The following is a 57,671-nucleotide window of genomic DNA, read 5'->3' on the forward strand; positions in this document are numbered from 1 at the left end:
ACACTGCTGACAGCAATAACACCAGCGACAGCAGCAACAACAGCACCAACACTGCCGACAGCAATAACGCCAGCGACAGCAGCAACAACAGCACCAACACTGCTGACAGCAATAACACCAGTGACAGCAGCAACAACAGTACCAACACTGCTGACAGTAATAACGACAACAGTAACAACAGCACTAATACCGCTGACAGCAACAACGACAACAGCGACAACAGCGACAGAAGCACCTTTGCTGACAACAGCGACAACAGCGACAACAGCGACAACAGCGACAACAGCTTGGCTGACTCCAGTGGGCAAGGCAGCGCTGCAGCCAATAACAATGGTACAGCCTCTGTTGACAATACCAATAACAGCGATAACAGCCAAACTGCCGCAGATAATGGTGGTGCAGCATCTAATGGTGGTGATGCAACAGCTACCTATTCTGTCAACAATTCAGCACTGGAAGGTTCTGTAACCGGCAATGCAGCTGATGGTGGTGCTGCTGAAGCCGTTGCCCTGGCAGGTGGTACTGTCAATAACAATGTTACTGATTCGTTCAATGGCGCAGCTGGTCTGAACCAGGTTGCCCAGAATCTGGGAACCAGCTCGCTGATTCAACAGCAAGTAAGCTTCCAGGGCAATGTGAATGTTAATCAATAATAATTTTATTTGCTCGACGTAATATAGTGTTTTCAACTGGCAGGCAGTAGCAATATTGCTTGCCAGTTTTTTACTGCAGCAGGATAAGTGAGCGTAAGTGACGAATGGGGGTGAGTATGATAGAAACCAGCATTAAAAAAGGTCTTGTTGTACTGGCAATATGGGCGCTAGGCAGTTTGACTTGCACGGCATCTGGAGTGGAACTGGTGCCGGAAGGCAGATATCTTCCTCAGGCTGAGATCGCTTCTGTTGAGGAGTTGGATAGTGCCACAGGCCGGGAAGGAATAGATGTGACTACCCTGAACAACATGAATGTTCGCGCACTTCTTAGCGGTAATACGGCAACAAACAATACCAGTGGCGTGAATATGATTGACAACGGTTCTTTTGCTGGATCAGGAGGGATGTTTTCGGTTATTCAAAATTCAGGTAACAATGTTCTCATCCAGGATTCGACAATTATTAATGTAACGGTATTACCCTAATATATTTGGACTGAATGTTTTGATAGAACAACCGATAGCATAGCGTCACACAATTTTTTGTCAGTTTCTCGAGATTTGTTACGTGATCTGCATGAAGTGGTAAGTAATTTTAAGTTACCCCCAGGACAAAATCGATTATGAAACTGCTGCTGGCCACATTAACTTTATTGGGGATATTAATCGTTCCTTGCAGTGAAGTATCCGCGCTGGACATGATCGATATGGCAGGCGGGGCTAATTTCAATATCCGAATAAAAAGCTTTGCAGAACGACGTTTCAATACTGTTTACCGGCAACAGTATGATTTCAGCTGCGGCTCTGCTGCTCTGGCGAGCCTGCTTACTTTTCATTTTGACGATACTGTTGATGAGCAATCTGTATTTGTCGATATGTTTCAGCATGGAAATCAGGAAAAGATCAGACGGGAAGGCTTTTCTATGCTGGATATGAAGCGATATCTTGAGCGCAGGGGATATCGTTCGGATGGCTTCAAGATTGATCTGAATAAATTGCATGCTACTGGTAATCCTGCCATTACTATCATTAATCATAATGGCTATATGCATTTTGTCATTATCAAGGGTGTGGATGAAGATAGAGTTCTAGTGGGAGATCCGGCTCAGGGCGTTAAATCTATGAATCGTTCCGAATTTGAGGAAATGTGGGGGAATCGTATCTTATTTCTGATTCATGCCAATCGTGATCCTGAAGTAAGCTACCAGAAAATACACGAAGAATGGGCAGGTAGAGTGGCTCCATTAGGTGAAGCAGTAGATCGAACAAGTTTGGGCGTTTTTAATGTGCTGCATCCAGGCCCTTGGGATTTTTAATGGTTCGTATGAATACAGGAAAAAAATGGAAACCGGGAAATCTCGTCTGAGAGTTAAAAGTATTCAACACTACCTTGCACTGTCGATGTTGCTGTGTTTTGTGCCCCAGGTACAGGCTGAGGATATAAATACTGGATTATCCATTCAAAATGCCTTCCATCAGGAATGGGAGCGGGCGACAGATAAAGAGCTTTCAATGTTGAGAGGGGGATTTGTTCTTCCGAATGGTATCCATATTGACATGAGTCTGGAAAAACTTGTCCGCCTGAATGATGTATTGGTGCATTCGTCCTCTCTTCAGCTTCCGGGCGAAGGCGTAGTTTTACAAGCGGGTATGCAAAACATGGTGTCTGGTTCTATCACTGTACCGGAACTCAGTACTTTTATTCAAAATACAGTGGATAGTCAGCATATCGAAGCATTGACAACCATTAATTTAGAAGTCAGCAATCTGAAAGGAATTACGGAGAGTAGTGGTAGTCAGCGAGTTTTTACCGAGTTTTTAGCGCCGGCATTGCTACGGTAGTTTAATTTTTCCGTACGTTGCCAAATATGAATGAAAAAACATGGCTGATAAAAACAATCAGCGACTGCTCCGTGTCATGACGTATAAATTGTTCGCAGGCTGCCTCGTATTATTTCTCACTCTTTCCGCTCAAACGGGAAGAGCAGCAGAAGAAGACATACTTGATCAATACAAAGCTCTTTTTGCACAACAGCAGAAGGAATTTGAAAAGCAACGACAAATTATTATCGAGCAGGGTAAGGAAATTGAGAATCTAAAAACTCGTCTGGATTCTTTGACTTCCCCACAAACAGCTAACCGTAATCCTTCCGGAGGTACAGCTACTAAAAATGCTGGTTCTCCTCCATCTCAGCCTTCTCCGCCGAGGGCGGTAGTTGTTAAACCGGCTGACAAAAATACTGATGGTGTTCATGCGCGAGCAGAATCCAGTAATCTTCCATCAAAACCGGTGGGTCAGGCACCCCCCAAGCAGGATGAGAAACCAAGACCGCCCGAGATGCCGCGATTGAGTGACACGGTAGGGGGGGTACTGACACGTAAAGGGAAAATTGTAATCGAGCCTACACTGGAGTATGCCTTTACAGACAGTAACCGGATTTTTCTGGATGCATTTACATTTCTTCCGGCGATTGCCATTGGTTTGATAGATGTTCGTCAAGTGGATCAACACAGTCTTATGGCAAGTATCGGAGCTCGCTATGGGATAACGGATCGTCTTGAGGTTGAAGCGAGAGTTCCTTATCGTGCGCGTTTTGATGAGCAACGTTCCAGGCCTGTCAGTATTGGCGCCGGGATCGATGAAACATTCAACGCATCCGGAAATGGTTTGGGAGACATCGAATTTGCTGCGCGCTATCAGATAAATTCTGGAGCAGGAGGCTGGCCTATTCTGGTGGGAAATTTGCGGGCCACAGCTCCGACAGGCAAAGGCCCTTTTGATATTAAATACGCACAAGCTCAAGGTGTTCCGGGTGCTGTATTCCCTACCGAAGTACCTACAGGATCAGGTTTTTTCAGTCTTGAGCCGAGCGTTACTGCACTTTATGCAACTGATCCGGCCGTGTTTTTTGCAAATCTGGCCTACAACTACAATATGGGTACCAAGGAAAAGGCGGTTGATGGATCGGGTGATAAATTTAAGGTCGATCCAGGTTATGCGGTAGGGATGACTTTTGGTATGGGATTCGGGATTAACGAGCGTTCCTCATTTAATATCGGGTATGGCCATCGCCATATTTTCAATACCAAAATAAATAATCGGACATTGAAAGGTAGTCAGCTTGATATCGGGCAATTATTGCTCGGTTATGCTTTTAAATATTCTCAGCGGACCACCTTGAACTTCTCCGTTGCCATAGGAACGACCAGTGATGCGCAGGATGTCAGACTCAGCTTTAGAATGCCCATGGTATTTTAATCTGTCTTTCCTCCGTTTTTTCCTGGCCCTGTACAGTGAGCTACCTGAAATCTGGTTGCAGAAGTTCAGAGGCTTACTCGCAACCTTCTTTACACCAGATTTTTCTGATTCGTTCTCCCATACTGGCACTCATGCCGGCAGCGCGCCCTTCTTTGAAAGCGATCTCCGGAGATACACCCTCGTTCAGCCGGTAGGCAGTCCACATGGCACCTGCCCGGTTACCAGTGGCGCAATGGATCAGTATAGGAGGGGATGCTTGCTCCAGTGCCCGTTTGAAGGCCGTCAGTTGTGATTCATTTACACCGTCATTGGTAACGGGGATATTGATATAGGTCATCCCGGCGGCCTCGACAGCTTTTTTTTCACTTGGCGTACCTTCTGATTCAACACGTAAATCAATTACGGTGTTGAAGCTGTGTTTGGCCAGCTCCCGAATACTATCCTGGGCAAGTGCTCCGGAAGTGGCAATGTTGGGAGTGGCGCGATAGTAGCGCATCAGATCAGTAACCTGAGTAGCGTACGGTACCTGTTCCTTGGCAAATGCCCCGCTTGTCAGCAATAAGATGAGAAAGGTGATAACTGTCTTTACAAAAAGCATTTCTATCTCCGACTATAATAGTAATGTGTGAAAATCGTAGCATGAATAATGGGGCAGGTAAAAGCGCAGATACAAGTTGCGCAAATGACAATGATTTCAAAGTCAAATTCGACATTTCATTTTTTTGAGTTGTAAACGAAAGGAAGCGTTAATGCTGTGAATCAGGGAATTTTTTACAAAATGTTAGCGATAGTAGCGCGGATAATTTTGCAGCATTTGTATTAAAGGAATAATAAACGGGTGTTTACTGCTTCAGATTATGTGTATATGTCGCACGCTTTACAGCTGGCAGAAAAAGGGCTGTTTACCACGAGCCCGAATCCGCGTGTGGGGTGTGTGATTGTAAATGATGGCAAGGTAGTCGGAACAGGGTGGCATGAGCGGGCAGGGGAAGCACATGCGGAAGTCAATGCGTTACGGGAAGCAGGAGGCCTGGCAAGGGGTGCCACAGTTTACGTAACACTTGAGCCTTGCAGCCATTATGGCCATACACCACCCTGTATTGAAGCCTTGATTCGTGCAGGAATATGTAAAGTGATTATGGCAATGGGTGATCCCGATCCCCGTGTAAATGGACAAGGTAAGGAGAAACTGCAGAAAGCGGGTGTTGAGGTGCAAACAGGCTTGCTGGAGAATGAAGCGCAACAATTGAATATCGGTTTTGTGACCCGAATGCGGTATGGTCGTCCATGGGTACGGACTAAAATAGCGACCAGTCTTGATGGTAGGACTGCGTTGAAAAATGGTAAAAGTCAGTGGATTACGGGTGAATCAGCTCGACAAGATGGCCACAGGTGGCGTGCGCGTTCATGTGCGGTATTAACGGGAATCAACTCAGTAAAGATGGATGACCCGCTGTTGACGGTGCGTCATATCGAGACATCCAGGCAGCCTATACGGGTGGTTGTGGATTCGGATCTGGAGATCCCTCTGCAGGCAAAATTACTAAAGAATGCAAATGCAACCTGGATTTTTACGGCACAGACCGACAGAAAAAAAATACATCGTCTGGAAGACACAGGTGCTCATATCGTTGTTTTGCCTGATCAGGCTGGAAAAGTCGATCTTATGGCAATGCTGGCGAAGCTGGCCGGATTGGGTATCAATGAACTACTGGTTGAAGCTGGCTCTGTATTGAGTGGAGCGTTAGTAACAGCGGGATTGACAGATGAAATTATTTTTTATTTTGCTCCTAGTCTGTTGGGTAATTCGGCACAGCCAATGCTGGTATTACCCGAGATTGCCGATTTATCAGAGAAATGTAACCTGCAAGTAATCGATGTCCGGAAAATTGGAATGGATATACGCCTGATTGCACGATTCATAAAATGAAAAGATGCAAAAATCATGTGGTAATCAAGAAAAAAGAAAGCTTGCCGTTGGATGCAGTATTGCTATTGATAGCGCTACCATCCGAGTTTTATCTGGCTGAAAACTAAATTATGCGTATTCTGCACATTCTGGATCACTCCATCCCGTTACACAGTGGCTATACATTCCGCACCCTGGCAATTTTGAAAGAACAGCGCGCCCTTGGCTGGGAGACATTTCATGTGACGAGTGCCAAGCATACTGGCTCGGTCTTGCTGGAAGAAAACGTAGATAACTGGCATTTCTTCCGAACCCCTCGCCGCGCACATCCTGTCAACAGACTACCTGTTCTGAATCAGATCGCTGTTATGAGTGGCTTGACTGATCGCCTCATCGAGATTGTGCAATCCATTAAGCCGGATATCCTGCACGCACATTCTCCGGCGCTCAATGCCATTCCTGCCTTGCGCACTGCTCGTAAATCGGGTATTCCGGTCGTTTATGAAGTGAGGGCATTCTGGGAAGATGCAGCCGTGGATCACGGCACCAGCCGGGAATGGGGTATGCGCTATCGCCTGACACGCGGCCTGGAAAATCACGCGTTGCGCCATGTGAATGCGGTCACCACGATTTGCGAGGGATTGCGCAATGATATGATCAGGCGGGGAATCGCGCCGGAAAAAATCACCACTATCCCCAATGCTGTTGATATTGAGCAGTTTGCATCAACTCGTCCTGCAGATGAGTTACTTGGAGAACAATTGGGGCTCAGGCATAAGCAGGTGATTGGTTTTATTGGCTCATTCTATGCCTATGAGGGCCTGGATATCCTGTTGCGAGCTTTGCCGCTTATGCTGCCCAATCACCCTGATCTGCGTGTGTTACTGGTTGGAGGCGGGCCGCAGGAGACACAATTACGACAACTTGCCAGCCGGCTTGGTATAGAAGACAGGGTTATCTTTACTGGCCGGGTGCCGCATGATCAGGTTCAGTATTATTATGATCTGATTGATGTGCTGGTTTACCCCCGTCTTTCCATGCGTCTCACTGATCTCGTTACGCCTTTAAAGCCACTGGAAGCAATGGCGCAAGGCAGGGTGCTGGCTGCTTCGGATGTTGGTGGTCACCGGGAGCTGATTCGTGACGATCATAACGGCATCCTGTTCAAATCGGGTGATCCATGTTCATTGGCAGAAAAAGTCGGAGCACTTCTGAATGCACCCCAACGGTGGGCTGAGTTACGCAGAGCCGGCCGGGAGTTTGTCGAAACAGAACGAAACTGGCAGAAAAGTGTAGCGAAATACCAGCAAATTTATAACAGCATTCTTGCTAAATCTTGATAGGGTCTGGCAACTTACAGTACAGTAGCAAGCTGCAGCTTCTCGCGGGAGTATGGGAGTATATGTAGACTGATTACGGTACCAGTGCGCGATACGCTTCCTGGTACTTCTCCACCGTTTGCATAAGGATTTCGGCGGGAACAGCAGGAGCTGGTGGGGTTTTGTTCCAACCGATTTGTTCCAGCCAGTCACGAATAAACTGCTTATCGTAGCTGGGGGGTGTTTTGCCAGGCTGATAGCTTTCAGCAGGCCAGAAGCGCGAAGAATCAGGTGTCAGCGCTTCATCGATCAGGTAAAGCTGATCGTCATCATTCAGGCCGAATTCAAACTTGGTATCCGCAATAATGATATTCCGTGTTAGCGCGTAGTCAGCAGCTGCGCTGTAAAGTGCAATTGCATATTGACTGACAGCCGAGGCAAGTGCTGCCCCCAGCATTTGCTCACAGGCAGTATATGGAATGTTCTCATCATGTGATCCTGATCCGGCTTTGGTGGAGGGGGTAAAGATTGCGCCACCGGGAATTTTATCTGCCTCCTGCAATCCCTCTGGCAGGGTAATGCCGCAAATAGCACCGCTGCGTTGATAATCCTTCCAGCCCGAGCCTGAAATATAGCCGCGTACAATTGCTTCAACCGGGAGTGGTTTCAGTTTTTTAACAACGAAGGCACGGTCTGCAACCTGATCTCGCTCTTCAGGCAGTACAACAGATTCAGGAGGGATATCGGTAAGGTGATTGGGGAGAATATGCGCCAGCTTTTCGAACCAGAAACGGGAGATTTTTGTCAGTATTTTTCCTTTTCCCGGAATCGGGGTTGGCAATATTACATCAAAAGCAGAAACGCGATCCGTTTGCACAATGAGCAGGTTGTTTTCATCCACCACATAAATATCCCGTACTTTTCCCCGATGCAGCAGAGAGAGACTTGTTATGCTGGTTTCAAACAGTGTTGCGATTGTCATAATGAAGGGTGTCTATTCCTGGAATGTGCTGCGTTGGCAGCTGGAGATTATGTCTGATATGCCGAGCCTGCAACAAGGCTTCTTCAACTGAATCTGCCAGTACAGTGAAATGGCCCATTTTTCTGCCTGGTTTTGCTTCACGTTTACCATATAAATGCAACTTGGCTTGTGGGTGACGTAAAATCTGATCCCAGGCAGGTTCGCCATTTTGCCACAGGTTCCCAAGCATATTGATCATTATGGCAGCTTGTACTTGTTTGGTGCTGCCATGGGGAAGCCCGCACAATACGCGAACCTGCTGCTCAAACTGTGAGGTGATACATGCATCAAGCGAATAATGTCCGCTGTTGTGCGGGCGAGGTGCGATTTCATTGATCAGGATCCGATCATCATCCAGGATAAAAAATTCCACGCACAGAACTCCGATGTAATTCAGCTTCATGGCTACTTGACGAGCAATTTCGCAAGCTTCTTCAACAATCCTGTCCGGTAGCCGGGTCGGGACAATGCTTGTATCAAGAATGCCCTGCACGTGCTTGTTTTCAGGGACAGGAAAGAACGTTATCTGACTGCGGATATCACGAGCGAGGATAACGGAAATTTCATGGGCAAGCGGCAATCGTTTTTCCAGTACGCAAGGTTTGCTGCCCAGATCAGCAAATCGTTCCGCCAGAACATCCCTGTTTTCAATTTGAATCTGTCCTTTACCATCGTAGCCAAACTGACTGATCTTGAGTATGCCCGGGAACAGGGAGGCATCAACCTCGTGGGAGATATCTCTTTCATTGGGGATAATGGCGAAGGGTACGACCGGAAAACCGTTCTCCACAAGAAACTGTTTTTCGAGAATGCGGTTCTGTGCGATCGAAACACTTTCTGCATCAGGGCTGACCACACAGCGTTGTGCGAGATAGCGTAGCGCCTGGGCAGGTACATTTTCAAATTCTATGGTGACTGCGGCGCAGGTCGATCCCAATTCATCCAGTGCCTGATAATCCAGATAATCTGCTTGCAGATGGCGTTCAGCAATATTCGCAGCGGGACTTTCTATGGCTGGATCCAGTACGGTTACCCGATAGCCCATTTGTTGGGCTGCCATAGCAAACATTCTGCCCAGCTGACCACCACCCAGCATACCCAGCATGGCGCCTGGTTTTATATACATGGCTCGGGGAGTGTCATTGCAGCAATGGAAGCGGCCTGATCTCTGCGAAACTGATCCAGCTTTTCAGCCAGCAGGATATTCTCCCCAGCCAGAATGGCAATGGCGAACAGCGCGGCATTGACCGCACCGGCTTCGCCAATGGCAAAAGTGGCGACCGGTACCCCTTTGGGCATTTGTACGATGGATAAGAGTGAATCAACGCCTTGTAACTGTTTTGAAGTAACAGGAACGCCAAGAACGGGTAGTGTGGTTTTGGCGGCGATCATGCCAGGCAGATGAGCTGCGCCACCCGCACCGGCAATAATGCATTTGATCCCGCGGTTGCGGGCCGTATCGGCGTAATTAAACATTCTGTCGGGTGTGCGGTGTGCCGAAATAATCATGGTTTCATGCGGAATGGAGAACGTTTTTAAAATGCCTGCAGCATGCTGCATGGTCTGCCAATCGCTGCTGCTGCCCATGACGACACTTACTGATGGACGATCCACTTGAAAGACCTTTTACAAAAATCCGGAATAACTCGAAATATATCTGGGCATGGTGAAAGTAGTAATAATAAACTAGAATAGTCCGTCAGCCTGCAAGTTTTAAGAGCAAATTCCAATCTGCTGAATAATTCGACATGATAGATTCAGCAATTTTATTGGCCTAATATCAGGATTCCAATGAATTTTCAGCGAGGTCAGAAAAAAGAAGAACCCGAAATCAATCTTGTTCCCATGATTGACGTGCTGTTGGTAATTCTCATTTTTCTGGTAATTACCACGACTTATTCGAAGTTCTCGGAGCTTGAAATAACATTGCCACAAGCAGCTGTCACTGACGAAGATCATGAGTCGGATGCTTCAAAGAGGATTGATGTATTGGTCAGTGCAGCTGGAGACTATACGATTAACCGTCGTCCAATAAAATTTACCAGTATTGAAGGTTTGCGGGATGCCTTGCGATCGGCAGTTCATAACCAGGATAACCCGATCATCGTGATCAGTGCTGATACCAAAGCTACGCATCAGTCTGTTATCACAATTATGGAGGCTGCGAGAACAGCTGGATACAACCAGATAACTTTTACTACGGAAGTTACCGGCGCCAGCCAATAATGTTTTTACTAATAACAGTCGTATGATGTCATTATTCAAATTCGTTTTCGGAGAAAAAGGAGAGAAAATGAGTACCAGTCTGGATGATTTTTCAAAAGCAGCACAGTCGGGCAATACATACGTATTACCTCCCCTTCCTTACGCAGATAACGCACTGGAACCAATCATTTCTGCCAAAACATTAAGCTTTCATTACGGCAAACACCATAAGGGCTATGTCGATAACCTGAATAAACTGGTTGCGGGCACCCCATTTGCCGGGCAATCACTGGAACAGATTATTACAGCCACAGCCGGACACGCGGATAAAGTCGGAATTTTCAATAATGCGGCACAGGTCTGGAATCACATGTTTTACTGGAACAGCCTGAGTCCCAATGGAGGGGGCGAACCTCCTGCAGCATTAAAACAAAAAATTGAAGCAGCGTTCGGCAGTGTAGATACCTTCAAGCAGGAATTTGCCAATGCAGCAATTACACAGTTTGGTAGTGGTTGGGCCTGGCTTGCGCAAGAGGGAGCAAAGTTGACCATTGTCAAAACAAGTAATGCCGACTCGCCTTTGACACGCAGTATTCGCCCCTTGCTGACGATTGATGTCTGGGAGCATGCCTACTACCTGGATTTCCAGAACCGCCGGCCTGATTACGTCAATACGGTGATTGATAAATTGATCAACTGGGAATTTGCCTCGGCAAATCTTGCATAACGACCATTGATGTCGAATATTACTATTGCTCTTTCCAAAGGGCGGATCTTCGAGGATACCATCCCGTTTCTGGAAGCTGCCGGTATTGTTCCGCAGGATGACCCTGACATTTCTCGCAAGTTGATCATTGGAACCAACCGCCCGAATGTCAGGCTCGTCATGGTGCGGGCTACAGATGTGCCGACTTACGTACAATATGGCGCCGCTGATCTGGGCGTGGCCGGGAAAGATGTACTGCTGGAGCATGACGGAATCGGATTGTATCAGCCGCTGGATTTGGGAATTGCCTGCTGCCGCATGATGGTCGCGGTGCGGGATGATTATGATTATGCCTCAGCGGTTTTTCGTGGTGCACGCTTGCGTGTGGCCACCAAATACGTCAAGACTGCGCGCAGCCATTTTGCTGCGAAAGGGATGCATGTCGATCTGATTAAACTCTATGGTTCAATGGAACTCGCTCCACTCGTTGATCTGGCGGATGCCATTGTCGATCTGGTTTCGACGGGCGGAACACTCAAGGCAAATCGTTTACAGGCAGTTGAAGAAATCATGCCGATTTCAGCGCGCCTGATTGTTAACCAGGCGGCACTCAAGCTTAAAAACTCTGCAATACAGCCGTTATTAGAAGCGTTTAATGCAGCAATCCCCGCAAATGTGTAGTTCATCCACTCTTTATGTGTGCATTTCGAGTTTAATACTAACGTCGCAATGTGCTCTGCAGCAGGCTTCTGAACAAATTCTTGAATTATCATGATGCAGATCAGACGATTATCATCCTCGGATATTGATTTTCAGGAAAAACTGGAATCTCTGTTGCGCTTTGAAACGTCACTTGATAACGAGATTGGCCAGACAGTGACTCATATCCTGAATCAAATCAGGCAACACGGAGATAAAGCATTACTTGAATTTACACGCAGATTCGATAATCCGGAGATAACCCGGATTGATCAGGCTGAATTACCTCGTGATCAATGGTTATCAGCCCTGAAGGCCTTGAGCGGTGATCAACGCAAAGCCCTGGAGCAAGCTGCCTCTCGTATACGTATCTATCATGAAAAACAGTTATCTCGATCATGGGAGTATGTTGAGCCGGATGGTACGCGGCTGGGGCAAAAAATTACCGCACTGGACCGGGTCGGTCTCTATGTGCCTGGAGGCAAGGCTGCCTATCCTTCATCTGTGCTGATGAACGCAATTCCTGCCCGGGTGGCGGGTGTCAATGAACTGATTATGGCCACCCCGACACCAGGAGGAGAAAAAAATCCGCTGGTGCTGGCAGCGGCCGCAATCTGTGAAGTAGATCGCGTTTTTACGATCGGGGGAGCGCAGGCAATTGCTGCCCTGGCTTACGGTACAACTACCATTCCAAAGGTAGATAAAATTGTCGGCCCCGGTAATGCTTATGTGGCAACGGCAAAACGGCATGTATTTGGAGAAGTTGGAATTGATATGCTGGCAGGACCCTCTGAAATCCTGGTGATTTGTGATGGGAAAACCAACCCGGACTGGATTGCAATGGATCTGTTCTCGCAGGCTGAGCATGACGAGCAGGCACAATCAATTCTGCTCTGTCCGGAGAAAACCTTCCTGAATGCAGTCGCTGAAAGTATTGTCAGATTGATCGATACATTGCCGCGCCGGGCAGTTATCCGCGCCTCGCTGGAGAATCGTGGTGCCTTGATTCATGTACGCGATCTGGAGGAAGCTTGTTTACTTGCCAATCGGATTGCACCTGAACATCTGGAGCTGTCCGTTGATCAACCGGAGCAATGGGTCGATCATATTCAGCATGCTGGCGCAATTTTCCTTGGGCGGTATACCTGTGAAGCACTGGGAGATTACTGTGCCGGACCCAATCATGTTCTGCCCACCTCCGGCACAGCCCGTTTTTCCTCTCCACTGGGTGTTTATGATTTCCAGAAACGCACCAGCCTGATTCAGGTTTCAGCTGAGGGTGCATCTGAATTAGGCAAGATTGCATCCGTTCTGGCAAAGGGTGAAGGGCTTGAAGCACATGCTAGATCTGCCGAGTTCCGTTATCGATAATAGAGCCCAAATATCGGGTAATTTAATCTGTTTGTTTGGTTCTGCTGCTTATTAATATGAATGGCCATGACTGATCAGCAATTTGATATTGTCATTGTTGGAGGCGGACCGGTTGGAATGGCTCTGGCATTGGCATTGCGTGAATATGAATTTTCGATTTTGCTGCTTGAGGCACGTGAATTGCCGGAAACAGTGGATGACCCGCGTCCGCTGGCCCTTTCGTACGGCAGCCGTTTAATTCTGCAACATTTGGATATCTGGGAAAATCTGGCACAACCTACGTCAATCACTACAATTCATATTTCGAATCGTGGCTACTTTGGTCATACGGTGCTGACACCTGATGACGTCGGAATTCCCGCACTGGGATATGTAGTCAATTACCATAATCTCTACCATACCATGGGACAATCTGTGCGAGATTACGGTATTGTGTACCAGGTAAACGCACTGGTCACGACTCTGCGGACAGATCGGCAGCGGGCTCAAGTAACATACCAGCAAAACGGGATCGAAAAACGGATTCAAGCCAGGTTACTGGTGCTTGCAGATGGTGGAAAACTGGCGGAACAGATCGATGGTATTCATTATCATGTTCATGATTACCGGCATACAGCAATCGTGGCTAACGTAAAAACTGAATCGTTCCGGTCTGGAACAGCTTTTGAGCGTTTTACTCTGAACGGGCCACTGGCACTGCTGCCGTCTGGAGATCAGTACGCGTTAGTGTGGACAATGCCGACTGTCAAGGCAGAGAAGGTGCTGAAACTGGATGACAGATTGTTTTTACTGTATTTACACGAACAGTTTGGAGATCGTTTGCGTGATTTTATGCATGTGGGCAAACGCACAAGCTTTCCGCTGATACTTAAACATGCATCAACGATTGTCGGGCATCGATCTGTAATGATTGGAAATGCTGCACAAACACTCCATCCAGTTGCCGGGCAAGGATTTAATCTTGGTTTGCGGGATGCATGGGAGCTGGCCAATGAAATCAGCCGAGCCCCACTGGGTACCTCTAATGAACCGGGATCGGGCAAAATGCTGTCTGCCTACCAAAAACGGCGGCAATGTGACAAACATATCGGCAGAATGTTTACTGATTCCCTGATAAAGCTGTTTACAACCGATTCGTCACTACTACAGATCTGTAACGGCATAGGATTGACTGCTCTGGATTGCCTGCCGCCCGCAAGACGCCTGATCGCACGGCAAATGATATTTGGTACAAAAAACGGATGAAATAACCGGAAGCATGTTGGCGCAGCCAGAGTAATCCGTCTCAGCCAATGGGTGCACCCGATCGTCCACTGAATTCTATACGGCAGCTGGAACTGACGGCAGCCCTATGAAATTTTTCTTCCAGTATTTTTAACTGAGCTTTGCCTGTCTTATGCAAATTGGTTCATACACGCTTAAAAATAAATTGATTGTTGCCCCCATGGCAGGTGTCACCGACCGTCCTTTTCGGCAACTGTGCAAACAGATGGGGGCAGGGATGGCGGTATCCGAAATGGTTTCCAGTAACTCCCTGCTATATGGATCGGAAAAAACCCGGCGTCGCGCCTGTCATGACGGAGAAGTAAAACCGGTTTCAGTACAGATCGCGGGAGCAGATCCAGCCATGATGGCGCAAGCTGCACGCCATAATTCGGATCATGGTGCCGAAATCATCGATATCAACATGGGCTGTCCGGCAAAGAAAATCTGCAATGTCATGGCCGGATCTGCTTTATTGAAAGACGAAAATCTGGTCAGCAGGATACTGGAAGCCGTGGTGCAGGCCGTTGATATTCCGGTAACCCTGAAAATCAGAACGGGCTGGGATACACAGCACAAAAATGCGGTCGCTGTTGCACGTATTGCAGAAAAAGCAGGCATACAGGCACTGGCCATTCATGGCCGTACCCGCGCCTGTGCCTACCGGGGACAGGCCGAGTATGACACCATCGCAGCAGTCAAGGCGGCCATCAGTATCCCCGTTATCGCCAACGGCGATATCAATACACCGGAAAAAGCCAGGGAGGTGATCGAATATACCGGCGCCGATGCCGTCATGATTGGTCGTGCTGCCCAGGGCAGACCCTGGATTTTCCGGGAAATTGATCATTATCTGACAACAGGCAATTTCCTGCCCCTGCCTGAAGTCGTCGAAATTCAGCGCGTCCTGCTTGATCATCTGCAAGCGCTGTATCAGTTTTATGGTGAATATTCAGGCGTGCGAATCGCGCGTAAACATATCTCCTGGTACACGCGCGGGCTTGCCGGTTCTGCGGCCTTCCGTCATGCCATGAACCGGTTGACAACAATTGAAGAACAACTCGCAGCTACTTATCAGTTTTTCCATGAGCAAGCCGACCGGAGCCAGACACTTACCTATATTGACGAAGAGATCCTTGAGGCATGAATGTTATTAATGAAAATGAAATTGCACTTTGTGTCCGTAAAGCAGTAGAAGCCTATTTCCAGGATCTGGATGGTGAAAAACCATGCCAGATTTATGAAATGGTCATACGTAGTGTGGAGAAGCCGCTCGTAGAGATCGCCATGCATTACGCTCAGGGCAATCAAAGCAAAGCGGCAGAACTGCTTGGCATCAATCGTAATACCTTGCGCAACCGATTAATCAAACATCAGATCCGATAAATTTTCAAATGAGTATAAGACAGGCGCTGATCAGCGTTTCCGACAAAACAGGCGTGGTCGAGCTGGCAGCAGCTCTGCACCAATTCAACATCACCATTCTTTCAACCGGTGGAACTGCGAGATTGCTTCAACAAGCGGAGATCCCCGTCATCGAAGTGAGCGACTACACCGGTTTTCCAGAAATGCTGGATGGGCGTGTCAAAACACTGCATCCGAAGGTGCACGCAGGTATTCTTGCCAGGATGGATCTGCCTGCGCACCAGCGGGCAATGGAACAGGCACAGATTCCAGCGATCGATCTGGTGGTGGTCAATCTGTATCCATTTGCGCAGACTATCGCCAAAGCAGACTGCTCACTGGAAGAGGCGATCGAAAATATCGATATCGGCGGGCCGACCATGATCCGCTCGGCTGCCAAGAACTTCCAGCGAGTCGCCGTTGTGACTGATTCTCAGGATTACGGGCCGCTACTGGAACAAATACGCGCTAACGACGGATCGGTCGGCTACGACTATCGTTTTCACCTGGCGCAAAAAGCGTTTTCCCATACCGCACACTATGATGCTGCCATCAGCAATTATCTGACAGCGCTAGATACTTCGTCTCATGAGCAAAAACCTTTTCCGGAGCAACTCAACCTGAATTTCATGCTGGCTCAATCTCTGCGCTATGGCGAAAATCCACATCAGCAGGCGGCATTCTATCGTGATATGACCAATGTTTCGGGCAGTTTTGCGCACTATGATCAGCTTCAAGGCAAGGCGCTTTCCTATAACAATATTGCCGATACCGATACCGCGTGGGCATGTGCAAAGATTTTCGACAAACCGGCCTGCGTCATTGTCAAACATGCCAATCCTTGCGGGGTTGCAGTGGCTGATACGCCGCTTGCGGCATACGAAAAAGCGTTTTCCACCGATCCGGTTTCAGCCTTTGGTGGCATTATTGCGATCAACCGGGTTGTCGGAATTGATCTGGTCAAAGCGGTATTGCAACAGTTTGTGGAAGTCATCATTGCACCGGAGTTCAGCCCGGAAGCCAGACACCTGCTGGCAGACAAACCCAATATCCGGGTACTGACCGTACCGCTGGATAAACACAGCAATCTTTATGATCTGAAACGAGTGGATGGTGGATTACTGGTTCAAACACCGGATGATCTTGATATCACGGCGGACCAGTTACACGTTGTCACACAAATCCGGCCAACCGATGAACAGATCGAGAATTGCCTGTTTGCTTGGCGAGTGGCGAAATTCGTCAAATCCAACACCATTGTATTTTGTGCCAACGGTCAGACGCTTGGTATCGGTGCCGGGCAGATGAGCCGGGTGGACAGTGCACGCATTGCCTCCATCAAGGCAAGCCAGGCTAACCTTGATTTGCATGGATCCGTGGTTGCATCGGATGCCTTCTTCCCGTTTCGGGATGGGCTCGATGTACTTGCGCAGGCAGGTGCTCGGGTTGTGATCCAGCCCGGTGGCAGCATCCGCGACGAGGAAGTTATTGCCGCAGCCAACGAACAGGGGGTGGCAATGATGTTTACCGGCATAAGACATTTCAGACACTAGTATGCAATTACTCGTGATTGGTAATGGCGGCAGGGAACACGCCATTGCATGGAAACTGGCCCAATCTCCCCTGGTTGAAACAATCTTTATCGCACCCGGTAACGCGGGTACAGCGCTGGGAGCAAAGCTTAAGAATATTTCTATTACAGCCATTCCAGATCTGGTGAATTTCGCGCGGCAGGAAAAAATCCACCTGACCGTAGTCGGCCCGGAAGCACCACTGACAGAAGGGATTGTGGATGCTTTTCAGGCGGCAGGTTTACGTATATTTGGCCCCACCCGGCATGCCGCGCGGCTGGAGGGCTCCAAAAGTTTTGCCAAGGCATTCATGTTGCGCCACGGCATTCCAACCGCTGCCAGTGAAACCTTCACCGATGCTACCGTCGCTCATCATTATATTGATGGACATGCGCTGCCGGTTGTCATCAAGGCGGATGGCCTGGCGGCCGGCAAAGGTGTCATCATCGCGCAAACACCGGAAGAAGCACACGCCGCTGTCGATGCCATGCTGGTGGATCATAAACTGGGTGCAGCCGGTGCGCACATCCTGATCGAAGATTACCTGGAAGGAGAGGAAGTCAGCTTTATCGTGCTGTCGGATGGAAAAAACATGCTGCCACTCGCTACCAGCCAGGATCACAAAAGACTGTTGGATAATGATGCAGGGCCGAACACCGGTGGCATGGGCGCTTATTCCCCGGCGCCGGTTATCACATCTGATCTGCATGACAACATTATGCAAAGGATCATGCTGCCGGTCATTCGAGGCATGGCGCAGGAAGGGCATCCATACATTGGTTTTTTGTACGCCGGATTAATGATCTCGCCGCAAGGCGACGCCCATGTACTGGAATTCAACTGTCGGCTAGGCGATCCAGAAACTCAGGCTATCCTGTTGCGGCTGAAATCCGATCTGTTCACCTTGCTGGAACATGCTGTCAATGGCACGCTGGATCAGCCACAGATCGAATGGGATCAGCGCGTTGCGCTGTGCGTGGTCATGGCAGCGCAGGGCTATCCTGCCAATCCACGAAAAAATGATGAAATTCACGGGTTGGCAGCAATCATGGCACGCCAGGAGGAAACAGGTGATTTCCATGTTTTTCATGCCGGCACCACATCCAATCAGCAGTATCCCGGAAAAGTTTTCACCTCGGGCGGTCGTGTGCTGGGCATAACGGCACTGGGAGAAGATCTGCAACAGGCTCGTGTACAGGCCTACGATATCGCAGCGACTATCCGCTTTGAAGGCTGCCAGCTGCGTCGGGATATCGGCAGCAAGGGGCTCGCACAGAGAATTTGTGGGAAACCTGACTGATTCCCACTTCGGATTGTTCTTGCGAGGGGATATGCCAGAGCAATCCAGCAGCAGTTGTAACAAAGTATGTGCAATTGCAATATCGATTACCTTGAGCGGTTACCCGAGTCTGTAATCGCTGATAAAGCTGTATTCAGGCGAGATCGCATGTTCTGGCTGTTCAGGTGCACAGATAATACAGCAATTGCCGGATGCGTTCCTGCCCCAGCCTGACGATTCCTCCTTTGCCTGACTGAGCTGCCTGAACAAAAGGTTATCAGGCTGACACCGATATAGGCATACGAATCCTTCTCGGGATTGTAGTTGCGAGACCGGACTGGCCGTGTTTCCCCTTTTGTCCGGAGATTCTCTGTTGTTTACTGCTGTCACTCGCTTTATTGCAGGATTCGCAGCTTGATCCGCATGTTTTGTCTTTGTGTGGCGGGTATTCCGGGAGATACCAGTCAATGACCAGGCAGGTAAAAAAACAGATCGAAACTTTCCATTTCACAGGAATTCCGTTTCTTTAAATGGAAATGCCTTGACAAGACGTACGCTTTACCCTAACTATGAAGCATGTCATAACATACTAAAATCGAGCGGTGTTCATGAGTACATTCATTACTAGAACGAAATTTCTCATGCAAATATACCGAATGAAAGAGATCGCCGGAACACTGCTGGTATATCGGCATCTATCTGTCGCGATCATCCCGGCTGTCGGCAGAAATCACGCTACAACCCAAAAGACAGCGTCATGATATACCGAGTCGCTCTGGTGTCTGTTCTGATCAGTCTGACCGGATGCGCCGTCGGCCCGGATTACCGGCAATCATTTCCTGAAACTTCCGATCACTGGCAGGCTGAGTCGAAAGAGACCGATGCAGAACAGGATATAGTCACCCTGACTCCTATTGATCCACAAACATTAAAAAACTGGTGGAAAAATTTTAGTGATAACCAACTGAATGATCTGATAGACCTGGCGCTATCGGATAATCTCGATCTCAAAATAGTACTGGCCCGCATTGATCAAGTTCGCGCTGAACGTCGTGGCATTCGTGCAGAACTTTTCCCCTCTATTGATGTGACAGCAGGCGCACAGCGCAGTGACAATCCTTTGCCTGGGATTGCCCCCGGTATCAAATACAATCTGTTCGAACTGGGTTTCGATGCCTTGTGGGAAATTGACCTGTTCGGCCGTTTGCGTCGCCGGTTGGAAGCAGCCTCAGCAGATCTGGATGCCATAAAAGAGCAATACAGTCAGGCTTTGGTTACACTGACTGCCGATCTGGCACGCAGCTACATCGAATACCGCAGCCTCCAGAATCAGTTGCGTATCACACGTGCAAATCTGGCTGCCCAGCAAACCACGCAGGATCTGACAGAAAAACTTTTCGTGGCAGGTGTCGGAACACGGTACGATGCAGTGCGAGCACGGGCGCAAACAGAAACCACGCGAGCACAGGTTCCTCATTTGGAAGGCGGCTTGACTGCTGCGCTGCGACAACTGGAAGTACTGACGGGACGACAACCAGGCGCGCTCGCAACCAGCCTGAACCAGCCGGATGTCGTACCGATGGCAGCAGGACAGGCCATTCTGGCTTCACCTGCAGCAACCATCCGTCACCGCCCTGATCTCCGCATTGCCGAGCGCCGGCTCGCGGCTGCAACGGCCATGCAGGGCGCTGCGATTGCGGAACTGTTCCCGCGGCTGTCACTGTCTGCATTTCTGGGACTGCGCAACACTGAACTTGAGGATCTGTTTAAATCAGCGGCTTTTTCCTATAACACGGCTGCTGGTCTTTTGCAGCCACTGCTCAATTTCGGCCGTATTCGGGCCGGTATCGATCTGGCTAATGCACGCCAGCAGGAAGCTTATCTGATATTTGAAAAAGCAATACTGGAAGCGCTGCAGGAAACTGAAACTGCCCTGACACGCTATCTCAAAGAAGAGACACGGCGGCAGGCACTGGCTCGCTCCGTGACGGATTTGCGTGAAGCTGTCCGGTTGGCACAGCTGCGTTTTCAGGTAGGAGCCGTATCGTTTCTGGATGTGCTGGACGCCCAGCGCAACCTTTACAGTGCAGAGATCGAACTGGCTCGCTCGGAAGCAAAAACTTCGACCGATCTGATTGCAGTCTATAAATCACTGGGAGGCGGTGCAGATGCAACTGCAACTGCAACTGCAACTGCAACTGCAACTGCACCGCTCGTGAAAGCCATTCCGGAGAAACAATGAACAAACGAGCAAAATCGATACTGACTTATATCTTTGTGATTGTTGTTATCGCTGCTGCCATCGCAGCATGGTGGAAACTTCGTCCTGCTGGTCTGCCTGCCGGGATTGTGGCAGGAAATGGTCGCATCGAAGCAACCGAAATCGATATTGCTGCCAAAGCTCCCGGTCGTATTACCGAAATTTTGGCGAGAGAAGGTGATTTCGTACAAGCCAATACGATAGTGGCACGAATGGATACGCTGGTGCTGCGCGCTCAGCAGGCCGAAGCGAAAGCACAGGTCCGTCGGGCTGAATATGCCTATCAGACAGCAAAATCCATCGTCGTACAGCGTAATAGTGAACAGGCAGCTGCGCGAGCAGTCGTCGCCCAGCGTCAGGCAGAACTGGACGCTGCCCGCAAACGCCTGAAACGTACACAGACACTGGCTGGCGAAGGCGCTTCAGCTCAGCAGGAGCTGGATGATGACCGTGCACGGGTATTGAGTGCCGAAGCTGCCGTCAGCGCAGCGCGGGCTCAAGTCGCTGCAGCCAGCGCCGGGATCGAGGCAGCAAAATCGGAGGTAGTGGAATCGGAATCAGTCATCGAAGCAGCCCAGGCAACAGTCGCACGCCTGCAGGCGGATATCGACGACAGTGAACTGAAGGCGCCGCGTGATGGTCGTGTACAGTATCGCGTGGCAGAACCGGGTGAAGTACTGGATGCAGGTGGCCGGGTACTCAACATGGTCGATCTAGCCGATGTATATATGACTTTCTTTTTGCCGACCGAAGCCGCTGGCAAGGTGGCACTCGGCAGTGATATCCGCCTCGTGCTCGATGCCATACCGGACTTTGTAATTCCAGCCCACGCCAGCTTCGTCGCCAGTGTCGCCCAATTTACACCGAAAACAGTAGAAACTGAAAGTGAGCGTCTGAAGCTGATGTTCCGTGTACGGGCAAGGATTGATCCAGGGCTGCTGAAGCAGCATCTCGAACAAATCAAGACTGGGTTACCCGGCATGGCTTATGTCAAACTCGATCCCGCATCAGCCTGGCCCGCTGAACTTGAAATCAGGCTGCCATAATGGATGCGCCTGTTTCTCCGGGATCTGTCGTTCATATAGAGGACGTCAGTCTGCGCTACGGTGACAAACTCGCACTTGATAACCTGAGTGTGGAAATTCCCGCCAACTGTATGGCGGGTCTGATCGGTCCGGATGGAGTCGGCAAATCCAGCCTGATGTCCCTGCTGACCGGCGCACGCATGATGCAGCAGGGCCGGATCACAGTACTGGGTGGCGATATTTCGGATGTCGACCACCGTCGCGCGATCTGTCCACGCATTGCCTATATGCCGCAGGGACTGGGCAAAAATCTTTATCACACACTGTCAGTATTCGAAAATATCGATTTTTTCGGCCGGCTGTTCGGCCATGAACAGATCGAACGCAATCAGCGCATTGACGAGCTGCTCGAAAGTACCGGACTCACACCCTTCCAGGATCGCCCCGCTGGAAAATTATCGGGTGGTATGAAGCAGAAGCTTGGCTTGTGCTGCGCACTGATTCATGATCCCGACCTGCTGGTGCTGGATGAGCCGACCACAGGCGTCGATCCCTTGGCGCGTGCCCAGTTCTGGGCATTGATCAATCGTTTGCGTATACAGCATACTGGCATGAGTGTACTGGTTTCCACAGCCTATATGGACGAAGCAGAAAGTTTCGACTGGCTGGCAGCAATGGACACCGGCACGATTCTTGCCACGGGAACTGCATCTGAACTGCGTTTGCGCACGGGTACTGATTCGCTGGAGGCAGCTTTCATCCAGTTGCTGCCGGAAGAAAAACGTAAAGATCACAAAAAGATAGTCATTCCACCGCAGGACAATAAGGATGATCTGGAAGTTGCCATCGAGGCACATGATTTGACAATGCGTTTTGGCGATTTTGTCGCCGTCGACCGTGTCAACCTGCGTATTATGCAAGGTGAAATATTCGGTTTTCTCGGCTCCAACGGCTGCGGCAAATCGACTACGATGAAAATGCTCACTGGCCTGCTGCAGCCAAGTGAAGGGGAAGCACAACTGTTCGGACAACCCATCGATGCTGGTAATCTGGCAACCCGCAAGCGGGTCGGCTATATGACACAAGCATTTTCACTGTATTCTGAATTGACTGTGCGGCAGAATCTGGAGATGCATGCAGAGCTGTTCCATTTGCCTTCCGCAGACATTCCAGCCCGTGTTATTGAAATGGCCGGACGTTTTCTGCTCGATGCGGTCATGGATACTTATCCCGATGCTTTGCCAATGGGAATGCGCCAGCGCCTGTCGCTGGCAGTAGCCGTCATTCATAATCCGGATCTGCTGATTCTCGACGAACCGACTTCGGGTGTCGATCCGATCGCACGGGATATGTTCTGGGAACTGATCATCAGCCTGTCGCGTCATGACCGGGTAACCATCTTCATTTCGACTCACTTCATGAATGAAGCCGAGCGCTGCGACCGTATCTCACTGATGCATGCCGGCAAGGTGCTTGCCAGTGATACCCCTGACGCGCTGATCAGGCAGAGCGGCCAAGCCACACTGGAAGCAGCTTTTATCGATTACCTGAAAAAGGCTAGCGCACACGATGACCCGCCGGCAGGCGAGAGCATCGCCAGTCCCGTTGCTCAAGCACATAGCCATGCTACTGAGGCCGGTGCCCGCTTCAGTCTGTCACGTCTGCTCAGCTATACCCGGCGTGAAGCGCTCGAACTGCGCCGTGATCCGATCCGTGGTTTGATTGCACTGTTCGGTACGGTGTTACTGATGTTTATCATGGGTTACGGTATCAGTATGGATATCGAAAATCTGCGCTTCGCTGTTCTCGATCGCGATCAGTCCACACTCAGCCGGAGCTATGTGCTCGACCTTGGTGGATCACGCTATTTCTCCGAACAGCCACCGATCAGCAGCTACGACGAGCTCGACCGGCGTATGCGCAGTGGCGAGTTGAGTCTCGCACTGGAAATTCCACCAAACTTTGCACGCGATCTGGCACGTGGTGACAATGTCAGAATCGGCGCTTGGATCGATGGAGCAATGCCCTCCCGCGCTGAGAATATACGCGGTTATGTACAGGCGATGCATCAGGGTTGGCTGTTCGAGCAGGCACGCCACCACGTTACCGGACATGTCCCTGCCAATCCGATCATGATCGAGACGCGCTTTCGTTACAACCCCGATGTCAAAAGCTTGCCAGCCATGGTGCCTGCCGTGATTCCCTTATTGCTGATGATGATCATGGCCATGCTCAGTGCGCTCAGCATCGTGCGCGAAAAAGAGCTTGGTTCCATTCTCAACCTGTATGTTACACCGGTAACGAAACTGGAATTTCTCCTTGGCAAGCAACTCCCCTATATCGTTATCGGTATGGCCAATTTTTTCCTGCTGTGTGCGCTGGCCGTGTTCATTTTCGGTGTGCCGCATAAAGGTAATTTCCTGTTGTTGACCGTAGCGGCACTCTTCTTCGTCACAGCAGCCACCGGTCTCGGTCTGCTGATTTCAACCTTCACACGCAGCCAGATTGCCGCCATGTTCGCGACCTCTCTCGCCACTATGGTTCCCTCCACGCGCTTTTCCGGCATAACTGATCCGGTATCTTCCCTGGAAGGCGGTGCACGGCTGGTCGGCGAGATTTTTCCTACAACCTATTTTCTGACGATCAGCCGTGGAACCTTTTCCAAAGCACTCGGTTTTACTGAACTGGGTACCCTGCTGTTGCCGCTCGCATTTTCCATTCCCGTCATTCTCGGCCTTGCCGTCGCACTGCTGAGAAAACAGGAACGCTGAACGTGCATACCCTGCTCAACATCTTTCACCTTGGCGTCAAGGAGCTGCGCAGCCTGGGGCGCGACAAGCTGATGCTGTTCCTGATTCTGTTCGCTTTTACCGGCCAGGTATATATGACCGCCACCGGTCTGCCGGAATCATTGCACAAAGCCCCGATCGCCATCGTCGATGAGGATCGGTCACCCCTGTCATCGCGTATCATCAATGCTTTTTACCCGCCCCACTTCCTGCCGCCAGCTATCATCGACCAGTATGAGATCGATCCCGGCATGGATCTGGGCTTGTATACCTTTGGATTGGATATTCCCCCGCATTTCCAGCGTGATGTGCTGGCCGGACGCCAGCCGGCAGTTCAGCTCAACGTTGATGCCACACGCATGTCGCAGGCTTTTATTGGCAACAGCTATATCCAGAATATTGTAACGAATGAAGTGATGACATTCGTTCAGGGATATCGCACCATACCCCTCTTGCCAGCAGAGCTGGAAATGCGCGCACGCTTCAACCCGAACCTGAGCTCGGCGTGGTTCGGATCAGTAATAGAGGTCATCAACAACATTACCATGCTATCCATCATTCTCACTGGGGCAGCGCTGATTCGCGAACGTGAGCATGGCACCATTGAGCATCTGCTGGTAATGCCGCTGACACCGTTTGAAATCATGATGGCTAAGGTCTGGTCGATGGGGCTGGTAGTGGTGATCCTGGCAACTGCATCGATTATTTTCGTTGTGCAGGATTTGATTGGTGTACCAATCGAAGGGTCGATCGGGTTGTTTGTCAGTGGCATGACATTACATTTGTTCGCTACTACCTCAATGGGTATCTTTCTCGGCACAGTGGCGCGTTCGATGCCACAGATGGGGCTTCTGATGATTATTACACTGCTGCCGATGCAAATGCTGTCCGGCGGTGCGACACCACGCGAAAGTATGCCTGGCCCGGTGCAGGACATCATGCTTGCCGCTCCTACCACACACTTTATCTCACTGGCTCAGGCTATTCTCTATCGCGGAGCGGATTTCAGTATTGTCTGGCCGGAGTTCCTCGCTCTGATCATGATCGGCAGTGCCTTTTTCCTGCTGGCGCTTGCCCGTTTCCGTAAGACGATCAGCTCCATGGCATGATCAGCTTTTAACTCGGACGCTATCAGGATAGAAAGCAGATTCGATTTCTCCTTATCCATTCTCTATCCAAGAAATATTCAAAGGCTATGTGCAGATAGCCACGCGGGTATGATCGCTAAAACAGGGTCAGGCTTGCAGGGTGCTGCGCAAGGTTTTTGCGCAATCTACCATTTTTTGCAGGGCTGTCTGAGTTTCTGGCCAGTTGCGTGTTTTCAGGCCACAATCGGGGTTGACCCACAACGACTTGGGGTCGATATGCCGAGAGGCTTTTTTCAGTAACTCCAGCATTTCAGATGCATCGGGTACCCGAGGGGAGTGAATGTCATATACACCAGGGCCGATTTCGTTCGGGTAGGAGAATTTTACGAAGGCATCCAGCAGCTCCATGCGAGAGCGTGAAGTTTCGATCGTAATGACATCGGCATCCAGTTCGGCTATGGCCGGCAGTATATCGTGAAATTCGGAATAGCACATGTGAGTGTGGATCTGAGTTTCATCTTTTACACTGGAACTAGCAATACGGAATGCTTTTACTGCCCAGTCCAGATAAGGTTCCCAGTCTTGTTTTCTGAGCGGGAGTCCTTCACGAAATGCCGGTTCATCGATCTGGATCATCCCAATGCCAGCATTTTCCAAATCTGTGACTTCATCACGAATTGCCAGTGCCAGTTGCAGTGCAGTGGTCGATCGCGGTTGATCATCGCGTACGAATGACCACATCAACATGGTGACCGGTCCGGTCAACATGCCTTTGACCGGTTTTCTGGTCTGGCTCTGAGCATACTTACTCCACTCGACGGTCATGGCTTTGGGGCGGTAGACGTCACCATATAAAATGGGGGGTTTGACACAACGGGAACCGTAACTTTGTACCCAGCCATTTTCCGTGAAGGCATAGCCCCATAATTGCTCACCGAAATATTCCACCATATCGTTGCGCTCAGGCTCACCATGAACGAGCACATCCAGCCCGATTTCTTCCTGCTTGCGAATCATTTCCTGAATTTCAGCACGCATGGCTGACAGATATTCGAGATGACTGAGCTCATTTTTCCTGAACGCAGCACGTGCCTGACGGATAGTGGCGGTTTGTGGAAAGGAACCTATCGTAGTGGTCGGCAGCAAAGGTAGATTGAAGCGTTGCTGTTGCAGATGTTTGCGGGTTGCGAAGGGATGAGTTCGCTGGCTGTCACGTTCGGCCAGATTATCGATTCTCTGATGAACGATCGGGTTATAGATGCGGCTGGATTCCGTTCTTGAGCGCCTGGCTTCATCGGAGGCCAGCAGAATTGCTTTGATGGATTCCCTGCCTTGATTCAGTCCGCACCCGAGCGTAGCAATTTCTTCTAGTTTCTGGACAGAAAACGCCAGCCAGTTTCTGATTTCCGGTTCCAGTTTCGTTTCCAGTGTCAGATCCACCGGGCAATGTAGCAGAGAGCAGCTTGGGGCAACCCAGAGCTCGCCTGCAAACCGGGATGCTGCTTGCGACAGTGTGTTCAGTTTTTGTGACAGATCGGCATGCCATATATTCCGCCCATCGATGCAACCCAACGACAGTGTTTTGTCGGAAAAATCTTCGGTGAGAAATGATTCAAGCTGTTCCTGGACGCTGCTTACATCGATATGCAGCCCATTCACTGGTAGATTTTTGAGCAGTGCAAGGTGGTGGTCAACTGTGCCGAAATAAGTCGTGAGCAGCAGACGACAGCCATTGTCACGCAGTGTATGGTAGGCTTTTGTAAAACCATCCAGCCAGGATTGTTCAAGATCGAGGGAGAGGATGGGTTCATCGATCTGCACCCATTCCACACCCAGCGCGGCGATTTTCTGCAGAATCTCCCGGTAAACTGGCAACAGGCGGGGGAGCAGATCCAGCCGCTGAAAATCGGGAGTAATTTCCTTGCCGAGGTGCAGATAGCTCAGCGGACCGATCAGGACGGCTTTTGCATTAATTCCCAGTGCTTTAGCTGCTTCGATTTCCTGAAACAATCGGTCGGATGCCAAGCGAAATTGAGTATTGCTATCAAATTCTGGCACGATATAGTGATAGTTGGTATTGAACCACTTGGTCATTTCCATTGCCGGCTGATCGGCGGTACCACGTGCCATGGCGAAGTACAGATCAGATGAAATACTGCCGCCGGTATTTCCGAAACGCTGAGGAATTGCTCCGAGTAACGCAGTCATATCGAGTACGTGATCGTACAGTGAAAAATCGCCAACCGGTATTAGATCTATTCCTGTCTTTTGCTGCAACAGCCAGTTGCCGGTACGAATTTCACGTGCTGTGGTCAGTAGTTGATCGATACTGCTTTGTCCTTTCCAGTAAGTTTCGAGTGCTTTTTTTAATTCGCGCTGTGCGCCGATTCTTGGAAATCCAAGATTATGTGTCAATGTGGTCATTGCATTTTCTCTACATGATCGAAAAACAACCATTGTGTGAAATACTTTATAATGAATCAAATGAAACTTTCATAATAAAACATGAATAATATTCATATATGCTTGAATTACGACATCTTCGTACGTTAAGTGCTTTGCAAGAGACTGGCAGCGTTTCACTGGCGGCGCAGCGTGTGCATTTGACTCAGTCTGCGCTGTCTCATCAGCTCAAGGCATTGCAGGAGCACTATCAGTTACCACTCATTCAACGCAGCGGTCACGCCGTGCAGTTGACGGAAGCGGGCAAACGTCTGGCAAAATTGGCGGAGAAAATACTGGGAGAAGTCCAGTCAGCAGAGCGGGATCTGGCAAAAATAGCTCGGCAGACAGCGGGAAGCTTGCGAATTGTACTGGAATGCCATACCTGTTTTGACTGGCTAATGCCCATCATGGATGACTTTCGGCGGCACTGGCCGGAAGTGGAGCTCGATTTGGTTTCCGGTTTTCACAGTGACCCGGTGGCGCTGCTCCGGCAGAATATTGCCGATGTGGTGATCGGGTCCGAAAACAAGCCGCAGCAGGGAATTGTTCATTTTCCGCTGTTTCGCTTCGAGATTCTGGCAGTGCTGGCGCCCGGACACGTACTCGGTAACAAACGGGTGCTGGAGGCAGCTGATTTTGCGCAGGATATACTGATTACCTATCCGGTCCCTGAAGAACGGATCGATCTGATCCGGCAGGTGCTGATCCCGGCTGGTGTCAGTTGGCAGCGGCGCACAACCGAGCTGACCGTGGCCATTCTGCAACTGGTGGCAAGCCGGCGAGGTATTGCTGCGTTACCTGGTTGGGGCATCAAAAACTATTTGGATTACGAATATGTGATTGCCAGACATATCGGCACCAGTGGATTGTGGAGCGATCTGTATCTCTCGGTGCGGGAAGAGGATGCTTCGGTGCGTTATCTACAGGATTTTCTGAAGACCATCGATCAGGTCTGTTTCGCCAGGCTGGATGGAATCAGGCCGCTGGGTGGACGGGGGAAGAGAAAAAACAGGGAGCTGGAAGGATAGCCGGGCAGTCATTCTTGGCCTAAGGAAGGCAACTGCCCGGTATGGCGTGTTTGCTTATCAGATTTGTGGAATCAATGCAGGGTGACTGCGGCCTTTTCTTCGCAGATAAGATTGGCGCAGTAGTTTTCGTGGATACCATCCAGGAATTTCCATAGTGCATCGCAGGCCCGGCGTGTAGCAGCCAGTACTTCAGCCCGTTTTTCTGGTGTATCAGCAAATCTTTCGATGATTGCCCATTCAGCCTGTGAGTGGAAAATATCGGCTGTCTGATGCACTGAGAAAAATTTATAGCTGTCTGGATCTTTCATACCGTAAAACTTGGCCAGACCATCGATCTTAACTGCGGCAATATCAGGCACCTGAGATTCGAACGCATGTAATGCGGCCAGTCCCGCATAGAACGGTTCGTTGATGCAAATATCACGGAAGGTTGCAACCAGATTTTCTGTTTCCGGCAGCGCATCGGCTTGTGCCAGGCTGGCATCGTTGGCTCCCAGTGCAAAAGCAAACGTTTTCCATAGAGCAGGGTGATTTTCTTCCCCGTGTTCCTCATCGATCAGGTTTCTCAGAATTTCCTGGCGTACGCTGATATCACCACTGTTTTCCGTACTATGAAAATGCGGAGTGTTGAAGTGAACTGCGCTGAGATAGGTGGGCTCTGCCAGCACATTGTAGAAATACTGTTCGGCGTAGTGGCGTAACTGTTCACGAGTCAGTTTGCCTTCAGTCCAGGCAACGTAGAACGGATGTTGCAGCAGATGTCTACTTTGAATGATGGAATCAATCTGTTGTTTAAATGTGTTTGTGGCCATGAAAATCTCCTGTTCAGAGTGAAATGAAATATGAAGCGGCGATAATCATCGCCAATTCAGTAAATGAAGTCAATTTTATACCGGAGGGTCGTGTCATTTTTGTACGAGAAATGAACGGTACAATTACAAAACCTATACCATGACGCAATGATAGAATGACCATTTTTCAGCAAAAATAAGAGAGTAAATGCCATGTTTTCAAGGAGTATGACGATTGAACGGGTTGATCCGGATTTATGGCAGGCAATCCAGGGAGAGGTACAGCGACAAGAAGATCATATCGAACTGATCGCCTCGGAAAATTACGCCAGTCCGGCTGTTTTGCAGGCACAAGGTACCGTGCTAACCAACAAGTATGCTGAAGGATATCCAGGTAAGCGGTATTACGGAGGATGCAAACACGTGGATAGTGTCGAGCAGCTGGCTATCGACCGTCTGCGCACTCTGTTCAATGCCGAATATGTTAACGTACAGCCACATTCTGGTTCCCAGGCAAATGCTGCGGTCTATCTGTCGGCGCTGAAGCCGGGCGATACACTGCTTGGCATGTCGCTAGCGCATGGGGGACATTTGACGCATGGTGCATCCGTCAATATGAGTGGTAAGATATTTAATTCGATTGCCTACGGTTTGAATCCGGAAACTGAAGAGATCGATTACGTAGAACTGGAACGGCTTGCGCATGAACATAAACCGCGCATGATTGTGGCGGGTGCTTCTTCCTACGCACGCGTGATTGACTGGCAGGCTTTCCGCAAGATTGCCGACAGCATAGGTGCTTATTTGTTTGTTGACATGGCACACTACGCGGGGTTAATTGCTGCTGGTTATTATCCTAATCCCGTAGGAATTGCCGATTTTGTGACCAGTACTACACATAAAACATTACGCGGTCCGCGTGGCGGGGTGATTATGGCTAAGCCGGAGCATGAAAAGGCACTGAATTCAGCAGTTTTCCCACAGACACAGGGAGGGCCACTGATGCATGTAATCGCTGCCAAGGCAGTGTCTTTCAAGGAAGCATCCAGCCAGGCATTCAAGGATTATCAGAAGCAGGTTATCGAGAATGCACGTGTCATGGCGAAGGTGCTGCAACAGCGTGGCTTGCGGATCGTGTCCGGCCGTACCGATTGCCATATGTTTCTGGTCGATCTGCGCACCAAGGACCTGACGGGAAGGGAAGCGGAAGCTGCACTGGAAACCGCGCATATCACCGTCAATAAAAATGCAATTCCAAATGATCCGCAAAAACCGTTTGTAACCAGCGGTATCCGGATTGGTACACCGGCGATTACCACACGCGGATTTAAGGAACCCGAATCCGAACAGCTTGCAAATCTGGTGGCGGATGTGCTGGAAGCTCCGACTAATGGAGCCGTACTGGATCAGGTTGCCGGAAAAGCGCAGGCATTGTGTACCAAGTTTCCGGTGTATGGCGACTGATGTTCGTTTCAATCTGGAGGTGTGGCGGTGAGATGTCCGTTTTGCGGTACTGAAGATACCAGCGTGGTCGATTCACGTGTCAGTGAGGAAGGCTCCCGGATCAGGCGCAGACGACAGTGTACGGCATGTGGAAAGCGCTTTACGACATATGAAACAGTCGAGGTGCGTTTTCCACAGATTATCAAGCAGGGGGGTAATCGCGTTGAATTTAACCGGGAAAAGCTCTACACCAGTTTTGCCCGCGCGTTACACAAGCGTCCGGTTCCAGTTGGACAGGTGGATGCTGCGATAGAACGTATTCTGCAAAAACTGCTGGGAAGCGGGGTGCAGGAAATCTCATCGCGTACAGTTGGTGAATGGGTGATGCAAGAACTGTACAAACTGGATAAAGTGGCCTACATCCGCTTTGCTTCTGTATACAGAAGCTTTGAGGATGTAGGGGATTTTCAGGAGGTGATCCGGGAAGTTCAGGCTTCTCCATCAGACCTGGAGGATGAGCTTCCAGGTTGACAGCGTTATTCGTGCACCGCGCTCTCAGCATGTCGAGCATGGCTGAAATCCAAGGGTCAGTCTTGAGAATATCATGCCCGAATTCGCGAACAGTATTCGCGAATTCGGGCATGAGTGGGATTTTCTTATCCCGATATTCATGATCTGCTTGAGCGTTGAACTTCTGGGGCTTGCACAATATAGGAGGTCGTTTCCGGGAATCAGTTTTTCCGGTGAATTACATTGTTACACAACGCTCACTGCCTTTCCTGTCTGTCTGCATTAATATGCTTCGTTGTCAGAGGTGTGTCATTCTGTCGACTATTTTTTATGCTTGCAGTCTGGCGGGTTTGCAGCCTGAAATCGAACTTGCATGGCATGTTTAGCAAAGCAGTTATGATGCTGTCATTGATAGCAGTCAATTTAACAGAGAAGTCAGCTTACATGTCATTTTGTTCGGATGAGAGTGTTATTTTTGCAAATTTCCTCTTCCCAACCTGGGCAATGACTGTCGTATTGGATGGGATCATCTGAGTTTTATTATTTACTCTGTTGCCATCCAGCTTTACACCGCCTTGTTCAATCATACGTAGGGCCTCACTGGTACTGGTGGTCAGTCCGGCTAATTTGAGAAGCTGGGGGATAGCCAATTCCGTGCCTTGAATATACAGTTTTTTTTCCGGAATATCATCAGGAATAGCACCTTTGCTGAAACGATCTTCAAAATCTCTGGTCGCCTGAATGGCGGCTACCTGACTGTGAAAACGCGCCACAATTTCCTGCGCAAATTGCACTTTGATATCACGCGGATTACGGCCTGATTCCACCTCATTGCGCCAATGGCGTATGGTTTCCAGCGGCTCAAATGACAACAATTCGATATAGCGCCACATCAGGGTATCGCTTACCGACATCAGCTTGCCAAATATTTCGGTAGGTGATTCGTTGATGCCGATATAGTTATTGAGTGATTTGGACATTTTTTGAACGCCGTCCAGTCCTTCCAGGAGAGGCATGGTCAGGATGCATTGAGGTGGTTGGCCATAGTGTTTCTGTAATTCACGTCCTACCAGTAAATTAAATTTCTGATCAGTGCCACCCAGTTCCAGATCAGCTTTCAATGCTACTGAATCGTAGCCCTGAATGAGTGGATACAGAAACTCGTGGATGGCTATGGGCCGATTTTCATGATGGCGTTTACTGAAATCATCCCGTTCCAGCATGCGTGCGACAGTATAAGTAGCAGCCAGTCTGACCAGATCGGCTGCACTGAATTTATCCATCCAGGATGAGTTGAATACCACTTCGGTCTGTTCGGGTTTGAGTATCTTGAATACCTGAGAGGCGTAGGTTTCTGCATTTTGCTCAATCTGCTCACGTGTCAGCGGTGGGCGGGTAGCGTTTTTACCGCTGGGATCACCGATCATTCCGGTGAAATCACCGATCAGAAACAGGATATGGTGACCAAGCTCCTGGAGTTGGCGCAGTTTGTTCAGCAGAACGGTATGGCCCAAGTGCAGATCTGGTGCGGTAGGATCAAAGCCAGCTTTGATCCTCAGAGGTTGGTTTTTGGCCAGTTTCTGTGAGAACTCCTCCTCAATCAGTAGCTCCTGACAACCTCGTTTAACTACCTGAAGTTGATGCGTAATCGATTCAGACACGGCCGGTCAGAGAAAAATCAATCGTCATTATATTTATGCTTTTCCGTGGTAGACTTGAAAAATTTTCAATAGATGAATAGGAGTGATGGCATTTGATTTATTACCAGTCACCTCGTAAAAGAAAAAGCATTCTAGCGCAAAAACTCGCTGTTTTCGCACAAAAAAAAGTACGCTGGATCACCATCCTGTCCAGTCTGCCATTATTCGGAATGGTTACCGCCTTCGGAATTGTTCCGGATTCTTCTCTGCAGGAAATACCCAATAAAAAAATAGTACGTGCCTTACCATTACCAGAAAAATTTGCATCTTCCGATCCAGAAATGACTTTTTGGCATCAAGAAAGCATACGTCGGGGCGATACCATTGCGGCGATTCTTGCCCGCCTTGAAATCAGCCAAAAAGACAAAATCCGCTTTCTGGAGACTGTTCAGGGGAGCCGAGCTATGAGCCGGCTTAAACCTGGGGAAATCATTCATGCGGAAACCCGGCCAGACGGAGAACTGCTGGCATTGCGTTATTTCTACGGGAATGGCGAGCAGTTTCAGGTTGAAAAAGTTAATGGCATGTTTGAGCTGAACGAACAGTCTGCCGAGGGTAATACGCGCATCCTGGTAGGCGCGGGAATAATCAACTCTTCATTGTTTGCAGCGGTTGACAAGGCTGATTTGCCAAGCACGATCGCCTTCCAGATTATTGATATATTCTCCAGTAGTATTGATTTTCACCGTGATATTCAAAAGGGTGATCGTTTTACAGTTGTTTATGAATCCACACAGGATGAAGGTGGAAAAACCCAGATTGGGCGTGTGCTTGCGGTAGAGTTCTCTAACAAGAAAAAATCCAGACGTGCTGTCTATTTTCAGCCTTCAGGCGATGAGGGAAACTATTACACGCCAGAGGGGGAGAGCCTGAGTAAACCATTTCTGATGGCACCCTTGAAATTTTCCCGGATCAGTTCCGGATTTACTCATGCACGTTACCATCCTGTATTGAAGCGTTGGCGAGCCCACAAGGGAATCGACTATGCTGCTCCAACGGGAACGCCTGTAATGGCGACAGCAAATGGTACTGTTGAATTTAAAGGCCGCCAGAGTGGTTATGGTAATCTGGTTGTACTCAAACACGATGCGCAATACAGTTCCGCATATGGCCATCTATCGGGTTTTAACAAGCAGTTGAAAAAGGGAATGAGTATCAAACAAGGCGACATCATTGGTTTTGTTGGATCAACTGGCATGGCGACTGGTCCCCATCTTCATTATGAACTGCGGGTAAATGGTGTTCAGCGAGATCCTTCCAAAATTGTAATGCCCGCAGCACAGCCCATCAGCAAGAAGCACTATTCTTCTTTTCGCAGACAAACCATGGAGCTGACTTCCAGACTTGATTTGCTGCGCAATACCAGCTTTGCTGCATTGAACTGATTCAGTCAATTTACGAAGACAGGTGGAATGTATTACGTTGGTATTATGTCGGGCACCAGTCTGGATGGTGTTGATGCAGTATTGGTGAATTTTCACGAAGCGTCATTTTCGCTTATCAGTACCTGTTATGCTCCTTATGATCCATCCCTTCGCGCGAAACTGCTGAGCTTGAATCAAAGCGGTGAAGATGAATTGCATCGTGCAGCCTTGTCAAGTAACCGCTTGTCGAGGTTGTATGCAGAGGCGGTGGAGCGCTTGCTTGAAAAAACTGGAATTGACCCCGGAAAAATTGTGGCAATCGGTTGTCATGGACAAACTATCAGGCACTGTCCGCAGCCGGAAAATATGTACAGCATCCAGCTGGTGAATGGTGCTTTGCTGGCGGAGTTGACGGGTATTACTGTGGTGACGGATTTCAGAAATCGCGATATTGCTGCCGGGGGGCAGGGAGCGCCACTGGTTCCTGTATTTCACCGGGAGCTGTTTTCTCATCCAGATATTCATCGCCTGATTATTAATATTGGCGGGATTGCCAACATTACCAGTCTGCCTGCCAAAAATAGTGTGGATAGCGTAAGTGGTTTTGACTGCGGCCCGGGAAATATGTTGATGGATGCCTGGTGCCTGCAGCATACGGGCGAGAGCTATGATCGAAACGGATTATGGGCAAAGTCAGGCAAAGTGATTAACGGTCTGCTGGAAGATCTATTGAATTTTCCGTATTTTTCTATGCAGCCTCCCAAAAGTACCGGGAGGGAAATGTTCGGTCTTGCCTGGTTGTTGTCTTATTTGACAGGCAGGGAAGCTGCCCAGGATGTTCAATCCACATTGCTGCAGCTGACTGTGCGAACAGTTGCCGATTCGATACGAACCTGTTATCCAGCAGCTCGTGAGCTTTATTTATGCGGGGGGGGGGCGCATAACGACGCCCTTGTTGTCCGGCTGCAACAGATGTTATCTGATTGCCAGATCAGGCAGACCAATATATTGGGTATTGATGTTGATTGGGTAGAGGCGTGTGCATTTGCGTGGCTGGCGCGGCAATCAATTGAAAGTACTCCTGGAAATCTTCCTGCTGTGACAGGTGCAGCCGGCGAACGGGTGTTGGGCGCGGTGTATCCTGTCTGAGAGCCCTTTCAAACCGAGAATGATGAGCCGCAGCCGCAGGTGCTGGCCGCAGAGGGATTTTTGATAACAAATTGTGCACCCTGGGCATTTTCCTGATAATCGATTTCTGCTCCCAGCAGGTATTGAATGCTCATTGAATCTACCAGGAGTCTGACGCCTTGCTTTTCTATTACAAAATCATCTTCATTGATAATTTCATCGAATGTGAAGCCGTACTGGAATCCAGAGCAGCCCCCTCCACTGACGAAAACTCTTAGTTTGAGTGCCTGATTGGCTTCTTCTTCAATCAGTTTTTTTACCTTGCTGGCTGCTCCATCGGTGAAAAATAATGGAGGCAGAACTGTATTTGCTTCTTCATGGGTTATCGTATTCATTTCGTTCACTTGTTGATATGACAGACTGTTTTAGTATCAAGCAATTACCGTTTCCTTGGTGATTTTGAAATTTTTCTTGTATCATCTTTAGCAGACAGTAGACCGGGCATTATGTTCACAGTGCAGATTATGAGTATGGTTTTGAGCTGCCACAGTGCTATGCTATAGTCGACTGTCCACGGCGATATCGGCTACACTGTTTTCTTTTGAATGAATTCAATCTTGTAACCATCCGGATCTTCTATGAAGGCAATCACAGTGGTTCCATGCTGCATCGGACCCGCTTCGCGCGTAACACGACCACCCAGATTGCGGACTTTCTCACAAGCTTCATAGGCATTGTCTACTTCGATAGCGATATGTCCGAAACCTGTTCCAAGGTCATAATGATCAGTTTCCCAGTTATGCGTCAATTCCAGCACTGTACCTTCCGTTTCATTTTGATAGCCAACGAAAGCCAGAGTAAATTTTCCTTCCGGATAATCTTTACGGCGCAGAATCTGCATGCCAAGCACATCGGTATAAAACCGGATTGAGCGTTCCAGATCACCCACCCGCAGCATGGTATGAAGAATGCGCATTATATTTTCACCATTTCAAAATCTTCTTTCCGTGCACCACATTCCGGACATGTCCAGTTCATGGGAACATCTTCCCAGCGAGTTCCGGCAGGGACACCATCCTGTGGCCATCCTTCTGCTTCGTCATAGATGAAGCCACAAATCATGCACATATAACGATTGTAAACCTGATTGTCCTCTGTAGTCATAATAGATAAGTCGATCTGCTTAAGTTAAAATAACATTTTACGGTATTAATGCATGTCACTACCACCTCCAATTGTACTATCCTTTGCTGCCAGCGACCCGAGCGGGGGGGCTGGCATCCAGGCAGATATATTGACGCTTGCCGGAATGGGTTGTCATCCGCTCTCTGTACTTACAGCTGTAACCGTTCAGGATACAACCGGCGTTGAGGATATATTCGTAATGGATGCCGAATGGGTCATTGATCAGGCAAGAACCGTGTTACAAGACATGCCGGTACAGGTATTCAAAATCGGCATGCTGGGTAGTGTCGAAATTGTCGCTGCCATTGCTGAAGTGATATCGGACTATCCGGATATTCCATTGGTGCTTGATCCCGTGCTGACTTCTGGTCGTGGTGACATATTTGCCAATGAAGAAGTCATTGCAGCTATGCGTGAGATGTTATTTCCTCAGGCAACGATTATTACTCCCAACAGTATTGAGGCCAGACGTATTGCGCTTGATCACGAGGACGAACCGGAAATTCTGGATCTGAAGCAAAGTGCAGATCAATTATTGCAATGGGGGTGCAGCTACGTGCTTATCAAGGGTGCACACGAAAATACGCCGCAGGTGGTCAATGTACTTTACGACGTCAACGGTATCGTCCGGTCCGATGCATGGCAACGTTTGCCTGGATCATTTCATGGTTCGGGGTGCACTTTGTCATCTGCAATAGCGGCTTCGCTTGCTCATGGTATGTCGATTGCGGACAGTGTTTACGAGGCACAGGAATTTACCTGGCATACGCTTAAGGCAGGCTTCCGTCCTGGAATGGGGCAATATATACCGGACAGGTTTTTTTGGATGGAAAGTGAAAACCCGGAAGAGGAAACCGGCAGTTCTGCCGATTGATTCTGTGAATCGGACCGGTGTGAGCGGTCTTTACGCAATTACACCCGATATTGAAGATACCGATCAATTGTGTGCAATGGTTTATCACGTATTGGCAGGGGGTGTGAGCTGGCTCCAATATCGGAACAAAGTGGCCGATAGCCGGCTGCGATTTGTGCAAGCTACGAAGATTCATCTGCTCTGCAGGCAATTTCAGGTTCCTCTGATCGTTAATGATCACTTGGATCTGGCCGTGGAGATCGATGCAGAAGGCTTGCATGTAGGGGGGAGGGACATTTCTCCAACCGTGGCCAGATGTCATCTGGGCCAGGATAAAATTATCGGGGTCTCCTGTTACAATCAGCTCGACCGTGCGATCGAAGCGGAAGAGGCAGGAGCAGATTATGTTGCGTTTGGCGCCTTTTATCCATCCATGACCAAAACGAATGCACATCAGGCACCGCTTGATTTGCTGACTGCTGCAAAAAAGAAATTGGGTATTCCTGTCGTGGCAATTGGCGGTATTGATCTGGATAATGCCAAGGTGATGATTGTCCGTGGATGTGACGCTGTGGCTGTCAGTCAGGCTTTGTTCGGTGCACGGGATATCCAGTCTGCCGCGCGGCATTTCTCAGAATTATTCAGTTGAATTAATAATTTCTCAATAATTTTTATAGATATTCCAATGACGATCACTAATCAGCAACTATTCGAACGTTCCAGACAGTATATTCCGGGAGGGGTTAATTCACCTGTACGTGCTTTTAAGTCTGTAGGAGGCACGCCTGTTTTTTTTCAGCACGGGCAAGGTGCTTGTTTTTGGGATGTGGAAGGAAAATCCTATATTGACTATGTCGGATCATGGGGGCCATTGATTCTCGGGCACGCGCATCCCGATGTCGTCAGAGTTGTTCAGGATGCGGCGAGCCGTGGTACTTCTTTTGGCGCCCCGACAGCAGCGGAACTGGAAATAGCTGAGTTACTGTGCCGTCTGCTGCCTTCTCTGGAGATGGTACGGCTGGTGAGCTCCGGTACCGAGGCGGGAATGAGTGCTATTCGGCTGGCACGTGGTTATACCGGCAGGAACCGAATCATCAAGTTTGAAGGCTGCTATCACGGACATGATGACGCGCTGCTGGTCAAAGCCGGCTCTGGCGCGCTGACTTTTGGTCATCCCAGTTCAGCGGGCGTTCCAGCCGAAACAGTAGAGCATACCTTGGTACTGGATTACAACGATGTGACTGGAGTGGAAGCAACCTTTAGCAATCTGGGCTCTGAAATTGCTGCCGTGATTGTCGAGCCGGTGGCTGGCAATATGAATCTGGTCAGGGCGGCGCCCCGGTTTCTGGAAACACTGCGCACGTTATGTACGAAGCATGGCAGCCTGCTGATCCTGGATGAGGTGATGACCGGTTTTCGCGTTGGCCTGGAATGTGCCCAAGGATTGTATGGTATCACGCCGGATCTGACCATTCTGGGCAAGGTAATCGGCGGGGGATTACCTATGGCCGCTTTTGGCGGCCGACGAGATGTCATGGAATGCCTTGCACCACTGGGGCCAGTGTACCAGGCAGGCACACTTTCCGGTAATCCGGTTGCTGTTGCCGCCGGACTGGAAACACTGCGTCAAATACAGACCCCCGGTTTTTTTGACAAACTATCAGCCATGACACGTAAACTAACAGATGGTCTGACTTCTGTTGCTACAAAAAATGAAGTGGCGTTCAGTGCACAGGCAGTGGGCGGGATGTTTGGCATTTATTTCAGAAAATCTCCACCGGAAAGTTTTACTGAGGTGATGGAGAGTGACCGTGATGCCTTCAATTGTTTTTTTCATGCCATGCTGAAAGAGGGAATCTATTTTGCACCCTCGGCTTTCGAAGCAGGTTTCGTTTCTGCAGCACACAGCGATATGGAAATTGATAAAACGCTGGAGGCGGCTGATCGGGTTTTCAGTCGGAAAGTGTAAAATATACAACGAAGCGTAATTTGCGACATATAAACAAAAAAATTCAATTGGTCAGGTCGGGTGTCGTTGATATTTTTCCAACCGGATTGTTACGATTTATATAATCGTGACAGTATGTCATTTCTAATAAAGAACAATTAACAAATTATGGCTATTTGCTCTCCTTGTTTCCGGGAATTTATGGTGGCTTTGTTGTTAGGCGGTGTACTGTCAGGTTGTGCTACTGCGGACAATCGTTATGATCCATTGGAATCCATGAATCGTGCAGTATTCTCGTTTAATGAGCAACTTGATGAATTTGTAGCAGAGCCTGTTGCCAGAGGATATCAGCGATTTGTGCCATCGCCACTCAGAATGATCGTTGGTAACTTCTTCTCTAATCTTGATGATGTTGTCGTTGCTGCTAACGCTTTGTTGCAGCTGAAATTTATGGATGCAATGGCGAGTACGACACGTGTGGTAATTAATACAACCTTCGGAATGTTGGGCGCTATTGATCTGGCCAGTGATATCACTCAGGTAAGTGATATTGATATTAGTAAACGCAATGAAGATTTTGGTCAAACACTGGGTTTTTATGGTGTTGGTAGCGGACCATATCTTGTGTTGCCAGTACTGGGACCCAGCACTGTAAGGGATGCAGTCGGGCTTGGTGTGGATAGTACCTTCATTCATCCCGCGCGCGCCATTTATACGGACTTTGATTTGTTGACAGTACGTTTCCCTGTTGCAACACTTGAGTTTATTGATAGACGTGAACAATTGCTGGGTCTTGATAAAACTCTGGAGGAGGCTTCGCTAGACAAATATGAGTTTGTACGCGATGCCTATTTACAAAGACGGAATAGCTTGATTCAGAGTAACGGTACCCCATCTGAGGAGGAATCAATAGACTTTGATGAGGAAATAATCCTTGATGATTAATCCTGAAAATCCGATCTGGCGCCCCAAGTGTGTATCCCGATTGTGGTTTCTGGATTGATTTAATTGGAGCTGATGGGATCCTTGCTTGCACCAGCTCCAATTGATTTATCAGGCAGATTGTAATGCCTGGATGCGCTCTTCCAGAGGTGGGTGTGACATGAACAAACGTCCGATCTGGCTTTTTTGACCTGAGATTCCAAACGCAGCCATCTTGTCTGGTAAATGAGATGGCTCGTACTCTTGTTGTAATCGTTGTAGTGCGGCAATCATTTTATTTTTCCCGGAAATTTGTGCGCTCCCTGCATCCGCACGGAATTCACGCTGCCGACTGAACCACATCACGATAATCGTGGCGAGTATACCCAGCACCAGTTGCGCAATAAGGCTGGTAATGAAATAGGCAGGTCCATGTCCTTCTTCCGTTCTGAAGACGACGCGATCAATCATGTGGCCGATGATACGAGAAAGGAAAATCACAAATGTATTCACCACACCCTGAATTAATGCCAGCGTTACCATGTCGCCATTGGCAATATGGCTGACTTCATGAGCCAACACTGCTTCAGCCTCATCACGATTCATTTTTTGCAGCAACCCTGAGCTGACTGCTACCAACGCATTGTTTCGGTTCATTCCGGTTGCGAATGCATTAATATCAGGTGAATCGTAAATGGCTACCTCAGGCATGCCCACACCAGCTGTTTTAGCTTGTCGGCGAACAGTTTCCATTAACCAGCCTTCGGTGGAGTTTGAAGGAATCTCAATGACCACGGCGCCAGTCATGTGCTTTGCGCTCCACTTGGACATGACGAGCGAAATGAGCGAACCACCAAAGCCTATAACTGCCGATAAAACCAGTAATGCATTAAAATTCAATCCACTGCCTTCGGTGTCCAGTATGCGATCAACACCAAGCAGACGCAGGGTTACGCTCAACATTACCACTATGGCAAGGTTCGTTACAATAAAAAGAAAAATCCGTTTCATCCTCCTCCTCCTTCAGGATTAATTAATACGCGTATCCAATTATGAATGTAATTAGGAATATCGTTCAAAGCAAACGGGCAGTATATAGTGACATATTTTCTAGGATTAAGTATCGGGATAAGGCATTTTTACCAGTCCGTTGGAAAACGCAACGAGAATAATCATTTGCGAGTGAACTTTGCAGCATATGTCGCTGGAGTTTTTCGGGTTGAGGTACAATAAAAACCTGAAAATCAGGTTGATTGCCGTGTGGCTGAGAGTTTCCGAAACGATGGAAGATCCATAATAAATTTGACGAGTTGCTGATTTGAATAAAAAGGGAAGAAAATTGATCGTAGTCAAACAGGGTATATCAATATGAATCAAGCGTCTGTCATCGTTGTGGGAAGCGGACTGGCGGGTTATACAGTTGCACGTGAGCTGCGGAGGCTGGATTCTACTGTGACAATTACACTCTTGTCTGCTGACCATGGTGGGTTTTATTCAAAACCTATGCTGTCTAATGCTTTGGCAACAGGCAAAACACCTGATTCAATTTTAAGTGCAAGCACTGACCAGATGTCTGGACAGTTAGGCATTACGGTGCAACCTTATACGCGTGTCGATGCAATTGATGCTACTGCGCACAGTGTTTATTTCGGGAATGGTACACAGCTGGTCTACAGTCAGCTTGTATTGGCGCTGGGAGCCGATCCGGTTCGTTTATCTATACCTGGAGACGGTGCGGATGAAATATTATCCATTAATGATCTGGATGATTACCGGAAGTTTCGGGAAAACCTGAAAAATGTGCGTCATGTCGCTATACTGGGTGCCGGCCTGATTGGTTGCGAGTTTGCCAACGATCTTGTGGCAAAAGGTTATCAGGTAAGTATTTTTGATGTAAGTCCACAACCGCTGGGGCGGCTGCTTCCTCCTGAGGCCGGGCAATTTTTCCGAGAAAAACTGGCTGCCGCAGGCGTTAATTTTCTGCTCGATACTACTGTCGAAAAAATAAACAAGGAAAATGGGCGCTACCACTTACATTATAAAAAAGGTGGCGTTGTTCAGGCTGATATGGTGTTGTCTGCCATTGGCTTGAAACCACGTACCAGTCTGGCTGTGGCAGCAGGAATTCAGATAAATCGAGGGATTGCGGTTGACCGTTACTTACAGACCAGCATTCAGAATATCTATGCTCTGGGGGATTGTGCAGAAGTGGCGGGCAAGGTGTTACCTTTTATTCTACCAATTTCGCATGCTGGCCGAGCCCTGGCTGCAACAATTGCCGGTAACCGGACATTACTGCGCTACCCGGCGATGCCAGTAATGGTTAAGACACCTGCTTGTCCGGCAGTTGTCTCACCTCCAGATCCCGAAGCAGAAGGTGAGTGGAAAATCGAAATTGTTGAGAATGGTATGAAAGCTTTGTATCAGGATCAAGCCGGCAATTTGCACGGTTTTGCCTTGCTGGGAACAGCAACCAGTGAACGTAATGCTCTGTCTGCCCTTCTACCCCCGATATTGGCCTAGAACGGGTTTCTGGAAAATGTTGGTTGTAGTAATACCCATAGGAAATGATATTCAGGTTTGTCATAAAGAACTGTGTGAGATTTGTACTGACTAATAGAAAATAACATGCTCTATTTGATATATGGTGAAGATGCTCCTGATAGCTTGGCGCAACGAACAGTTAACCGGCCTGCGCATTTGGCACGAATCCGGGAATTGCAGGACCAGGGAAGGTTACTATTAGCGGGACCGTGCCCGGCAATTGATAGTGCCGACCCTGGAGTAGCGGGTTTTACCGGGAGCCTGATAGTCGCGGAGTTTGCATCGCTAGAGGTTGCTCGGGAATGGGCAGATGCTGATCCATATCTGGTAGCGGGTGTTTATGCAAAGGTAACTGTAAAGCCGTTCAGGAAAGTTTTGCCCGAATGAGCCAGTACTAGACAGAGATTCTCCAGTTTATTCGGCCTTGAATGTTCTAAAAGAAATCCACAGGAAAACCTGTTTGTTTATAAGAAACACCTACCTGTGTTTTGTTAGAATGCATGCTTTCCAGATTATCCAGGTAAAATTTGTCAATTGTTTTACTATTTATATTTAAAGGAAATTTTATGCGCTTAGTCAAGTTTTTCTGTGTGCCACTTGCTGTTCTGGGATTTGCATGTGTTACACCCTTGAGTGCCCAGAGTGGTGGTACAGTCGCTAAAGTCAATGGTATAGCGATTCCACAAGCACGCCTCGATCTGGTAGTCAAGGCGGCAGCGGCGCAGGGTCAACCCGATTCAGCTGAAATGAGAAATGCCCTTCGAGAAAATCTCATTACTGAAGAAATACTGACACAGGAAGCAATAAAAAAGAAACTTGATCGTAATCCGGATGTTGTTACGCAGATTGATCTTGCACGTCAGGGGATATTGATCAGGGCATACCAGACTGATTTTATGAAAAATAATCCAGTGAGCGATAGTGAGTTGCGCAAGGAATATGAATCCGTGAAATCACAAATGGGTGATAAGGAATACAAAGCGCGGCATATTCTAGTGGAAACAGAGCAGGAAGCTAAGGATCTGATTGTTTCACTGAGAAAAGGGGGAGCTTTTGAGAAACTGGCAGACGAACGTTCCATTGATACCGGTAGCAAGAGTAATGGTGGAGAGCTGGGCTGGAGCTCAGCGGCAGTTTACGTTAAACCTTTTGCTGATGCGTTGACTAAACTGAAAAAAGGCGAAACAACCAATCAGCCAATACAAACTCCTTTTGGCTGGCATGTAATCCGTCTGGATGATATGCGTACAGCTGTTCCACCTTCCTTTGATGAGGTAAAACAAAATATGCAACAACGAGTATTGCAGCGCAAATTTGCCGCTGTGGTTGAATTGTTACGTAAAAATGCTAAAGTTGAATAATCAGGTGGCAATAAAGAATTTCGGTTATCATCAGGTGTAAATATAGATAGACGGGACTCTGGAAGAGCGTGCCGTCAAAAGCTCATAACTGATAGTCTGTGCTGATTTTGCAATTTCTTCTACCGGTAATCCTTCACCCCAGAGGGTTACCGGGCTTCCTACTCCGACTCCACCAATCCCGCTCAGGTCAATAGTAAGCATATCCATTGAAATACACCCAATCAGTCGTGTGCGTTGACCATTCACCAGTACAGGGGTTCCAGTAGGTGCGTGACGAGGATACCCATCTGCGTAACCAGCCGCAACAACTCCGATACGCATGGGTTGATCTGCGATAAACTGTCCTCCATATCCTACTCTGTCTGATGGGTCAAGTTGTTGCACAGCGATAATCTCGCTGGTGAGTGTCATGACGGGCCGTAATCCGAGCTCAATGCCCGTTTTATCTGGCAGAGGTGATGCGCCGTAGAGGATTATACCAGGGCGTACCCAGTCCGCATGTGTTCCGGGATAGCGTAAAATTGCAGCAGAATTGGCCAGTGTTTGGGGCAGGTTGTTTTCTCTTTTAGCATACAGTGGTGCAAACAGATCCAGTTGCTGATTAACTTGATCTGTTTGCCGCGCATCATCCGCACAGGAAAAATGTGTCATCAATGTGGTATTGGCATCTGAACACCATTGTTTGATCCGATTCAGTACATAATTTCCCTCTTCAGATTTGAAACCAAGACGATTCATGCCGGTATTGATCTTGATAAAAAGATCCGGTTTTCCTGTTTTTTTATGCGCCAGTAACAGTGATAGCTGCTCATGGCTGTGAATAACCGTACTTAATCGATAGTGATCTATCATCCCAAGTTCTTCTGCCGAGAAAAATCCTTCCAGAAGAAGAACAGGTTGTTTGAATCCAGCCTCTCTTAACTGGATCGCTGCTTCCAGTTCAAGTACCGCAAATCCGTCCACTGTATTTAATGCCTGTGCGGTACGGAGCAGGCCATGGCCATAGGCATCAGCTTTGACAACAGCCATGATGCGAGCCTGATGAGTATGGTTGCGGACAACAGAGAGGTTGTGCTGTAACGCAGTACAGTCTATGAGAGCTCGAATCGGGCGGTACATTTCTACGATCAGGGGTGTCGAAAGAGGATTAATTATTCACAGAAGCATGGTCTTGGAAATCGCAATGAACAACCTGCTGACATGATCACCTTTCTCCCTGATATTTCGTGAAAACCGAAGGAGGGGTTAGTGTTTTAGCTCGATGTGACTATGCAGGGGAGGGGCGGCTTCTGGTAGCGGTTGCGGATCCAGCACGGCTACAGTCAGCGAATCATCTACCAGATATTTTTCAGCGACATTCCTGATTTGTTCTGCCGTAACTGCCTGCAGTCGTTCCAGGATAATATCCGCATCCCGGTGAGATAATCCGGCGCTTTCCAGTCTACCAATCTGCATTGCCTGTGCAAAAGTGGAATCAAGTTGATAAGTACGGCTTGCTACGACTTGAGCCTTGACGCGCGCGAGTTCCTCCTGGGTGACTCCGGATTGGACGATTTTATCAATTTCCGTACGCATCGACTGTTCCAGCTCACTTACTGTCCTGTCCTCGCTGGGAGTTCCATCAATATAAAAAGTACCCGGACCTCGTTTAATGGCGCTATAGCCAGCATCTGCCGCAATAGCAACACGTGTTTCGCGTACCAGTGCTTTATTAAGTCTTGCTGCGGCATTGCCATCCAGTACTTCAGCCAGCAGAGTCAGTGCATAGGGTTCCCAGTCATTTCTTGGATCTTTAAGTACAGGGACCTTGTATATCATGATCAGATGTGGGAGTTTTGCAGGTGCCTTGACTACCAGTCGTTTGATCCCCATTTGAGGAGGCTCAGTTTGTGGCTTGCGTTCGGATAGAGGTAAAACTTCACCTGCACTGAATTTTCCATAATATTTTTTTGCCAGTGTGAGTACGTTCTCCGGATCGACATCACCCACTACTACCAGTACTGCGTTGTTGGGTGCATACCAGTGTTGATACCAGTTCTGGGTGTCACTCACTTGCATATGCTCCAGATCATTCATCCAACCGATAATCGGGCGGCGATAAGGGTGCGTTTGAAAGGCTGTCGCCATTAATTTTTCGTATAACAGTGCGTGTGCCTGATCATCCGTACGCAATCTTCTTTCCTCCATGACAACCTGGATTTCCTTTGAAAATTCTTCTTGTGTCAGCTGTAGATTGCGCATCCGATCGGATTCAAGTTCCATCGCCATCGGCAAATGACGCTGATGTAACTGTTGATAATAAGCAGTGTAGTCATTGCTGGTAAAAGCATTTTCCTTGCCGCCAACCGCCGCAATTCTTCTGGAAAATTCACCGGAGGGTGTATTGCTGGTTCCCTTGAACATCATGTGTTCAAGTGCGTGTGCTACGCCGGTGGTGCCATTGACTTCATCCACACTGCCAGCCTTGTACCAGACCTGCTGAATGACTACCGGCGAACGATGATCTTCCTTGATAATCAGTTTAAGGCCGTTATCAAGCAGATATTCGTGTGAATTGGCTGAAGCTGATAGTGGCGATGTTATTGCAATGCAAAAAAAAGCAATAAAGTGACTGAGGTAAAAAAGGCTGATTTTCATGTTGTACTGGAAATTGAACTGGCTTGGACCGGGTGATTACCATCACTCCGGCAAGTGGTTGATGGTATGATGTTTGTTTTCCTGAAACAGGAACAGCCTACCAGAATGTTTAGTATTTTTAAATCCAAAAAGAACTCTGACGAAAAAAATCCTGTTCAGGCTGAAGCCGGGTCAGTTAGTTTCACTGACAAGATCAGGCAAGGCTTGACACGTACGCGACAGCAGCTTGGCAAACAGCTATCTGGGTTGTTCGGTAGCAGGAAAATCGATGAGGACTTATACGAAGAGCTCGAAACTGTCCTGCTGACAGCGGATACCGGGATCGAAGCAACAAACTGGTTGCTGGAATCGCTGCGTACCCGCGTCAAACGGGACGCACTGGACGATTCAGGGCAACTTAAAATAGCTCTGCAAAATGCGTTGGTCGAATTGCTGCAGCCGCTGGAACAGCCTCTGATCACAACCGGGCATGCACCTTTTGTGATCATGATTGCTGGGGTAAACGGTGTTGGCAAAACCACGACCATCGGTAAGCTTGCTCATTATTTTCAGTCACAAGGACACTCCGTGCTGCTGGCCGCGGGCGATACTTTCCGTGCAGCAGCACAGGAGCAACTTAAGGTATGGGGAGAGCGCAATCAGATCACGGTGATATCCCAGGAAAGCAATTCGGATAAAAAGGGGGATCCGGCTGCCGTGATTTTCGATGCGGTCAATGCAGCTATTGCAAGAAAAATAGATGTTGTTCTGGCTGATACCGCTGGACGTTTGACGACCCAGCTTCACCTGATGGAAGAAATCAAAAAAATTAAGCGTGTCATTGCCAAAGCGATGCCTGATGCTCCGCATGAGGTGTTGTTAGTGCTGGATGCGAATACCGGTCAAAACGCTGTCAGTCAGCTAAAAGCCTTCAATGATGCTTTGGGTGTTACCGGTCTGATCATGACCAAGCTGGATGGAACTGCCAAAGGTGGGGTAATTGCTGCCATTGCTGCACAATTTGTGGATAAACCGCCTGCTCTGCGTTTCATCGGAGTGGGAGAAGGACTGGATGATCTAAGGCCTTTCAACGCCCGGGAATTTGCAGAAGCACTGTTTGATTAATATTATCTGTTTTATTTGAGTGACCGGTATGGCTGCAATGATCCGCTTCAATAATGTCAGCAAATTTTATCCTAGAGAGTATGAGGCACTCAAAAATATTACCTTGTCGATTGACCAGGGAGAATTGGTTTTCTTTTCCGGGCACTCAGGTGCTGGTAAAAGTACGCTCCTGAAATTGATCGTAGCCATAGAGCGCCCAACTTCCGGGGATATCTCGGTGGGGCAGCAAAATATTGGTTTGCTCAGACGCAGTGCTATCCCTTATTTGCGTCGGAATATCGGAATGATCTTTCAGGAACAGAAGATTCTGTACGATCGTAATGTTTTTGCCAACGTCATGCTACCGCTGCAAGTAACGGCGTTTGATACGAAAACCAGCGCTTCACGTGTGCGGGCAGCGCTGGATAAGGTGGGCCTGCTGAATAAAGAAAAAGCAGATCCAATTACCTTGTCAGGAGGTGAGAAGCAGCGGTTGTGCATTGCTCGTGCTGTGGTCCATCGTCCGACTGTCCTGATCGCCGATGAGCCTACTGCTAATCTTGATAGTGGTTATGCACGGGATATCATGGCTGTTTTCGAATCATTCAATCAGGTGGGTGTTACTGTCCTCATCTCGACACATGACACGATGTTGCTCGATACGACGCAACATCGTGTACTTGAGCTGGATCATGGAAAGCTGGTCGCATGAGTAGCTGGTTGTCCCAACACGGGTATGCGCTGATGCGCGCACTCAGGCAGCTGGCGGCTGCCCCTGTTACTAGTCTGCTGAGTATCATCGTTTTCAGTATTGTCCTGAGCTTACCTGCAGGTATTTTTATACTGCTGGAAAACTTGCGTGAAATATCCGGGCAGGCAACAGATACACAACAAATGACTATCATGCTGGATACGGTAGCTGGTCAGGCTGACATTGAACTGATCAATACCCAGCTGGAAAAAATGCCTGCAATTGAAGGTTTTCTGTTTATCTCAAAGGAAATTGCATTGCAGGAGCTGAAGCAGGAAAGTGGGATGGCGGAGGTAATACACAATCTTGGACAGAATCCACTGCCTGACGCCTTTGTAATCAATCTTGGGCACATGTCTGCCAATGAAATAGAAAAAACACAGGTCGTGGCGCAGAGTTGGCCCAAGGTCGCGCATGTATTGGTGGATACTGATTGGGTCAGAAAGCTGGATGCCATGCTTGAGGTGGGAAGGTTGGTCGTCATCATGCTGGCATCGTTGTTCGGCGCGGCGCTTGTCATCGTCATGTTTAATACCATTCGCCTGCAGATGCTGACAGGACGCGATGAGATTGAGTTATCCAAACTGATTGGTGCCACGGATGGCTATATCCGGCGGCCGTTTCTCTATTTTGGTACGATACAGGGGGTGGTGGGTGCTGCGCTCGCCTGGTTACTGCTTTATTTGGCAATTACCAAACTGAATGAAGCGCTATCTGAGCTGGCGAGGTTATATGCTACTACACTCACGCTCAACCATCTTTCCTGGAAGGATAGCCTGATTCTGCTGTTATTCTCCGGCACACTCGGATGGATTGGAGCGCGCTGGTCGGTTGCCCGGCATCTGTCACAAATTGACCATGAAAGCACCGTTTCCTGATAATTGTGAATTATCAATATCATGATTGCATGATTGTCGTATGGCAGAATTTATCGCATTGATTCCAGCAGCTGGCTCCGGTTCGCGCATGGGAGAAAATATTCCTAAACAATACCGGTTGCTGGCAGGTAAACCCATGATTTACCATGCACTACATACCTTGTGCAGTATCACCCGTATTTCTACTGTCTGTGTGGTGCTGGCACCGGATGATGCTGAATGGGCACGGCATGACTGGAATGAATTTTCCGGCAAGATCCAGATATTTAACTGTGGTGGGACGACTCGTGCGGAAAGTGTTACTAATGGATTGAGAGCACTGCGTGCCGGGAATTATGCGCAGGATCAGGACTGGATCCTGGTACATGATGCAGCGCGCCCGGGATTGAGTACGACTCTGGTCGAGCGATTGCTTAACCAACTTGAGGATGACGAAGTCGGTGGTCTGTTGGCGGTACCGCTGGCGGATACATTAAAGCGCGCGAGTGATACGGGGCGGGTAGTACGCACAGAGCCGAGAGAACAGTTGTGGCAGGCACAGACACCACAAATGTTTCGTACAAAACGGTTACTTGAAGCACTGGAAAAGGCCTCGGCAAGTATTACTGATGATGCTAGCGCAATAGAGGAATTAGGATACTCTCCCAAGCTGGTAGCAGGAGATGCTTATAACTTCAAAGTGACTTATCCGCAGGATATGGAACTGGCCGAACTGATTCTGCGAGAACGCATTGCAACGCGGAAATAATTTTTTCTATAAGCGAAAAATTTATTCTGGCCAACTGTCTGTTGCTCTCGTCAATCCTGAAATTTCCAGCTTTATATCAGGATATCCTGATGTTGCCTATGGTGCGGTGGTGGTTCATAGTAACTGCGAACAGCAGTTGATTTGCTCCACGCTGTCCGCAGCCTGCTTCGCAGAAAGTTCTGATTATCTGGCCAATGCCGTGCGGTGATTGATGCCAGTCATTTCTGAATATTATTTGGTTTAAGCGTATTAAACCTTCTGCCGATCTTGTTCAGGAAATTGAATGGCAACATCATGTTTCATTACAATAATCAGGGAAGGATAATATTCAGGCTATCTCTCTCAGCCCCCAAAATCCGGGGGCCTTGAATTTACCTGATTAAGGAGCGGTTACGACATCATCCAGTATGGCTCTGTCTTGTTTGTTCCACTCCACGTCAAGCAGATTGGAGAACCGCGCTATGATCTGAACAGCAAGTCCACCCTGGAACAGGGCAGCCCAAGCCAAGATCACAAAACCCCAGTGCAACGGTGCGCTAAAGAGCTCCTCCATAAACCAGAAGGCGTGCCCCCACTCATTCAGACCAACGTTAGGCAGGCTCATCAGCGGTCCTGCTACGGTCATAATCAGCGGAAATGACCATCCTTTATTATACAACGGCAGTCGGGTATTGGCGTAAATAATCATTGCCACCCCCATGATGATGTATACCGGGAATGAGCCATAAAACAAAGGAATATGGCTAGGAGTAAAACTGGTATCCCTGATAATCACCTGGTGCCATGAAGCGTCCTGCTCGGTAAAGAAGCTTGATCCCCAGTAAACTGCAAATATATAGACTCCAAGCCACATGAGGAAATAGAAGTAACGCTTTATTTCCTGCTTCGGAGTCAGACTGGCAAGCTGTTCCGCAGTATTGCGGGTTTTCAACAACCATCCCCATACGAAGAGCGCTATAAGGGGCAGGACAGCCATTTGAACGCGCCACAAGCCCATCCAGATACGGTCAAATTCCGGCTCCATCGAATCCATGCCATGAGAATAGGCGTATGTGCGTTGGAAATAGACCCACATTACAGCTACCGCCAGGATGGGCAGCAGACCGTATTTATAGTATTTGGCGTCAAACCATTCAGATTTGTCATAAGCCAGTTGTTGTGTAGCTTTGTCTTTTAATACATTTGTAGCCATAAAAATACTCCTTTTCGCGAAAATCGGAGTTTCCGTGGAAGCTCCTGATAAAACAGTTACCAGTCTGGTTTCAGTGTGAAATCTGATTTGGGACAACTCCGGGTTGTCGTGAAAATCTCTGTCAATTGAATCAACCTCATACAACACCCGGATTTCAAATCTTTCATGGCGAGCACCTCCTTTGTTTTAGTACAAAAATTACCTGTTTTCAGGTACTTATAAGAGCATATCTATAGGATAAAGTTCAACAACAAAACGCATGGATATATCACATAAATTTTTCGTTTATTTTCAATATATTTGCATACATTATTGTCAGTATAGCCGGTTACAGAGGGGAAGGGAAGGGAGGGAAAATTACAGCCATGTGGGCTGCATGTGAGCGGATCACCGTAGACGGTACCGTGTTTTTGTATGGCTTTTTATGGAGAATGGATTGGATTGAGTAGACAGGATAGTGGCTGTCATTTTAGATAAATATGTATCCTGGGACCTTGATGCTATCTTTTTTTTAGGTAAAACAGATACTCACCTGTGGCTTCAGATGAAGACAGCAGCTCATGTCCAGTCTGATCAGCAAATACCTGAAAATCAATTGTTGCACCCGGGTCGGTTGCCATGATTTTGAGCACTTGTCCGTGTGTCATTTCAGACAGGGATTTTTTTGTCCGGAGAATGGGCAGTGGACATACGAGTCCGCGTACATCCAACTCCTTGTCGAAGAATGTGTTATCCAGATTCATGTTGTTATTGTCTCGATCGGTAATATCCCATTCCTAATGGATTATTTGGATTTAATCTGTGTGCTGTTGTTACATCGTTAACAGCTGTATATAGCCGGTCAGTTCCATGTAGCCACGTCCGGCCGGTTGGCCATCACGTGTGAGCGTTACCGCACCTTCCCAGTAAACTGTCCCGGCAGAAGCACGTGAATCCAGTTCCTGATCATCCATCAAAGGTGCGATCTGCCACTCGGTTTCACCTGTCCGGATCCGGGTGGTGACTGGATAAACAGCCTGTGTACGAGCAGAGCGCCAAGTGCGAATCGGGTGAAAACTGACCTGATCCGGTGTGAGCGTCTGGACATGGCCGGATGCGTCACGCAAGACGGCATACGCCCAGATTTTACTGTCATCTTTTCCGCGTATCTGAAATGCCATCAATGCAGAACCATCATCGAGGCTCGCGCTGATCCAGTCCCAGCCAGCTGCATCCGGATCAAGATATTCACTCGACCATTCGCGGTCGAGCCAGGCGGTTCCGGTGACAGCTATATCCTTTCCCTGATAACTGACTGCGCCGCTTACTTGTAAATGTGGTTCGCTGTAATAATAGCTGGCTTGCGCTGCCTTTGGCCCCTTGCGCGAAAACCCATTTTCACCTTGCAGCAACAAGGGTTGTGAGGGTGTAAGTGATAATTTCATGGTGAAATCATCTGCCTTGATATCGGCCTGATAGCGGCCATCCGTCTCACGCAGAAAAGTCCAATGATCCAGTTTGACGTCGGTATTGCCGGTTTTGGCATATGCCAAACCGAATCCTGTGCGGGCAACTTTCTGGTCATGCAGTAGTTTACCGATTGCTGGATCAGATAGTGCCACATGCGCAATGATCAGTTGATCGGGGGAGAAGCGGCTGGAGTTATCGTTGTCGGTTTGGGTTGCCAAACGGAAGAACGTGATCTGGAAGCCCAGTGGGCGGTTTGCTGGTGTTTCCAACCAGCCAGTCACGTACCACCATTCGATCCGGAAGTCAGGGTGAGCGCCATGATCCTCTGGAAATTCGAATGTTTTACCCGGTACAACAGGAGCCAGTACTGGTGGAGCAGAAAGCAGTGTATTCTGAAAAAGCAGCCAGCCTAGTAAAATCCATAAATAGCGCATTATGAGTCCTCCCTGACCGCCCGGATGACATTGCCCGATACTGCGCGACGGCTGGTTGCATGTGCTGTCAATACAGCTGCGCCAAGTACCGCCAGCGCCATCAGCAGCAACCATGTCCAAGGCATGTGCAGCTGCATAGTCCAGTGAAAAGATTGCGGGTTGATAATAAAAATAAGGATCAGGCTGATACCTGTGCCCAATATGAATCCAGTGGCAACACCGAATCCGGCCAGCAATCCGCCTTCCAGTGTCAGCATGTGACGGATCTGTTGCTTGCTGAGCCCGATGTGGCGCAACATGCCAAGTTCCCTGATTCGAGTCAGCATTTGTGCCGAAAAACTGGCTGCCACCCCCATCAACCCTACACCAATCGCAACCAGTTCCAGCAAGTAGGTCACGGCGAAACTGCGATCAAATTGTTTCAGGGCAACTGCGCGAATCTGGCCGGTTTCCATAATTTCCAGCACATCCCCAAACGGTAGCGCTTTGAGAGCTGATACTGCTGTGTGAATGGTTATCCCGGGTTTTATCCATAACGCTGCATCGCTGGCATGGTTATCTCCGGTCAGTCTGCGGTAATCAGACAATTGCATCTGGATTGCACCGAATATACGACCGTAATCACGCCAGATTCCAGCGATGATGAATGTCTGTTCGGGATCGGTGGTGAAGGGGAGCGTTATCCGTTTACCAATTTTGAAACCATACAGATCAACCATCGCCTCTGATACCCAGATAGGTATCGTATCGGGTGGAATGTCATCAGATGGTAGTATGTTTTTTGTTAAAGGCAGCGTCAACCCGGGATCGTCCTGGTTGATCGGGCGTGCCAGCAGGGTAACATCCGGCCTGGCTGGATCGAGGGTGAGAGGGATCGAGCGGATGAAATCAGTACGCGCGATATCCGGATGAGTGGTAATGATTTGTTGTTCGTCAGGCGTAAAACCACGCGTATCCTGATGAGTGATGGGGTGCAGATAAAGATCAGCCGGCAGTACTTGTGCCAGCCAGTTATTGACTGATATGCGGAAGCTGGTCACCATGATTGCCATGGCTACCATCAGGCTGAAGCTAACCAGTATACCGCCCAGTGCAATGGCTGCCAGGCCAGATGCATTTGAGAGCCGAGTGATTGCCAGTGTATATAGAATGTTTGACTTGCTTGAATTGAGTGTGCGTAAGAGCGTGGAGAAAAGTAATCCGCACAGGTACGGCAGTGCAGCCATGCTGCCTGTTAGCAGCAGAGCGATGGCGAGATAGCCAAATATGGGTAGGTCATCGATCGGTGGCAATCCTGTGAAAATGACACCCACCAATAGACATGCAGCGGCCAGCCGAGGTACTCGCAGTGCCGCCAGCACAGTGTATTCACTGCCGGATTTAAGTGCAGATGCAGGATGTGCATGAGCGGCTTCCCATGCAGGTAACAGGCTACCCAGCACCGTGACACCGATTCCCAGTAAAAAATAAAGTACGGCAGCCAGAGGATCAGGATGTAACTGCGGCTTCAGTCCCGGGAAAAGACCAGCACCCAGATCCGCACCGAGATGATGGAGTGCCATGGTTGCCAGCAAATATCCTAATGCTAGCCCCAGGAGTGATCCCAGTACGCCGAGCAATCCGTTTTCCAGTAAGAGCTGATACAGAAGCTGACGGCGGGTCATGCCTAGCACGCGCAGCAGAGCAAACTGTGATCGCCGCCGAATGGTGGACAGGATCTGACTGGAGAAAATAAGGAATGCACCAGTAAACAGTGCGACCAGTGCCAGAATACTCAGGTTGACGCGGTAGGCGCGTGACATGTTGTGGGCACGCATATCATCATCCTGACTTTCAGTCAGCAGGTAAGAAGTACCCAGTTTTTTGCTCAGCATTTCCTGGAATGCAGTGTGGTTAGCGCCCTGCTGTAGTTTTAGCTCGATGCGTGAAAGCTGGCCGAGTTGGTCGAAACGCCACTGTGCTGCACCTATATCCATAACAGCAATGCGCTGACCGGTATGCGCACGCGCCAATCCACCTGCCACGCGCAATGTGATCTGCTTTGTTCCCATGCTGACCTCGATCGACTCTCCTTGCTTGACTGACAGCCATTCCATCGCTGCAGGAGACAGAAAGACAGCATCGTCGGCCAGTGCATCCATTGGATTATCCTCTGCAGGCACACCCAGCAGATCGGGCGTGACGCTGAGCGCACGAAACATATCCAGCCCCAGAATCTTGAGAACAGGGTTGTGCATAGTCTCTGCCCTGGTGGGTATGCCAACCGTGATTTCCAGTACCGGGCTGGCCTGTACTACCTCTTCATACTGCATGAGAGTTGGGTAGAGGGATTCGTCGAATGTGGGGCGCAGTGCGCGTACTGTCAAATCGGACGTGCCGGAAAGGCTGCGGGTAGCTGCAGAGAATTCACTGACTGCCGCGGTGTTGATCAGATGAATAGTAAATCCCAGCGCCACTCCGAACATAATGGCCAGCACGGCTATAATGGATTGCAAACGGTGCGAATGCCATTCGCCTTGCAGCAGCCAGCGAATGAGCAAGATCGGATTCATTGTCGATTTTCCAGAGAGACTGGAGCCAGACCATGCCTGTTCAGCAGCAGGATTTTGTCCGCTGTTTCGGCGGCCGGGCGCGAGTGCGTGACGATAATGGCGGAAGCCTGGTTGGCCTTGATTTCAGAGCGGATCAGTTGCAGGATCTCTCGTGAAGTATCCTGATCAAGATTGCCAGTAGGTTCATCCGCCAGAATCAGACGAGGGCGATGTACCAGCGCACGGGCAATTGCTACCCGCTGCAATTCACCTCCCGACAATTGATGAGGGAAATCTCGTTCTCTCCCCTGCAAACCCACGGATGCCAGCATGATTGATGCGCGATCAAGTGGTAGATGGTTGAGCAGCAACGGCAGCGAAACATTTTGCAGCAATGTCAGATGGGGTAGCACGTGAAATGCCTGGAAAATGAATCCCAGATACTTGCGCCGCAGGCTGGTTGCTGCTTCATCCTCCACCGGCAGGTACTTGCCCTCAATCCTGATTTCACCACTGTCGGGGCTATCCAGCCCGGCGATCAGATTCAACAAAGTTGATTTTCCTACCCCGGAATCACCCATGATTGCGACATATTCCCCAGCTGAGAGACTGTAGGATAAGCCGGACAATACCTTCCGATCCGAGTAGGATTTGTTGATGTCACTTAACTCTAAAACAGGTAAATGGCTCATGGCGAATATTATATAGTTTATAGTGAATGGCATGATTAAAGCATGCGAGGTTTTTAGCGAGATGGATATTCAGATCAAAAGAGCTTATGAAGCGGCTGACCCTGCGGACGGCTGTCGTATCCTGGTGGATCGGCTCTGGCCGCGCGGGCGGACCAAAGAGCAGGTGGCGTGTGACCTGTGGCTGAAGGAAATCGCACCAACAGCTGATTTACGCAAATGGTTCAATCATGATCAT

56 protein-coding genes (1 of these 56 running past the window's edge) are annotated in these 57,671 nt (G+C 48.9%); 37 read left to right on the forward strand and 19 right to left on the reverse strand.

The window, feature by feature from the left end:
- Nucleotides 1-308, reverse strand: a 308-nt coding sequence (locus ABO04_RS10880) for a hypothetical protein (RefSeq protein WP_193565795.1), incomplete at its 3' end; no start/stop codon positions are given.
- Between ABO04_RS10880 and ABO04_RS10885 the strand changes: the two genes are divergently transcribed.
- The 5 genes from ABO04_RS10885 (at nt 288) to ABO04_RS10905 (ending at nt 3,911) form a co-directional block, all read left to right on the forward strand.
- Entirely contained in the window at nt 288-653 is a 366-nt protein-coding gene (locus ABO04_RS10885) for a hypothetical protein (RefSeq protein WP_160810689.1), read from the forward strand. The two genes, ABO04_RS10880 and ABO04_RS10885, sit on opposite strands and share 21 nt — an antisense overlap.
- Nucleotides 654-769: 116 nt before the next feature.
- Nucleotides 770-1,138 (forward strand): hypothetical protein, encoded by a 369-nt coding sequence (locus tag ABO04_RS10890; RefSeq protein ID WP_240141534.1) that lies wholly within the window; start codon nt 770-772, stop codon nt 1,136-1,138.
- Nucleotides 1,139-1,275: 137 nt separating this feature from the next.
- Nucleotides 1,276-1,968 carry a C39 family peptidase gene (locus tag ABO04_RS10895; RefSeq protein WP_160810690.1) on the forward strand — a complete coding sequence of 231 codons (693 nt, stop codon included), beginning with the start codon at nt 1,276-1,278 and terminating at the stop codon, nt 1,966-1,968.
- A gap of 25 nt (nt 1,969-1,993) precedes the next feature.
- Nucleotides 1,994-2,494, forward strand: a complete 501-nt coding sequence (locus ABO04_RS10900) for a hypothetical protein (protein ID WP_160810691.1) — start codon at nt 1,994-1,996, stop codon at nt 2,492-2,494.
- 40 nt (nt 2,495-2,534) lie between these two features.
- Nucleotides 2,535-3,911: a transporter gene (locus tag ABO04_RS10905; protein ID WP_240141535.1), complete on the forward strand. Its 1,377-nt coding sequence runs from the start codon at nt 2,535-2,537 to the stop codon at nt 3,909-3,911.
- A gap of 73 nt (nt 3,912-3,984) precedes the next feature.
- Here ABO04_RS10905 and ABO04_RS10910 read toward each other — a convergent pair whose 3' ends face one another.
- Nucleotides 3,985-4,509 carry a protein tyrosine phosphatase family protein gene (locus tag ABO04_RS10910; protein ID WP_160810692.1) on the reverse strand — a complete coding sequence of 175 codons (525 nt, stop codon included), beginning with the start codon at nt 4,507-4,509 and terminating at the stop codon, nt 3,985-3,987.
- Between the two features lie 240 nt (nt 4,510-4,749).
- Between ABO04_RS10910 and ribD the strand changes: the two genes are divergently transcribed.
- Nucleotides 4,750-5,841: a bifunctional diaminohydroxyphosphoribosylaminopyrimidine deaminase/5-amino-6-(5-phosphoribosylamino)uracil reductase RibD gene (gene ribD / locus ABO04_RS10915; RefSeq protein WP_160810693.1), complete on the forward strand. Its 1,092-nt coding sequence runs from the start codon at nt 4,750-4,752 to the stop codon at nt 5,839-5,841.
- A 110-nt stretch (nt 5,842-5,951) separates the two neighbouring features.
- Nucleotides 5,952-7,160, forward strand: a complete 1,209-nt coding sequence (locus ABO04_RS10920) for a TIGR04063 family PEP-CTERM/XrtA system glycosyltransferase (RefSeq protein WP_160810694.1) — start codon at nt 5,952-5,954, stop codon at nt 7,158-7,160.
- A 73-nt stretch (nt 7,161-7,233) separates the two neighbouring features.
- On the opposite strand, the gene ABO04_RS10925 is transcribed toward ABO04_RS10920, so the two are convergent.
- The 3 genes from ABO04_RS10925 to purE are packed head-to-tail and all read right to left on the reverse strand — an operon-like array spanning nt 7,234 to nt 9,747.
- On the reverse strand, nt 7,234-8,121 hold the full coding sequence (locus ABO04_RS10925; protein WP_160810695.1) for a phosphoribosylaminoimidazolesuccinocarboxamide synthase: 888 nt from the start codon (nt 8,119-8,121) through the stop codon (nt 7,234-7,236).
- A complete protein-coding gene (locus ABO04_RS10930) occupies nt 8,099-9,286 on the reverse strand; it encodes a 5-(carboxyamino)imidazole ribonucleotide synthase (RefSeq protein WP_160810696.1) in 1,188 nt (395 codons plus the stop codon). Before ABO04_RS10930 ends, ABO04_RS10925 begins: the two co-directional genes overlap by 23 nt.
- A complete protein-coding gene (gene purE, locus ABO04_RS10935; protein WP_160810766.1) occupies nt 9,277-9,747 on the reverse strand; it encodes a 5-(carboxyamino)imidazole ribonucleotide mutase in 471 nt (156 codons plus the stop codon). Before purE ends, ABO04_RS10930 begins: the two co-directional genes overlap by 10 nt.
- A gap of 204 nt (nt 9,748-9,951) precedes the next feature.
- On the opposite strand from purE, the gene ABO04_RS10940 reads away from it, so the two are divergent.
- The 13 genes from ABO04_RS10940 (at nt 9,952) to ABO04_RS11000 (ending at nt 25,841) form a co-directional block, all read left to right on the forward strand.
- Nucleotides 9,952-10,386, forward strand: coding sequence for a biopolymer transporter ExbD (locus ABO04_RS10940; protein ID WP_160810697.1), 435 nt, complete (start codon nt 9,952-9,954; stop codon nt 10,384-10,386).
- 67 nt (nt 10,387-10,453) lie between these two features.
- Nucleotides 10,454-11,092, forward strand: coding sequence for a superoxide dismutase (locus ABO04_RS10945; RefSeq protein ID WP_160810698.1), 639 nt, complete (start codon nt 10,454-10,456; stop codon nt 11,090-11,092).
- A gap of 9 nt (nt 11,093-11,101) precedes the next feature.
- Entirely contained in the window at nt 11,102-11,752 is a 651-nt protein-coding gene (hisG, locus tag ABO04_RS10950; RefSeq protein WP_160810699.1) for an ATP phosphoribosyltransferase, read from the forward strand.
- Between the two features lie 93 nt (nt 11,753-11,845).
- Nucleotides 11,846-13,141, forward strand: a complete 1,296-nt coding sequence (gene hisD / locus ABO04_RS10955) for a histidinol dehydrogenase (protein WP_160810767.1) — start codon at nt 11,846-11,848, stop codon at nt 13,139-13,141.
- 66 nt (nt 13,142-13,207) lie between these two features.
- Nucleotides 13,208-14,386: an FAD-dependent monooxygenase gene (locus ABO04_RS10960; RefSeq protein ID WP_160810700.1), complete on the forward strand. Its 1,179-nt coding sequence runs from the start codon at nt 13,208-13,210 to the stop codon at nt 14,384-14,386.
- Nucleotides 14,387-14,537: 151 nt separating this feature from the next.
- On the forward strand, nt 14,538-15,551 hold the full coding sequence (gene dusB / locus ABO04_RS10965; RefSeq protein WP_160810701.1) for a tRNA dihydrouridine synthase DusB: 1,014 nt from the start codon (nt 14,538-14,540) through the stop codon (nt 15,549-15,551).
- Complete coding sequence (locus ABO04_RS10970; protein WP_160810702.1) at nt 15,548-15,790, forward strand: helix-turn-helix domain-containing protein; 243 nt, start codon at nt 15,548-15,550, stop codon at nt 15,788-15,790. Before dusB ends, ABO04_RS10970 begins: the two co-directional genes overlap by 4 nt.
- Before the next feature lie 8 nt (nt 15,791-15,798).
- Complete coding sequence (gene purH / locus ABO04_RS10975; RefSeq protein ID WP_160810703.1) at nt 15,799-17,361, forward strand: bifunctional phosphoribosylaminoimidazolecarboxamide formyltransferase/IMP cyclohydrolase; 1,563 nt, start codon at nt 15,799-15,801, stop codon at nt 17,359-17,361.
- Between the two features lies 1 nt (nt 17,362).
- A complete protein-coding gene (gene purD, locus ABO04_RS10980) occupies nt 17,363-18,679 on the forward strand; it encodes a phosphoribosylamine--glycine ligase (RefSeq protein WP_160810704.1) in 1,317 nt (438 codons plus the stop codon).
- 736 nt (nt 18,680-19,415) lie between these two features.
- Nucleotides 19,416-20,900, forward strand: a complete 1,485-nt coding sequence (locus tag ABO04_RS10985; protein WP_160810705.1) for an efflux transporter outer membrane subunit — start codon at nt 19,416-19,418, stop codon at nt 20,898-20,900.
- The gene (locus ABO04_RS10990) at nt 20,897-21,964 is read left to right on the forward strand and encodes an HlyD family efflux transporter periplasmic adaptor subunit (RefSeq protein ID WP_160810706.1); all 1,068 of its coding nucleotides are present in this window, start codon (nt 20,897-20,899) and stop codon (nt 21,962-21,964) included. The genes ABO04_RS10985 and ABO04_RS10990 overlap by 4 nt, the downstream gene beginning before the upstream one ends.
- The gene (gene rbbA, locus ABO04_RS10995; protein WP_160810707.1) at nt 21,964-24,714 is read left to right on the forward strand and encodes a ribosome-associated ATPase/putative transporter RbbA; all 2,751 of its coding nucleotides are present in this window, start codon (nt 21,964-21,966) and stop codon (nt 24,712-24,714) included. Before ABO04_RS10990 ends, rbbA begins: the two co-directional genes overlap by 1 nt.
- A gap of 2 nt (nt 24,715-24,716) precedes the next feature.
- Nucleotides 24,717-25,841 (forward strand): ABC transporter permease, encoded by a 1,125-nt coding sequence (locus ABO04_RS11000; RefSeq protein WP_345853537.1) that lies wholly within the window; start codon nt 24,717-24,719, stop codon nt 25,839-25,841.
- A 126-nt stretch (nt 25,842-25,967) separates the two neighbouring features.
- Here ABO04_RS11000 and metE read toward each other — a convergent pair whose 3' ends face one another.
- Nucleotides 25,968-28,244, reverse strand: coding sequence for a 5-methyltetrahydropteroyltriglutamate--homocysteine S-methyltransferase (gene metE / locus ABO04_RS11005; protein WP_160810708.1), 2,277 nt, complete (start codon nt 28,242-28,244; stop codon nt 25,968-25,970).
- A 98-nt stretch (nt 28,245-28,342) separates the two neighbouring features.
- Here metE and ABO04_RS11010 point away from each other — a divergent pair, with 98 nt between their 5' ends.
- A complete protein-coding gene (locus ABO04_RS11010; RefSeq protein ID WP_160810709.1) occupies nt 28,343-29,293 on the forward strand; it encodes a LysR family transcriptional regulator in 951 nt (316 codons plus the stop codon).
- A 71-nt stretch (nt 29,294-29,364) separates the two neighbouring features.
- Here the strand turns inward: ABO04_RS11010 and ABO04_RS11015 are convergent, their stop codons facing one another.
- Nucleotides 29,365-30,105 (reverse strand): CADD family putative folate metabolism protein, encoded by a 741-nt coding sequence (locus ABO04_RS11015; RefSeq protein WP_160810710.1) that lies wholly within the window; start codon nt 30,103-30,105, stop codon nt 29,365-29,367.
- 192 nt (nt 30,106-30,297) lie between these two features.
- Here ABO04_RS11015 and glyA point away from each other — a divergent pair, with 192 nt between their 5' ends.
- The gene (gene glyA, locus ABO04_RS11020; RefSeq protein WP_160810711.1) at nt 30,298-31,548 is read left to right on the forward strand and encodes a serine hydroxymethyltransferase; all 1,251 of its coding nucleotides are present in this window, start codon (nt 30,298-30,300) and stop codon (nt 31,546-31,548) included.
- Between the two features lie 27 nt (nt 31,549-31,575).
- A complete protein-coding gene (gene nrdR, locus ABO04_RS11025) occupies nt 31,576-32,058 on the forward strand; it encodes a transcriptional regulator NrdR (protein ID WP_160810712.1) in 483 nt (160 codons plus the stop codon).
- A 419-nt stretch (nt 32,059-32,477) separates the two neighbouring features.
- Here the strand turns inward: nrdR and tyrS are convergent, their stop codons facing one another.
- The gene (tyrS, locus tag ABO04_RS11030) at nt 32,478-33,698 is read right to left on the reverse strand and encodes a tyrosine--tRNA ligase (RefSeq protein ID WP_160810713.1); all 1,221 of its coding nucleotides are present in this window, start codon (nt 33,696-33,698) and stop codon (nt 32,478-32,480) included.
- Nucleotides 33,699-33,790: 92 nt separating this feature from the next.
- Between tyrS and ABO04_RS11035 the strand changes: the two genes are divergently transcribed.
- Together ABO04_RS11035 and ABO04_RS11040 are read left to right on the forward strand one after the other, a co-directional pair.
- Nucleotides 33,791-35,122, forward strand: a complete 1,332-nt coding sequence (locus tag ABO04_RS11035; protein WP_160810714.1) for a M23 family metallopeptidase — start codon at nt 33,791-33,793, stop codon at nt 35,120-35,122.
- A 27-nt stretch (nt 35,123-35,149) separates the two neighbouring features.
- Entirely contained in the window at nt 35,150-36,250 is a 1,101-nt protein-coding gene (locus ABO04_RS11040) for an anhydro-N-acetylmuramic acid kinase (protein ID WP_160810715.1), read from the forward strand.
- 8 nt (nt 36,251-36,258) lie between these two features.
- Here the strand turns inward: ABO04_RS11040 and erpA are convergent, their stop codons facing one another.
- The 3 genes from erpA to ABO04_RS11055 all read right to left on the reverse strand — a co-directional run bounded on the left by erpA (nt 36,259) and on the right by ABO04_RS11055 (nt 37,393).
- Nucleotides 36,259-36,624 (reverse strand): iron-sulfur cluster insertion protein ErpA, encoded by a 366-nt coding sequence (gene erpA, locus ABO04_RS11045; protein ID WP_160810716.1) that lies wholly within the window; start codon nt 36,622-36,624, stop codon nt 36,259-36,261.
- A gap of 191 nt (nt 36,625-36,815) precedes the next feature.
- A complete protein-coding gene (gene gloA, locus ABO04_RS11050; RefSeq protein WP_160810717.1) occupies nt 36,816-37,205 on the reverse strand; it encodes a lactoylglutathione lyase in 390 nt (129 codons plus the stop codon).
- Entirely contained in the window at nt 37,205-37,393 is a 189-nt protein-coding gene (locus ABO04_RS11055) for a rubredoxin (RefSeq protein WP_160810718.1), read from the reverse strand. Before ABO04_RS11055 ends, gloA begins: the two co-directional genes overlap by 1 nt.
- A 52-nt stretch (nt 37,394-37,445) precedes the next feature.
- On the opposite strand from ABO04_RS11055, the gene thiD reads away from it, so the two are divergent.
- The 4 genes from thiD to ABO04_RS11075 all read left to right on the forward strand — a co-directional run bounded on the left by thiD (nt 37,446) and on the right by ABO04_RS11075 (nt 41,160).
- Complete coding sequence (gene thiD, locus ABO04_RS11060) at nt 37,446-38,288, forward strand: bifunctional hydroxymethylpyrimidine kinase/phosphomethylpyrimidine kinase (RefSeq protein WP_160810719.1); 843 nt, start codon at nt 37,446-37,448, stop codon at nt 38,286-38,288.
- Complete coding sequence (thiE, locus tag ABO04_RS11065; protein ID WP_160810769.1) at nt 38,284-38,916, forward strand: thiamine phosphate synthase; 633 nt, start codon at nt 38,284-38,286, stop codon at nt 38,914-38,916. Before thiD ends, thiE begins: the two co-directional genes overlap by 5 nt.
- A gap of 36 nt (nt 38,917-38,952) precedes the next feature.
- Nucleotides 38,953-40,236: a glutamate-1-semialdehyde 2,1-aminomutase gene (gene hemL / locus ABO04_RS11070; RefSeq protein WP_160810720.1), complete on the forward strand. Its 1,284-nt coding sequence runs from the start codon at nt 38,953-38,955 to the stop codon at nt 40,234-40,236.
- 147 nt (nt 40,237-40,383) lie between these two features.
- Nucleotides 40,384-41,160: a VacJ family lipoprotein gene (locus ABO04_RS11075; RefSeq protein WP_160810721.1), complete on the forward strand. Its 777-nt coding sequence runs from the start codon at nt 40,384-40,386 to the stop codon at nt 41,158-41,160.
- 108 nt (nt 41,161-41,268) lie between these two features.
- Here ABO04_RS11075 and htpX read toward each other — a convergent pair whose 3' ends face one another.
- Nucleotides 41,269-42,147, reverse strand: a complete 879-nt coding sequence (gene htpX / locus ABO04_RS11080; RefSeq protein WP_160810722.1) for a protease HtpX — start codon at nt 42,145-42,147, stop codon at nt 41,269-41,271.
- A 357-nt stretch (nt 42,148-42,504) separates the two neighbouring features.
- Here htpX and ABO04_RS11085 point away from each other — a divergent pair, with 357 nt between their 5' ends.
- The 3 genes from ABO04_RS11085 (at nt 42,505) to ABO04_RS11095 (ending at nt 45,041) form a co-directional block, all read left to right on the forward strand.
- Nucleotides 42,505-43,659, forward strand: a complete 1,155-nt coding sequence (locus ABO04_RS11085; protein ID WP_160810723.1) for an FAD-dependent oxidoreductase — start codon at nt 42,505-42,507, stop codon at nt 43,657-43,659.
- A gap of 105 nt (nt 43,660-43,764) precedes the next feature.
- Complete coding sequence (locus tag ABO04_RS11090) at nt 43,765-44,067, forward strand: YciI family protein (protein ID WP_160810724.1); 303 nt, start codon at nt 43,765-43,767, stop codon at nt 44,065-44,067.
- A gap of 179 nt (nt 44,068-44,246) precedes the next feature.
- Nucleotides 44,247-45,041 (forward strand): peptidyl-prolyl cis-trans isomerase, encoded by a 795-nt coding sequence (locus tag ABO04_RS11095; RefSeq protein WP_160810725.1) that lies wholly within the window; start codon nt 44,247-44,249, stop codon nt 45,039-45,041.
- Nucleotides 45,042-45,071: 30 nt separating this feature from the next.
- Here ABO04_RS11095 and alr read toward each other — a convergent pair whose 3' ends face one another.
- Both alr and ABO04_RS11105 read right to left on the reverse strand, forming a co-directional pair.
- Complete coding sequence (alr, locus tag ABO04_RS11100) at nt 45,072-46,160, reverse strand: alanine racemase (RefSeq protein ID WP_160810726.1); 1,089 nt, start codon at nt 46,158-46,160, stop codon at nt 45,072-45,074.
- 126 nt (nt 46,161-46,286) lie between these two features.
- Nucleotides 46,287-47,678, reverse strand: coding sequence for a pitrilysin family protein (locus ABO04_RS11105; RefSeq protein ID WP_160810727.1), 1,392 nt, complete (start codon nt 47,676-47,678; stop codon nt 46,287-46,289).
- Nucleotides 47,679-47,783: 105 nt separating this feature from the next.
- Between ABO04_RS11105 and ftsY the strand changes: the two genes are divergently transcribed.
- From ftsY to ispD, 4 genes are read left to right on the forward strand one after another with little or no spacing between them, the layout of a single operon-like run.
- Nucleotides 47,784-48,782, forward strand: coding sequence for a signal recognition particle-docking protein FtsY (gene ftsY, locus ABO04_RS11110; protein WP_160810728.1), 999 nt, complete (start codon nt 47,784-47,786; stop codon nt 48,780-48,782).
- Between the two features lie 37 nt (nt 48,783-48,819).
- Nucleotides 48,820-49,473, forward strand: coding sequence for a cell division ATP-binding protein FtsE (gene ftsE / locus ABO04_RS11115; protein WP_160810770.1), 654 nt, complete (start codon nt 48,820-48,822; stop codon nt 49,471-49,473).
- Nucleotides 49,470-50,390, forward strand: coding sequence for a permease-like cell division protein FtsX (ftsX, locus tag ABO04_RS11120; protein WP_160810729.1), 921 nt, complete (start codon nt 49,470-49,472; stop codon nt 50,388-50,390). Before ftsE ends, ftsX begins: the two co-directional genes overlap by 4 nt.
- A 40-nt stretch (nt 50,391-50,430) precedes the next feature.
- A complete protein-coding gene (gene ispD / locus ABO04_RS11125; RefSeq protein WP_160810730.1) occupies nt 50,431-51,138 on the forward strand; it encodes a 2-C-methyl-D-erythritol 4-phosphate cytidylyltransferase in 708 nt (235 codons plus the stop codon).
- A 379-nt stretch (nt 51,139-51,517) separates the two neighbouring features.
- On the opposite strand, the gene ABO04_RS11130 is transcribed toward ispD, so the two are convergent.
- From ABO04_RS11130 to ABO04_RS11150, 5 genes are all read right to left on the reverse strand, one after another.
- Nucleotides 51,518-52,330, reverse strand: coding sequence for a methane monooxygenase/ammonia monooxygenase subunit C (locus ABO04_RS11130; RefSeq protein ID WP_160810731.1), 813 nt, complete (start codon nt 52,328-52,330; stop codon nt 51,518-51,520).
- A 500-nt stretch (nt 52,331-52,830) separates the two neighbouring features.
- Nucleotides 52,831-53,073: a sulfurtransferase TusA family protein gene (locus ABO04_RS11135; RefSeq protein WP_160810732.1), complete on the reverse strand. Its 243-nt coding sequence runs from the start codon at nt 53,071-53,073 to the stop codon at nt 52,831-52,833.
- Between the two features lie 69 nt (nt 53,074-53,142).
- Nucleotides 53,143-54,213: a lipocalin-like domain-containing protein gene (locus tag ABO04_RS11140; protein ID WP_160810733.1), complete on the reverse strand. Its 1,071-nt coding sequence runs from the start codon at nt 54,211-54,213 to the stop codon at nt 53,143-53,145.
- Entirely contained in the window at nt 54,213-56,765 is a 2,553-nt protein-coding gene (locus ABO04_RS11145) for an ABC transporter permease (protein WP_160810734.1), read from the reverse strand. Before ABO04_RS11145 ends, ABO04_RS11140 begins: the two co-directional genes overlap by 1 nt.
- Nucleotides 56,762-57,436, reverse strand: a complete 675-nt coding sequence (locus tag ABO04_RS11150; RefSeq protein ID WP_160810735.1) for an ABC transporter ATP-binding protein — start codon at nt 57,434-57,436, stop codon at nt 56,762-56,764. The genes ABO04_RS11145 and ABO04_RS11150 overlap by 4 nt, the downstream gene beginning before the upstream one ends.
- A 31-nt stretch (nt 57,437-57,467) precedes the next feature.
- Between ABO04_RS11150 and ABO04_RS11155 the strand changes: the two genes are divergently transcribed.
- Nucleotides 57,468-57,671 carry the 5' portion of a DUF488 domain-containing protein gene (locus ABO04_RS11155; protein ID WP_345853554.1) on the forward strand. Its footprint extends 174 nt past the window's final position, so only the first 204 of its 378 coding nucleotides appear in the window; its start codon is at nt 57,468-57,470; the stop codon falls past the right edge of the window.

This window comes from Nitrosomonas sp. HPC101 (assembly GCF_009833125.1).
Classification (GTDB): Bacteria; Pseudomonadota; Gammaproteobacteria; order Burkholderiales; family Nitrosomonadaceae; genus Nitrosomonas.

What these genes read in the sequence shown, in the direction of transcription:
- ABO04_RS10890 (WP_240141534.1), top strand. Translation starts at nt 770, where the DNA reads ATGATAGAAACCAGCATTAAAAAAGGTCTTGTTGTACTGGCAATATGG.
- ABO04_RS10895 (WP_160810690.1), top strand. Translation starts at nt 1,276, where the DNA reads ATGAAACTGCTGCTGGCCACATTAACTTTATTGGGGATATTAATCGTT.
- ABO04_RS10900 (WP_160810691.1), top strand. Translation starts at nt 1,994, where the DNA reads ATGGAAACCGGGAAATCTCGTCTGAGAGTTAAAAGTATTCAACACTAC.
- ABO04_RS10905 (WP_240141535.1), top strand. Translation starts at nt 2,535, where the DNA reads ATGGCTGATAAAAACAATCAGCGACTGCTCCGTGTCATGACGTATAAA.
- ABO04_RS10910 (WP_160810692.1), bottom strand. Translation starts at nt 4,509, where the DNA reads ATGCTTTTTGTAAAGACAGTTATCACCTTTCTCATCTTATTGCTGACA.
- ABO04_RS10920 (WP_160810694.1), top strand. Translation starts at nt 5,952, where the DNA reads ATGCGTATTCTGCACATTCTGGATCACTCCATCCCGTTACACAGTGGC.
- ABO04_RS10925 (WP_160810695.1), bottom strand. Translation starts at nt 8,121, where the DNA reads ATGACAATCGCAACACTGTTTGAAACCAGCATAACAAGTCTCTCTCTG.
- ABO04_RS10930 (WP_160810696.1), bottom strand. Translation starts at nt 9,286, where the DNA reads ATGTATATAAAACCAGGCGCCATGCTGGGTATGCTGGGTGGTGGTCAG.
- purE (WP_160810766.1), bottom strand. Translation starts at nt 9,747, where the DNA reads ATGGGCAGCAGCAGCGATTGGCAGACCATGCAGCATGCTGCAGGCATT.
- ABO04_RS10940 (WP_160810697.1), top strand. Translation starts at nt 9,952, where the DNA reads ATGAATTTTCAGCGAGGTCAGAAAAAAGAAGAACCCGAAATCAATCTT.
- ABO04_RS10945 (WP_160810698.1), top strand. Translation starts at nt 10,454, where the DNA reads ATGAGTACCAGTCTGGATGATTTTTCAAAAGCAGCACAGTCGGGCAAT.
- hisG (WP_160810699.1), top strand. Translation starts at nt 11,102, where the DNA reads ATGTCGAATATTACTATTGCTCTTTCCAAAGGGCGGATCTTCGAGGAT.
- hisD (WP_160810767.1), top strand. Translation starts at nt 11,846, where the DNA reads ATGCAGATCAGACGATTATCATCCTCGGATATTGATTTTCAGGAAAAA.
- ABO04_RS10960 (WP_160810700.1), top strand. Translation starts at nt 13,208, where the DNA reads ATGACTGATCAGCAATTTGATATTGTCATTGTTGGAGGCGGACCGGTT.
- dusB (WP_160810701.1), top strand. Translation starts at nt 14,538, where the DNA reads ATGCAAATTGGTTCATACACGCTTAAAAATAAATTGATTGTTGCCCCC.
- ABO04_RS10970 (WP_160810702.1), top strand. Translation starts at nt 15,548, where the DNA reads ATGAATGTTATTAATGAAAATGAAATTGCACTTTGTGTCCGTAAAGCA.
- purH (WP_160810703.1), top strand. Translation starts at nt 15,799, where the DNA reads ATGAGTATAAGACAGGCGCTGATCAGCGTTTCCGACAAAACAGGCGTG.
- purD (WP_160810704.1), top strand. Translation starts at nt 17,363, where the DNA reads ATGCAATTACTCGTGATTGGTAATGGCGGCAGGGAACACGCCATTGCA.
- ABO04_RS10985 (WP_160810705.1), top strand. Translation starts at nt 19,416, where the DNA reads ATGATATACCGAGTCGCTCTGGTGTCTGTTCTGATCAGTCTGACCGGA.
- ABO04_RS10990 (WP_160810706.1), top strand. Translation starts at nt 20,897, where the DNA reads ATGAACAAACGAGCAAAATCGATACTGACTTATATCTTTGTGATTGTT.
- rbbA (WP_160810707.1), top strand. Translation starts at nt 21,964, where the DNA reads ATGGATGCGCCTGTTTCTCCGGGATCTGTCGTTCATATAGAGGACGTC.
- metE (WP_160810708.1), bottom strand. Translation starts at nt 28,244, where the DNA reads ATGACCACATTGACACATAATCTTGGATTTCCAAGAATCGGCGCACAG.
- ABO04_RS11010 (WP_160810709.1), top strand. Translation starts at nt 28,343, where the DNA reads ATGCTTGAATTACGACATCTTCGTACGTTAAGTGCTTTGCAAGAGACT.
- ABO04_RS11015 (WP_160810710.1), bottom strand. Translation starts at nt 30,105, where the DNA reads ATGGCCACAAACACATTTAAACAACAGATTGATTCCATCATTCAAAGT.
- glyA (WP_160810711.1), top strand. Translation starts at nt 30,298, where the DNA reads ATGTTTTCAAGGAGTATGACGATTGAACGGGTTGATCCGGATTTATGG.
- ABO04_RS11040 (WP_160810715.1), top strand. Translation starts at nt 35,150, where the DNA reads ATGTATTACGTTGGTATTATGTCGGGCACCAGTCTGGATGGTGTTGAT.
- erpA (WP_160810716.1), bottom strand. Translation starts at nt 36,624, where the DNA reads ATGAATACGATAACCCATGAAGAAGCAAATACAGTTCTGCCTCCATTA.
- gloA (WP_160810717.1), bottom strand. Translation starts at nt 37,205, where the DNA reads ATGCGCATTCTTCATACCATGCTGCGGGTGGGTGATCTGGAACGCTCA.
- ABO04_RS11055 (WP_160810718.1), bottom strand. Translation starts at nt 37,393, where the DNA reads ATGACTACAGAGGACAATCAGGTTTACAATCGTTATATGTGCATGATT.
- thiD (WP_160810719.1), top strand. Translation starts at nt 37,446, where the DNA reads ATGTCACTACCACCTCCAATTGTACTATCCTTTGCTGCCAGCGACCCG.
- hemL (WP_160810720.1), top strand. Translation starts at nt 38,953, where the DNA reads ATGACGATCACTAATCAGCAACTATTCGAACGTTCCAGACAGTATATT.
- ABO04_RS11075 (WP_160810721.1), top strand. Translation starts at nt 40,384, where the DNA reads ATGGCTATTTGCTCTCCTTGTTTCCGGGAATTTATGGTGGCTTTGTTG.
- htpX (WP_160810722.1), bottom strand. Translation starts at nt 42,147, where the DNA reads ATGAAACGGATTTTTCTTTTTATTGTAACGAACCTTGCCATAGTGGTA.
- ABO04_RS11085 (WP_160810723.1), top strand. Translation starts at nt 42,505, where the DNA reads ATGAATCAAGCGTCTGTCATCGTTGTGGGAAGCGGACTGGCGGGTTAT.
- ABO04_RS11090 (WP_160810724.1), top strand. Translation starts at nt 43,765, where the DNA reads ATGCTCTATTTGATATATGGTGAAGATGCTCCTGATAGCTTGGCGCAA.
- ABO04_RS11095 (WP_160810725.1), top strand. Translation starts at nt 44,247, where the DNA reads ATGCGCTTAGTCAAGTTTTTCTGTGTGCCACTTGCTGTTCTGGGATTT.
- alr (WP_160810726.1), bottom strand. Translation starts at nt 46,160, where the DNA reads ATGTACCGCCCGATTCGAGCTCTCATAGACTGTACTGCGTTACAGCAC.
- ABO04_RS11105 (WP_160810727.1), bottom strand. Translation starts at nt 47,678, where the DNA reads ATGAAAATCAGCCTTTTTTACCTCAGTCACTTTATTGCTTTTTTTTGC.
- ftsY (WP_160810728.1), top strand. Translation starts at nt 47,784, where the DNA reads ATGTTTAGTATTTTTAAATCCAAAAAGAACTCTGACGAAAAAAATCCT.
- ftsE (WP_160810770.1), top strand. Translation starts at nt 48,820, where the DNA reads ATGATCCGCTTCAATAATGTCAGCAAATTTTATCCTAGAGAGTATGAG.
- ftsX (WP_160810729.1), top strand. Translation starts at nt 49,470, where the DNA reads ATGAGTAGCTGGTTGTCCCAACACGGGTATGCGCTGATGCGCGCACTC.
- ispD (WP_160810730.1), top strand. Translation starts at nt 50,431, where the DNA reads ATGGCAGAATTTATCGCATTGATTCCAGCAGCTGGCTCCGGTTCGCGC.
- ABO04_RS11130 (WP_160810731.1), bottom strand. Translation starts at nt 52,330, where the DNA reads ATGGCTACAAATGTATTAAAAGACAAAGCTACACAACAACTGGCTTAT.
- ABO04_RS11135 (WP_160810732.1), bottom strand. Translation starts at nt 53,073, where the DNA reads ATGAATCTGGATAACACATTCTTCGACAAGGAGTTGGATGTACGCGGA.
- ABO04_RS11140 (WP_160810733.1), bottom strand. Translation starts at nt 54,213, where the DNA reads ATGCGCTATTTATGGATTTTACTAGGCTGGCTGCTTTTTCAGAATACA.
- ABO04_RS11145 (WP_160810734.1), bottom strand. Translation starts at nt 56,765, where the DNA reads ATGAATCCGATCTTGCTCATTCGCTGGCTGCTGCAAGGCGAATGGCAT.
- ABO04_RS11150 (WP_160810735.1), bottom strand. Translation starts at nt 57,436, where the DNA reads ATGAGCCATTTACCTGTTTTAGAGTTAAGTGACATCAACAAATCCTAC.